The organism is Shewanella inventionis, assembly GCF_019931735.1.
Taxonomy (GTDB): Bacteria; Pseudomonadota; Gammaproteobacteria; order Enterobacterales; family Shewanellaceae; genus Shewanella; species Shewanella inventionis.
Genome location: NZ_CP082926.1, coordinates 4325358 through 4383028 on the forward strand (window position 1 = coordinate 4325358; position 57671 = coordinate 4383028).

General features: G+C 43.2%; 49 protein-coding genes, 9 tRNA genes, 3 rRNA genes and 1 pseudogene (2 of these 62 cut by a window edge). 33 read left to right on the forward strand and 29 right to left on the reverse strand.

Features of this window, described 5'->3' with window-relative positions:
* Window positions 1-306, reverse strand: the start of a protein-coding gene (gene hemA, locus K8B83_RS19380; protein WP_188739412.1) for a glutamyl-tRNA reductase. The gene continues 945 nt to the left of window position 1, outside the view; 306 of the gene's 1251 nt are visible here — the first part of the coding sequence; it begins with the start codon at window positions 304-306; the stop codon falls past the left edge of the window.
* A gap of 236 nt (window positions 307-542) precedes the next feature.
* Between hemA and lolB the strand changes: the two genes are divergently transcribed.
* The 3 genes from lolB to K8B83_RS19395 all read left to right on the forward strand — a co-directional run bounded on the left by lolB (window position 543) and on the right by K8B83_RS19395 (window position 3105).
* A complete protein-coding gene (gene lolB, locus K8B83_RS19385) occupies window positions 543-1154 on the forward strand; it encodes a lipoprotein insertase outer membrane protein LolB (protein WP_223418744.1) in 612 nt (203 codons plus the stop codon).
* A gap of 39 nt (window positions 1155-1193) precedes the next feature.
* A complete protein-coding gene (gene ispE / locus K8B83_RS19390; RefSeq protein ID WP_188739411.1) occupies window positions 1194-2066 on the forward strand; it encodes a 4-(cytidine 5'-diphospho)-2-C-methyl-D-erythritol kinase in 873 nt (290 codons plus the stop codon).
* A gap of 91 nt (window positions 2067-2157) precedes the next feature.
* Window positions 2158-3105 carry a ribose-phosphate pyrophosphokinase gene (locus K8B83_RS19395; protein ID WP_188739410.1) on the forward strand — a complete coding sequence of 316 codons (948 nt, stop codon included), beginning with the start codon at window positions 2158-2160 and terminating at the stop codon, window positions 3103-3105.
* A 62-nt stretch (window positions 3106-3167) separates the two neighbouring features.
* On the opposite strand, the gene K8B83_RS19400 is transcribed toward K8B83_RS19395, so the two are convergent.
* The 11 genes from K8B83_RS19400 to K8B83_RS19450 all read right to left on the reverse strand — a co-directional run bounded on the left by K8B83_RS19400 (window position 3168) and on the right by K8B83_RS19450 (window position 8585).
* Window positions 3168-4223, reverse strand: coding sequence for a patatin-like phospholipase family protein (locus tag K8B83_RS19400; protein ID WP_188739409.1), 1056 nt, complete (start codon window positions 4221-4223; stop codon window positions 3168-3170).
* A 169-nt stretch (window positions 4224-4392) separates the two neighbouring features.
* A tRNA-Gln gene (locus K8B83_RS19405) sits at window positions 4393-4467 on the reverse strand.
* Window positions 4468-4531: 64 nt separating this feature from the next.
* Window positions 4532-4616, reverse strand: a tRNA-Leu gene (locus K8B83_RS19410).
* A gap of 108 nt (window positions 4617-4724) precedes the next feature.
* Window positions 4725-4801 (reverse strand) — tRNA-Met (locus K8B83_RS19415).
* Window positions 4802-4806: 5 nt separating this feature from the next.
* A tRNA-Gln gene (locus K8B83_RS19420) sits at window positions 4807-4881 on the reverse strand.
* Window positions 4882-4904: 23 nt separating this feature from the next.
* Window positions 4905-4979, reverse strand: a tRNA-Gln gene (locus tag K8B83_RS19425).
* A gap of 49 nt (window positions 4980-5028) precedes the next feature.
* Window positions 5029-5113 (reverse strand) — tRNA-Leu (locus K8B83_RS19430).
* A 43-nt stretch (window positions 5114-5156) separates the two neighbouring features.
* A tRNA-Met gene (locus K8B83_RS19435) sits at window positions 5157-5233 on the reverse strand.
* A gap of 204 nt (window positions 5234-5437) precedes the next feature.
* Window positions 5438-6529, reverse strand: a complete 1092-nt coding sequence (gene ychF / locus K8B83_RS19440) for a redox-regulated ATPase YchF (RefSeq protein ID WP_188739408.1) — start codon at window positions 6527-6529, stop codon at window positions 5438-5440.
* A 78-nt stretch (window positions 6530-6607) separates the two neighbouring features.
* A complete protein-coding gene (pth, locus tag K8B83_RS19445) occupies window positions 6608-7195 on the reverse strand; it encodes an aminoacyl-tRNA hydrolase (RefSeq protein ID WP_188739407.1) in 588 nt (195 codons plus the stop codon).
* A gap of 157 nt (window positions 7196-7352) precedes the next feature.
* On the reverse strand, window positions 7353-8585 hold the full coding sequence (locus K8B83_RS19450) for an FAD-dependent monooxygenase (RefSeq protein WP_188739490.1): 1233 nt from the start codon (window positions 8583-8585) through the stop codon (window positions 7353-7355).
* Window positions 8586-9005: 420 nt separating this feature from the next.
* Between K8B83_RS19450 and miaB the strand changes: the two genes are divergently transcribed.
* The 6 genes from miaB to K8B83_RS19480 all read left to right on the forward strand — a co-directional run bounded on the left by miaB (window position 9006) and on the right by K8B83_RS19480 (window position 15068).
* A complete protein-coding gene (gene miaB, locus K8B83_RS19455; protein ID WP_188739406.1) occupies window positions 9006-10430 on the forward strand; it encodes a tRNA (N6-isopentenyl adenosine(37)-C2)-methylthiotransferase MiaB in 1425 nt (474 codons plus the stop codon).
* Between the two features lie 158 nt (window positions 10431-10588).
* Window positions 10589-11653: a PhoH family protein gene (locus K8B83_RS19460; RefSeq protein ID WP_188739405.1), complete on the forward strand. Its 1065-nt coding sequence runs from the start codon at window positions 10589-10591 to the stop codon at window positions 11651-11653.
* The gene (ybeY, locus tag K8B83_RS19465) at window positions 11650-12120 is read left to right on the forward strand and encodes an rRNA maturation RNase YbeY (RefSeq protein WP_188739404.1); all 471 of its coding nucleotides are present in this window, start codon (window positions 11650-11652) and stop codon (window positions 12118-12120) included. Before K8B83_RS19460 ends, ybeY begins: the two co-directional genes overlap by 4 nt.
* Before the next feature lie 45 nt (window positions 12121-12165).
* Window positions 12166-13044, forward strand: coding sequence for a CNNM family magnesium/cobalt transport protein CorC (corC, locus tag K8B83_RS19470; RefSeq protein WP_188739403.1), 879 nt, complete (start codon window positions 12166-12168; stop codon window positions 13042-13044).
* A gap of 3 nt (window positions 13045-13047) precedes the next feature.
* Entirely contained in the window at window positions 13048-14610 is a 1563-nt protein-coding gene (gene lnt / locus K8B83_RS19475) for an apolipoprotein N-acyltransferase (RefSeq protein ID WP_188739402.1), read from the forward strand.
* A gap of 167 nt (window positions 14611-14777) precedes the next feature.
* Window positions 14778-15068, forward strand: coding sequence for a DUF6482 family protein (locus K8B83_RS19480; RefSeq protein ID WP_188739401.1), 291 nt, complete (start codon window positions 14778-14780; stop codon window positions 15066-15068).
* A gap of 14 nt (window positions 15069-15082) precedes the next feature.
* Here the strand turns inward: K8B83_RS19480 and K8B83_RS19485 are convergent, their stop codons facing one another.
* Window positions 15083-15583: a zinc ribbon-containing protein gene (locus K8B83_RS19485; RefSeq protein ID WP_188739400.1), complete on the reverse strand. Its 501-nt coding sequence runs from the start codon at window positions 15581-15583 to the stop codon at window positions 15083-15085.
* Between the two features lie 120 nt (window positions 15584-15703).
* On the opposite strand from K8B83_RS19485, the gene leuS reads away from it, so the two are divergent.
* The 14 genes from leuS (at window position 15704) to lipA (ending at window position 29854) form a co-directional block, all read left to right on the forward strand.
* Window positions 15704-18295, forward strand: coding sequence for a leucine--tRNA ligase (leuS, locus tag K8B83_RS19490; protein WP_188739489.1), 2592 nt, complete (start codon window positions 15704-15706; stop codon window positions 18293-18295).
* Window positions 18296-18406: 111 nt separating this feature from the next.
* Entirely contained in the window at window positions 18407-18901 is a 495-nt protein-coding gene (locus tag K8B83_RS19495; protein ID WP_188739399.1) for an LPS-assembly lipoprotein LptE, read from the forward strand.
* Window positions 18901-19935 carry a DNA polymerase III subunit delta gene (gene holA, locus K8B83_RS19500; protein ID WP_188739398.1) on the forward strand — a complete coding sequence of 345 codons (1035 nt, stop codon included), beginning with the start codon at window positions 18901-18903 and terminating at the stop codon, window positions 19933-19935. Before K8B83_RS19495 ends, holA begins: the two co-directional genes overlap by 1 nt.
* 25 nt (window positions 19936-19960) lie before the next feature.
* Entirely contained in the window at window positions 19961-20587 is a 627-nt protein-coding gene (gene nadD, locus K8B83_RS19505; protein WP_188739397.1) for a nicotinate-nucleotide adenylyltransferase, read from the forward strand.
* Between the two features lie 101 nt (window positions 20588-20688).
* On the forward strand, window positions 20689-21018 hold the full coding sequence (gene rsfS / locus K8B83_RS19510; protein ID WP_188739396.1) for a ribosome silencing factor: 330 nt from the start codon (window positions 20689-20691) through the stop codon (window positions 21016-21018).
* Window positions 21018-21488, forward strand: coding sequence for a 23S rRNA (pseudouridine(1915)-N(3))-methyltransferase RlmH (rlmH, locus tag K8B83_RS19515; protein WP_188739395.1), 471 nt, complete (start codon window positions 21018-21020; stop codon window positions 21486-21488). The genes rsfS and rlmH overlap by 1 nt, the downstream gene beginning before the upstream one ends.
* A gap of 127 nt (window positions 21489-21615) precedes the next feature.
* Entirely contained in the window at window positions 21616-23472 is a 1857-nt protein-coding gene (gene mrdA / locus K8B83_RS19520; RefSeq protein ID WP_188739394.1) for a penicillin-binding protein 2, read from the forward strand.
* Window positions 23454-24575 carry a rod shape-determining protein RodA gene (gene rodA / locus K8B83_RS19525; protein ID WP_373284914.1) on the forward strand — a complete coding sequence of 374 codons (1122 nt, stop codon included), beginning with the start codon at window positions 23454-23456 and terminating at the stop codon, window positions 24573-24575. Before mrdA ends, rodA begins: the two co-directional genes overlap by 19 nt.
* A gap of 12 nt (window positions 24576-24587) precedes the next feature.
* On the forward strand, window positions 24588-25583 hold the full coding sequence (gene mltB, locus K8B83_RS19530; protein WP_188739392.1) for a lytic murein transglycosylase B: 996 nt from the start codon (window positions 24588-24590) through the stop codon (window positions 25581-25583).
* A 16-nt stretch (window positions 25584-25599) separates the two neighbouring features.
* Window positions 25600-26412: a septal ring lytic transglycosylase RlpA family protein gene (locus K8B83_RS19535; protein WP_188739488.1), complete on the forward strand. Its 813-nt coding sequence runs from the start codon at window positions 25600-25602 to the stop codon at window positions 26410-26412.
* A 129-nt stretch (window positions 26413-26541) separates the two neighbouring features.
* A complete protein-coding gene (locus tag K8B83_RS19540) occupies window positions 26542-27753 on the forward strand; it encodes a serine hydrolase (RefSeq protein ID WP_188739391.1) in 1212 nt (403 codons plus the stop codon).
* A 135-nt stretch (window positions 27754-27888) separates the two neighbouring features.
* Complete coding sequence (gene ybeD / locus K8B83_RS19545; RefSeq protein ID WP_188739390.1) at window positions 27889-28155, forward strand: DUF493 family protein YbeD; 267 nt, start codon at window positions 27889-27891, stop codon at window positions 28153-28155.
* 83 nt (window positions 28156-28238) lie between these two features.
* On the forward strand, window positions 28239-28889 hold the full coding sequence (lipB, locus tag K8B83_RS19550; RefSeq protein WP_188739389.1) for a lipoyl(octanoyl) transferase LipB: 651 nt from the start codon (window positions 28239-28241) through the stop codon (window positions 28887-28889).
* The gene (gene lipA, locus K8B83_RS19555; RefSeq protein WP_188739388.1) at window positions 28889-29854 is read left to right on the forward strand and encodes a lipoyl synthase; all 966 of its coding nucleotides are present in this window, start codon (window positions 28889-28891) and stop codon (window positions 29852-29854) included. The genes lipB and lipA overlap by 1 nt, the downstream gene beginning before the upstream one ends.
* 73 nt (window positions 29855-29927) lie before the next feature.
* Here lipA and rimI read toward each other — a convergent pair whose 3' ends face one another.
* The 3 genes from rimI to K8B83_RS19570 form a co-directional block, all read right to left on the reverse strand.
* Window positions 29928-30383 (reverse strand): ribosomal protein S18-alanine N-acetyltransferase, encoded by a 456-nt coding sequence (gene rimI / locus K8B83_RS19560; protein ID WP_188739387.1) that lies wholly within the window; start codon window positions 30381-30383, stop codon window positions 29928-29930.
* The gene (locus K8B83_RS19565) at window positions 30370-30741 is read right to left on the reverse strand and encodes a DNA polymerase III subunit psi (protein ID WP_188739386.1); all 372 of its coding nucleotides are present in this window, start codon (window positions 30739-30741) and stop codon (window positions 30370-30372) included. Before K8B83_RS19565 ends, rimI begins: the two co-directional genes overlap by 14 nt.
* Window positions 30742-30847: 106 nt before the next feature.
* Window positions 30848-31846 (reverse strand): permease, encoded by a 999-nt coding sequence (locus K8B83_RS19570; RefSeq protein ID WP_188739385.1) that lies wholly within the window; start codon window positions 31844-31846, stop codon window positions 30848-30850.
* Between the two features lie 381 nt (window positions 31847-32227).
* Between K8B83_RS19570 and K8B83_RS19575 the strand changes: the two genes are divergently transcribed.
* Window positions 32228-33511 carry an arsenic transporter gene (locus K8B83_RS19575; RefSeq protein ID WP_188739384.1) on the forward strand — a complete coding sequence of 428 codons (1284 nt, stop codon included), beginning with the start codon at window positions 32228-32230 and terminating at the stop codon, window positions 33509-33511.
* Window positions 33512-33654: 143 nt separating this feature from the next.
* On the opposite strand, the gene K8B83_RS19580 is transcribed toward K8B83_RS19575, so the two are convergent.
* Window positions 33655-33894, reverse strand: coding sequence for a thioredoxin family protein (locus K8B83_RS19580; protein WP_188739383.1), 240 nt, complete (start codon window positions 33892-33894; stop codon window positions 33655-33657).
* Window positions 33895-34209: 315 nt separating this feature from the next.
* Window positions 34210-34286: transfer RNA gene (locus tag K8B83_RS19585), tRNA-Trp, on the reverse strand.
* 416 nt (window positions 34287-34702) lie between these two features.
* On the opposite strand from K8B83_RS19585, the gene K8B83_RS19590 reads away from it, so the two are divergent.
* From K8B83_RS19590 to K8B83_RS19605, 4 genes and pseudogenes are all read left to right on the forward strand, one after another.
* The gene (locus K8B83_RS19590) at window positions 34703-35191 is read left to right on the forward strand and encodes an IS630 family transposase (protein ID WP_223418747.1); all 489 of its coding nucleotides are present in this window, start codon (window positions 34703-34705) and stop codon (window positions 35189-35191) included.
* Window positions 35175-35435, forward strand: coding sequence for a hypothetical protein (locus K8B83_RS19595; protein WP_223418749.1), 261 nt, complete (start codon window positions 35175-35177; stop codon window positions 35433-35435). Before K8B83_RS19590 ends, K8B83_RS19595 begins: the two co-directional genes overlap by 17 nt.
* A gap of 36 nt (window positions 35436-35471) precedes the next feature.
* Window positions 35472-36507, forward strand: a protein-coding gene (locus tag K8B83_RS19600; protein ID WP_398409063.1) for an IS630 family transposase whose coding sequence is annotated in 2 segments (ribosomal slippage) — window positions 35472-35936 and window positions 35938-36507 — 1035 coding nt in all. Because the reading frame shifts where the segments join, the coding sequence is not laid out codon by codon here.
* 1 nt (window position 36508) lies between these two features.
* Window positions 36509-37172: pseudogene (locus tag K8B83_RS19605) on the forward strand (IS630 family transposase); the annotation flags it as partial.
* 68 nt (window positions 37173-37240) lie between these two features.
* Here the strand turns inward: K8B83_RS19605 and rrf are convergent.
* From rrf to pssA, 4 genes are all read right to left on the reverse strand, one after another.
* A 5S ribosomal RNA gene (gene rrf / locus K8B83_RS19610) occupies window positions 37241-37356 on the reverse strand.
* 125 nt (window positions 37357-37481) lie between these two features.
* Window positions 37482-40385 (reverse strand): 23S ribosomal RNA (locus tag K8B83_RS19615).
* Between the two features lie 395 nt (window positions 40386-40780).
* Window positions 40781-42323, reverse strand: a 16S ribosomal RNA gene (locus tag K8B83_RS19620).
* Together the 16S, 23S and 5S rRNA genes form the textbook arrangement of a ribosomal RNA operon.
* Window positions 42324-43365: 1042 nt before the next feature.
* The gene (pssA, locus tag K8B83_RS19625) at window positions 43366-44214 is read right to left on the reverse strand and encodes a CDP-diacylglycerol--serine O-phosphatidyltransferase (RefSeq protein WP_188738805.1); all 849 of its coding nucleotides are present in this window, start codon (window positions 44212-44214) and stop codon (window positions 43366-43368) included.
* 97 nt (window positions 44215-44311) lie between these two features.
* On the opposite strand from pssA, the gene K8B83_RS19630 reads away from it, so the two are divergent.
* Window positions 44312-44752 (forward strand): DUF4124 domain-containing protein, encoded by a 441-nt coding sequence (locus K8B83_RS19630; protein ID WP_223418753.1) that lies wholly within the window; start codon window positions 44312-44314, stop codon window positions 44750-44752.
* A 71-nt stretch (window positions 44753-44823) separates the two neighbouring features.
* Here K8B83_RS19630 and clpB read toward each other — a convergent pair whose 3' ends face one another.
* The 3 genes from clpB to rluD all read right to left on the reverse strand — a co-directional run bounded on the left by clpB (window position 44824) and on the right by rluD (window position 49264).
* The gene (gene clpB / locus K8B83_RS19635; RefSeq protein WP_223418754.1) at window positions 44824-47397 is read right to left on the reverse strand and encodes an ATP-dependent chaperone ClpB; all 2574 of its coding nucleotides are present in this window, start codon (window positions 47395-47397) and stop codon (window positions 44824-44826) included.
* A 152-nt stretch (window positions 47398-47549) separates the two neighbouring features.
* On the reverse strand, window positions 47550-48290 hold the full coding sequence (gene pgeF / locus K8B83_RS19640) for a peptidoglycan editing factor PgeF (RefSeq protein ID WP_188738808.1): 741 nt from the start codon (window positions 48288-48290) through the stop codon (window positions 47550-47552).
* Window positions 48290-49264 (reverse strand): 23S rRNA pseudouridine(1911/1915/1917) synthase RluD, encoded by a 975-nt coding sequence (gene rluD / locus K8B83_RS19645; RefSeq protein ID WP_188738810.1) that lies wholly within the window; start codon window positions 49262-49264, stop codon window positions 48290-48292. The genes pgeF and rluD overlap by 1 nt, the downstream gene beginning before the upstream one ends.
* Window positions 49265-49387: 123 nt before the next feature.
* Here rluD and K8B83_RS19650 point away from each other — a divergent pair, with 123 nt between their 5' ends.
* Window positions 49388-50149 carry an outer membrane protein assembly factor BamD gene (locus K8B83_RS19650; RefSeq protein WP_188738811.1) on the forward strand — a complete coding sequence of 254 codons (762 nt, stop codon included), beginning with the start codon at window positions 49388-49390 and terminating at the stop codon, window positions 50147-50149.
* 210 nt (window positions 50150-50359) lie between these two features.
* Window positions 50360-50435: transfer RNA gene (locus tag K8B83_RS19655), tRNA-Phe, on the forward strand.
* A 277-nt stretch (window positions 50436-50712) separates the two neighbouring features.
* On the opposite strand, the gene recJ is transcribed toward K8B83_RS19655, so the two are convergent.
* The 4 genes from recJ to brnQ form a co-directional block, all read right to left on the reverse strand.
* Window positions 50713-52437 carry a single-stranded-DNA-specific exonuclease RecJ gene (recJ, locus tag K8B83_RS19660; protein WP_188738813.1) on the reverse strand — a complete coding sequence of 575 codons (1725 nt, stop codon included), beginning with the start codon at window positions 52435-52437 and terminating at the stop codon, window positions 50713-50715.
* Between the two features lie 176 nt (window positions 52438-52613).
* Complete coding sequence (gene dsbC / locus K8B83_RS19665; protein ID WP_188738816.1) at window positions 52614-53342, reverse strand: bifunctional protein-disulfide isomerase/oxidoreductase DsbC; 729 nt, start codon at window positions 53340-53342, stop codon at window positions 52614-52616.
* Window positions 53343-53474: 132 nt separating this feature from the next.
* A complete protein-coding gene (gene xerD / locus K8B83_RS19670; RefSeq protein ID WP_188738818.1) occupies window positions 53475-54380 on the reverse strand; it encodes a site-specific tyrosine recombinase XerD in 906 nt (301 codons plus the stop codon).
* 149 nt (window positions 54381-54529) lie between these two features.
* The gene (brnQ, locus tag K8B83_RS19675; protein ID WP_188738820.1) at window positions 54530-55855 is read right to left on the reverse strand and encodes a branched-chain amino acid transport system II carrier protein; all 1326 of its coding nucleotides are present in this window, start codon (window positions 55853-55855) and stop codon (window positions 54530-54532) included.
* 479 nt (window positions 55856-56334) lie between these two features.
* On the opposite strand from brnQ, the gene K8B83_RS19680 reads away from it, so the two are divergent.
* Entirely contained in the window at window positions 56335-57087 is a 753-nt protein-coding gene (locus K8B83_RS19680) for a tRNA1(Val) (adenine(37)-N6)-methyltransferase (RefSeq protein ID WP_188738822.1), read from the forward strand.
* Between the two features lie 53 nt (window positions 57088-57140).
* Window positions 57141-57671, forward strand: the 5' end (the start) of a protein-coding gene (gene srmB / locus K8B83_RS19685; protein WP_188738824.1) for an ATP-dependent RNA helicase SrmB. Its footprint extends 690 nt past the window's final position; 531 of the gene's 1221 nt are visible here — the first part of the coding sequence; it begins with the start codon at window positions 57141-57143; the stop codon falls past the right edge of the window.

Genomic DNA, 57671 nt, shown 5'->3' on the forward strand with positions numbered 1-57671 from the left:
CCCTGAAGCTACACGCATTAAATGTTTAACCGCTACTTGTTCTTCATAGGCATAAATACACGGCATTAAATCATCATGATTGAGTTGATGATAATCTTCTAGCCACTCTATAATGTCTTGTTTTTCAGCATTATTACAGTAAAGTTCAGTGCGGTTACAGGTAGACACAATAACAGCCTCACCCGTGCGAGTGCGACTCGCCAAGCTTTTCATGGCGTCATGAATGCGGTCTGGAGAGAAAGCGACTTTTTCACGCAAATCTACCGTGGCGGTTTTATGGTTTATCCCGATTGCTACTAGGCTCATTTGACTGTATCAAGTTCTTTTCGGTAACGTTAATTAGGCTATTCTACTGAATTGAACCAACTAAAAACACAATTGGCTTAACAAAACCGAATAAATGTCTAAATTTTTATTTCTTAGATATAAAGCAATTATCTTATGGGTTAGATTAAAATCACATTAATTTTAGAAAAGCATTTTTACATCATAGCTTAAGCCCAGTATCATTAAGCCATCTTAAGCAACCGCTAGGCAAGCCATTGCGTTTATCCATATCCGCGTTACACACATCTGTTATTGTCATCCTGTTTTTGCTATCAGGTTGTACTATTACTCCGTCAGAGCAAATGACCCCTATAGATGTGAGCCAAGCTTCGCAAGCCAAAGCTTGGGAACTTCAAGGTAAAATTGCCGTTAAAACCGCAGAAGAAAAATTCAGTACCAATTTATATTGGTTACACCAACCAACTGCTAATGATTTACGCCTAACCACAGTATTAGGCACCACTGTGCTGGTATTAACCACCACAGAAGGCATGGCCACACTCGAAGTTGACGGAAAAACTTACCATGACAGAAATGCCCAAGAACTATTAACCGGTATTAGTGGCTGGTCCATTCCGTTAGACAACTTACCATTGTGGATTACAGGCCAAACGAGTAGCAAAGATGAGGTTGTAAGCTACAATTCTGATGGCACCATTAAACAACTTATTAGCAATGATCCACAAGCAGATTGGCATGTTACGTTTATGAGTTGGCAACAACAAAGTGGTGCCCCAGTACCTAAGCTATTAAAAATTGAACGTGATGATGTGCAAATAAAGATCCAAACAAACCAATGGACAGCGGTAAAGATCAACACCAAATAAGCACACGGTAAATTGATCTATCAACAAGGTAGTGAAAACATGAAATCAGCCAGCTCACTTAAATCAGTTGCCTCTAAAAGTTGGCCTGCGCCAGCAAAGCTTAATCTTTTTTTACACATCACAGGTCAACGGCCTGATGGCTACCACGAATTACAAACACTTTTTCAGTTTATTGACCATTGTGATTACCTGGACTTCCATGTAACAGAATCGGCCGATTTGGTGTTACATTCAAATCTTGGCGATTCTGTCGCTGACAGAGATAACTTAATTCTTAAAGCCGCAAAATCACTAAAACGTTACACCCAATATAAAGGTGGAGCGCATATTTGGTTAAATAAATTACTCCCTATGGGTGGAGGATTAGGTGGAGGTTCGTCTGATGCCGCCACCACATTAGTGGCGTTAAATGCGCTTTGGAATACCAATGTTTCTCGATCAAAACTTGCAGAAATAGGCTTGGCATTAGGTGCGGATGTACCTGTTTTTATTAATGGTTTATCAGCCTTTGCTGAGGGAGTGGGCGAACAACTTATTAACGTTCAACCTGCCGAGCCTTGGTACCTTGTCATTGTACCTAAAGTACATGTATCGACTAAAGAGATATTCCAAGATCCTGATCTGCCACGTAACACACCAAAATTAGACATGAGCAGTTTATTGACACAAAAATGGACTAATGATTGTCAGAAACTCGTCACAACTAAGTACCCTCAAGTTGCCAATGCCTTAAGCTGGCTGGTAGAATATGCGCCGTCAAGAATGACCGGAACTGGCGCATGCGTGTTCGGGGAATTTACACATTCGCAGCAGGCCCTAGATGCTTTAGCCGAATTACCGGCCGATATGCAAGGCTTTGTCGCAAAAGGGATGAACAAGTCACCGTTACTGACGCGGCTTGAGCAACTCTAACAACATATTTTTCTTCTGGGTCAGTTTTGAGTGATAACACGTAAAATTGATCTAGCCTTTAATAGTAAAGCAAACACCTGAGGTTCATAAAGTGCCCGACATCAAGCTCTTTGCTGGTAACGCTACCCCAAATCTAGCCAATAAGATTGCAGAACGTTTATTTTGTAAGCTTGGCGACGCAGTTGTAGGCCGTTTCAGCGACGGTGAAATCAGTGTTCAAATAAACGAAAATGTACGTGGTGCGGATGTATTTATCATCCAATCTACTTGCGCACCAACTAACGATAACCTCATGGAGCTTATTGTAATGGTTGATGCTCTTCGTCGTGCGTCTGCTGGTCGTATTACTGCCGTTATTCCTTACTTTGGTTATGCTCGTCAAGACCGCCGCGTGCGCAGTGCCCGTGTGCCTATCACCGCTAAAGTTGTTGCAGATTTTTTGTCTAGCGTTGGTGTTGACCGAGTATTAACATGCGACCTACACGCTGAGCAAATCCAAGGTTTCTTCGACGTACCAGTAGATAACGTGTTTGGTAGCCCTGTGTTACTTGAAGACATGCTAGCTAAAAAGCTTGAAAACCCAGTTGTGGTTTCGCCAGACATTGGTGGCGTTGTTCGTGCGCGTGCGGTTGCCAAGCTATTAGATGATTCAGATCTTGCGATTATCGATAAGCGTCGCCCACAGGCCAACGTTGCACAAGTTATGCACATTATTGGTGATGTACAAGGGCGTGACTGTATTATTGTTGATGACATGATCGACACAGGCGGTACGCTATGTAAAGCAGCTGAAGCCTTGAAAGAGCATGGTGCTAACCGCGTATTTGCATATGCAACTCACCCTGTCTTTTCAGGTAATGCAGCTGAAAACATTGCAAATTCAGTCATCGATGAAGTGATCGTAACCGACACAGTACCTTTAAGCCCAGAAATGCTTAAAGTGGATAAAGTGACTCAACTGACCATGTCAGCTGTACTTGCTGAAGCCATCCGCCGTGTTAGCAACGAAGAGTCTATCTCTGCGATGTTCCGCCACTAATATTGCCTTCAATTAGTCGCACACTAAAACGCACTCATTGAGTGCGTTTTTTATTGTCTCGATTATGCAGATAATGCCTGCGGCTGCATACCATGTTGGGCATGAAAGGCAACTGGCGATAACTCATCTTCATTACCTTGTTGAAAATTACCTGGTTGCAAATTAACTCGTTGCAAAAATGCATTCCCAGCAGCAACACCAGAGCGATAGTCTTGTCGCAAATCAGCATCGGTACTGCCAAGTAATTTGCTCTGCAAAGTGTCATCAGCAAAAATTTGCACTATTTCGACACCAGCAGGCGGATTAGCCATAAACGCAAGCTCTTCCTGATAAGCTTGTTCATGCTGTACTAGGTAATCAATGGTTTTAGGGCAATAACCTGAGACACAAATCCACGATTTAAGCTTATGCACCCACGCTGATTGCGCTTGAAAGTCAGCGTTTACCGTGCGGATCACCACAATTTTGCGCGCACCACGCTGATAAGCCTCTCGCACCGGTAATGGCGCAGCTAAGCCACCATCTAAAAAGAAGTCTTCTTGTATTGATGAAGTTTGCTCTGCAGATTGATTTGCCGCATCTGACGCCAACCATGGCGTTAACTTAACACCCTGCTTATAAAGGAACGGTAACGCACTTGATGCCTTTAACAGTTCGCGCCAGTGGTTACTATCATCACTAGGACTTAAAAAGTATCCTTGACGGTCTCTGGCATTGGTTGCAGTAATTAATAATTGTCGCTGCCCTAACGTTTTACTGGCGGTTTCAAAGTCTAATGCAAAGCTGCCACGTGTGGTTTTATCAAAGTACCAATCTAAATCCACCACATGACCACCAACAAGACCACGACCTAACTGGTAAAAACGTTTATGTCGCGATAAGCCGCGAATTAATCGCTTTGCATAGCCTTTTTGTCTGGCTAAAAAGCTGGTGAGGTTTTGCGATCCGGCAGAGGTACCAATAAATAAATCAAATGGGTCAAACTCAGCATCTAGCCACGCATCAAGTACCCCTGCAGTAAAAATACCGCGCTGACCACCACCCTCAGCAATGAGTGCAGTCATGGGCGCGGATCCTTGCTTAGCAGAAGTGAATGGTGAGTAGTCTTGGGTGTTCATAGTTGACCTGATACTAATAATTAATTGCATAAGGTCATTCTAAACAACGATGGCGTGGTTGGATAACCGATAGAATCAATTGTGTTAATAGGAAAAGACTATCGATACTTCACAAACACTAAAAAATACAAAGCAAAAAGCCCGTCATAAAGACGAGCTTTTTAGAATTTGGCTGGGGTACCAGGATTCGAACCTGGGGATGCCGAGATCAAAACCCGGTGCCTTACCGCTTGGCGATACCCCAATAATTTGTTTATTTATTATTTTTATTGTGGATCAAGAAGGTAAATCTATTTGACTCAATTTGATGGTACGGGAAGAGAGACTTGAACTCTCACACCTTGCGGCACCAGAACCTAAATCTGGCGTGTCTACCAATTTCACCATTCCCGCATCAAATTTTAACTTTGAGTATACCCTAATTATAACAAGAGTAAACTTTGACTTCTACAGGCAATAAGCAATCACTTAATGTTAAGACCTTACTCTACCCTGTAAAAATGGTAGCAATAGCGGGACTTGAACCTGCGACCCCAGCATTATGAGTGCTGTGCTCTAACCAACTGAGCTATATTGCCAAAGATGGCTGGGATACAAGGATTCGAACCTTGGAATGCCGAGATCAAAACCCGGTGCCTTACCGCTTGGCGATATCCCAATAATCTTTTTCTAACTAATAAATGGCTGGGATACAAGGATTCGAACCTTGGAATGCCGAGATCAAAACCCGGTGCCTTACCGCTTGGCGATATCCCAATCAAACTTGTTGAAATGCCCGCTTAACTAAGCCAGCGTTTCTAATTAATGGTACGGGAAGAGAGACTTGAACTCTCACACCTTGCGGCACCAGAACCTAAATCTGGCGTGTCTACCAATTTCACCATTCCCGCACTACGCTCTAGTTTTACATCTTGAGTAAGATGTGCAAAGTAATGGTAGCAATAGCGGGACTTGAACCTGCGACCCCAGCATTATGAGTGCTGTGCTCTAACCAGCTGAGCTATATTGCCACTACTTTTTTGCAATCCCTCTTGGCGAGGAACGGGGCGTATTATGCTTATTCAGGTTATCGAGGTCAACTGGTTTTTTTCGCTATTTTCATCAATTCGTATTGTTCGGCTATAACTTCACCAAACTGGATGCCGAATCGACAAAAAAACCAATTAATCTCCCCCTAATCTGACTTTACGCCCCATCACTATCTTAAATAACGCTTACACGTTAAATAAGAAATGCATTACGTCGCCGTCTTTAACGATATACGTTTTACCTTCTACACGCAATTTGCCAGCTTCTTTTGCACCGGCTTCACCTTTGTAGGTAATAAAATCACTATAAGCCATTACTTGCGCACGAATAAAGCCGCGCTCAAAGTCTGTATGGATAACACCAGCAGCCTGCGGCGCAGATGCACCAACCGGAACGGTCCAAGCACGAACCTCTTTTACGCCTGCAGTAAAATATGTTTGCAGATTCAGTAACTCGTAACCTGCACGAATAACACGGTCTAAACCTGACTCTTCTAGGCCTAGATCAGCCATAAACTCAGCACGGTCCTCTGCTTCCATTTCAGCAAGCTCTGACTCAATAGCGGCACAAACAGGCACCACAATTGCATTTTCTGTTGCAGCAATGGTACGCACAACATCTAAGTGTGGGTTATTTTCAAATCCATCTTCAGCAACGTTAGCAATGTACATTGTTGGTTTCATGGTTAAGAAGTTTAAGTAAGCAACGGCTGCTTTTTCTTCTTTAGTTAACTCCATTGAGCGCAACATTTTGCCTTCATCTAAAACAGGGCGCATTTTTTCAAGTACGCTCACTTCAAATTTAGCATCTGAGTCACCACCTTTGGCGCGTTTAGCTTGACGTAAAATAGCACGTTCACACGAGTCAAGGTCAGCTAAAGCAAGTTCAGTGTTAATAACTTCAATATCGCCCGCTGGGTCAATCTTGTTTGCCACATGAACAATGTTTGGGTCTTCAAAACAACGCACCACATGGCCAATGGCGTCTGTTTCACGAATGTTTGCTAAGAACTTATTACCTAAACCTTCACCTTTAGAGGCTCCTGCAACTAAACCTGCAATGTCTACAAACTCCATTGTGGTAGGTAATATGCGTTGTGGTTTTACAATTTCAGCTAACGCGTCAAGACGTGGGTCTGGAACAGGCACCACACCAGTATTTGGTTCAATCGTACAAAACGGAAAGTTTGCCGCTTCAATACCCGCTTGTGTTAACGCATTAAACAGCGTTGATTTACCCACGTTTGGCAAACCAACAATGCCGCATTTAAAACCCATATGCTTACCTTTATATATGTAGAATTATCCCACTGGATAATGATGTCGAATAAGGTGTTAAAACAAAACTAGCTGTGCTTATTCTGCTTTAAACGAATGTAATCTGTGCATGGCTTTCACCATGTCTTGTTTGAATAAAATCTCAGTAGCACGCACGGCTTCATCAATAGCAGCGTTTATAAGCTCTTGCTCTGCTGCGGGCGCTTTACCTAGCACATAACCGCTGACTTTATTTTTATCGCCTGGATGGCCAATGCCAATACGCAAACGATGGAAATTTTTGTCGTTTCCCAAACTGGCAATAATGTCTTTTAAGCCATTATGCCCGCCATGCCCACCGCCTAACTTAAATTTAGCGACACCGGGATCCATGTCTAATTCATCATGGGCCACTAAAATCTCTTCAGGCAAAATGCGGAAAAAATTGGCCAATGCAGCGACAGATTTACCGCTTAAATTCATAAATGTTGTTGGGATCAACAAACGGACATCTCTACCATGCAATATCGCACGAGCAGTGACACCAAAATATTTACTGTCAGCAACCAAAGGAGCGTTACAAATACGCGCTAACTCTTGCACGTACCACGCCCCCGCATTATGGCGAGTTTGTGCATATTCAGCACCAGGGTTTGCCAGCCCAACAATCAATTTAATGTTACTCATTACAACCTAATCTGTTTATCCGCAATAAACCTGTCGGCAACTTAACCCCCAATCAAGCGAGGTTGCAAGCGCATACATGATGCAAAACGCGGCATTTTAGCATTCAAATGGCTTGTCAACAAACCACAAGTTTAGCGGATGCAGACCTAAGGGGGTGCTAGTTCAATCCAAGAGCATACTTTAATACTTTACGTTTTATGGGGGAGTCGATATTGGCCAGTTTTAATGCACCATTACGCATTAATTTAAGTGGGAGTAAGTCATTGCTAAAACTGGCATAAAAGGCGTCCATCGCGGTCATCATGAGTTGATTATCATAATAACGCGACTGTTGATAACGCTTTAATACTGGCGCTTGCCACCACGCTTCATTACGACAAATTGCATTAGCCACTTGCGCCACCAACACATCAACGTCTTTAAAGCCGATATTGACTCCCTGGCCAGCAAGGGGATTAATGGTATGGGCCGCATCACCAATAATGACCAGGTTATCCTGGTAATAACGCTGGGCATGTCGGCGAGTTAACGTAAAACTGCCGCTGCTTTGAACGCTAAAGTTAGGATCTAATCTTGATGGGAAATGCTTTTTGATTTGTTCAGCCAATTGCAACTGACTTAATTGTGATAACTGCTTAATACGATTTGCATCGTCGTACCACACTAATGATGCATTATGACCTGGAAGGGGTAATAAACTTCGTGGACCAGCGGGAGTAAATTGTTGCCAGGTAACTGATTGCTGCTCAGTTTGAGTATGAATATTAATTAGCATTGCTGATTGAGCATAATCCCAACCTGTCACTCCTATTCCTGCCCATTGGCGCACTTGAGAGTTTGCACCATCAGCACCAACAAGTAACCTTGTGCGCAATACCAAGCCATTATCTAAGCTAATCTCAATTGCGTCCATCTCGCTGCTGCGAGTAAATTGATTTACTTTATTTGGACAAAGCAGATCAACATTATCCATGCAATTTATTTGATTCCACAAACTCAGTTGGATAAGACGATTTTCAAAAAAATACCCCAGGCGCGCCTGACCAACTTGCTCCGCTGTAAATGAGGTTAAACAACCGTCCATTTCCCAGGTTTCTAATCCGGTATATGGTGCATGACGCATGGTTAATAACGCTTCCATAACACCTAAACGAGTTAACAGCTGCTCGGTTGCCACACTGATAGCTGAAACTCGTACATCTAATGGTTGCTCAGGATCGTAATCTTGCACAGCACGGGCTTCAATCACTGCGACTTTTAATCCAAGCTGCCCAAGACCAATGGCGGAGGCAGCGCCCACCATACCACCGCCAACAATCACGGCATCGTAAGCAGTTGAAGATTGAGTATCCCTAGTGTCTCGAATGTCTTGCATCGTATCGATATCCATAAAAAGTAACTGAGTATTTTCGCGGCTAAAAGGTCCAAGCATGCTGTAAGAGCACTTAATAGGCCACTTATCAAAATAGATGGCTCACCAGCCAACGCCTAAGCTTAAGTCATCTTGTTCGACAAACCCATTTGTAATGCGATTAATTATGCCCTATATCCACAAAACACGGAAAGGTTTAGCCAAGTTTATCGTGCCCCCCACTAAAACGGCTGCCTCCCCAGGCTAAAGAACACGGTTAAATAGGCTTTTTATGTGTATATTCAGAATGTTTTGCCTAATCGCTTAAAACATTACATTTTGAAGGGGTATCAAAAACTTTACCGCTAAACGAGCGAAACTTGCACTAGTGCTAGCCAGAGCGCCCGACAACAGGTAAAATATCGCGCTATTTTTACTGTTGTTTACTGGCGAGCACTGATGAGTAAAAAACTTCATATTAAAACCTGGGGCTGTCAAATGAATGAGTATGACTCATCAAAGATGGCTGATTTATTAGACGACTATCAAGGGTACACCTTGACCGAAGACGCGAGCGAAGCAGACGTATTGCTGCTCAATACTTGCTCTATTCGTGAAAAAGCACAGGAGAAGGTTTTCCATCAGCTAGGGCGTTGGAAAACCTTAAAAGACAAAAATCCAAACCTCATTATCGGTGTGGGTGGTTGTGTTGCTTCACAAGAAGGTAAAGCCATTAAAGATCGCGCTCAATGCGTTGACATTATTTTTGGCCCTCAAACCTTACATCGCTTGCCTGAAATGATCGAACAGATCAAACGTGGCGAAAAAGCGGTTATTGATATTAGCTTTCCTGAAATCGAAAAATTTGACCGTCTGCCTGAACCTCGTGCTGAAGGCCCAACGGCGTTTGTGTCGATTATGGAAGGTTGCAGCAAATACTGCTCTTTCTGCGTAGTACCTTATACACGTGGTGAAGAGGTGAGCCGCCCATTAGACGACATCATTCTTGAAGTCGCGCAATTAGCAGCTCAAGGTGTACGCGAAGTCAATTTACTTGGCCAAAACGTTAATGCATACCGCGGCGCCACTCACGATGATCAAATTTGTACATTCGCAGAGTTATTACGCTTAATCGCCTCGATTGACGGTATCGATCGTTTACGCTTTACCACCAGCCATCCGATTGAGTTTACTCAAGATATTATTGATGTGTACGAAGACACGCCTGAACTTGTAAGCTTTTTACACTTACCAGTGCAATCAGGTTCTGACCGTATTTTAACCCAAATGAAACGCGGTCATATGGCAATTGAATACAAGTCAATCATTCGCCGTTTACGCAAAGCGCGTCCAGACATTCAAATTAGTTCTGACTTTATTATCGGCTTCCCTGGCGAAACCGCTGAAGACTTTGCAGACACCATGAAGTTAATTGAAGACGTGGCATTCGATCACAGCTTTAGCTTTATTTACAGCGCCCGCCCTGGAACACCAGCAGCAGATCTCCCCGATGATGTAAGTGAAGACGAAAAGAAACAACGTTTAGCCATTTTACAAGACCGCATCACCCAACAAGCGATGCGTTACAGCCGTCAAATGTTAGGCACGGTTCAACGTATTTTAGTTGAAGGTCCTTCAGTAAAGAATCCAATGGAGCTTCGCGGTCGTACTGAAAACAATCGTGTAGTGAACTTTGAAGCACCACACACTCACATTGGCAGTTTTGTTGATGTGAAAATTGTCGATGTATATACCAACTCACTACGTGGCGAATTTATTCGTGGCGAAAGTGAAATGGACTTACGCCGCAGTTTACGTCCGTCTGATATTTTAGCAAAACACAAACAAGATGATGTTTTGGGTGTGACCCAATTTAAGCCATAAATCAGCTTGATTAAGAATGCAAAATAAAGGCGGCTAGTCCGCCTTTATTTTTGCCAAAAATTAGGCGTATTATGGTAATTCAATAAAGACACTCGTAAACTGAGGTCATACAATCTATTTTCTTTTTTGTTGTTACAAACTAATCACTGGAGCCTTATTTGACCACTAAAGTCACTACCATGAACTTGTATCTTGAACCATCAGATACACGCCGTTTAGCCTCATTATGTGGCCCATTTGATGACAATATCAAACAGCTTGAACGTCGTTTAGGCGTAGAGATAATCCATAAAAACAACCACTTTACTATTGTTGGTTTGCCGCGTAATGCCTTAAATGCTAATAATTTATTACGTCAACTGTATATCGAAACCCAAACCGTCAAAGGCAGCACTCCAGATTTAGAACCCGAAGTTGTCCACCTAGCCATTCAAGAAGCAATCAATCTTGAAGCAGAGCAAGAGTCAGATGACAGCAGCATTCACATCAAAACCAAACGGGGTGTTATTAAGCCTCGCACGCCAAATCAAAGCGTATACATGCACAATATCACCCGCCATGATATTAGTTTTGGTATTGGCCCTGCTGGTACAGGTAAAACCTATTTGGCCGTAGCCGCAGCAGTCGATGCTTATGAGCGCCAAGAAGTACGTCGTATTTTACTAACCCGCCCAGCGGTTGAAGCGGGTGAAAAACTGGGATTCCTACCAGGCGATTTAAGCCAAAAAGTCGACCCTTACTTACGCCCGCTTTATGATGCGCTGTTTGAAATGATGGGCTTCGAGAAAGTTGAAAAACTCATTGAACGCAGTGTTATTGAAGTCGCTCCACTTGCTTATATGCGCGGCCGCACGCTCAATGATGCATTCATTATTTTGGACGAAAGCCAAAACACCACAGTAGAGCAAATGAAAATGTTCTTAACTCGGATTGGTTTTAATTCACGAGCAGTGATTACCGGTGACATCACTCAAATTGACTTACCACGCAGCCAAAAGTCTGGTTTACGCCACGCAATTGAAGTTCTGAGTGAAGTGCCAGAAATCAGCTTTAACTTCTTTATTGCGCAAGATGTAGTCCGTCATCCAGTGGTTGCGCGTATTGTTGAAGCTTATGAAGCATTTGAGCAAAAAGAACAGATTGAGAAGGCGGCAAAAGAGCAAGCTTACCGCGAACGCGAGCAAAAACGTCAGCAGCAAGAAAACCAGGAGTCGGCACAATGAGCCCACACGAGATATTGCTAGATCTGGACTTACAAATTGCAGCCGAAAATGTAAACATTCCAACCCAAGCTGAATTTGAAGCTTGGGTACGAACGGCCATCGGCCAAACCATGCCAGAGGTTGAACTGACCATACGGATTGTTGACATTGTCGAAAGCCAGCACCTTAACTTAACCTATCGTGGCAAAGACAAACCCACTAACGTGTTGTCGTTTCCCTTTGAGGCGCCACCTGAAGTGGAACTGCCTCTATTAGGTGATTTAGTCATTTGTGCAACGGTCGTTGAACAAGAAGCTATCGAGCAAAATAAACCCTTAAATGCCCATTGGGCACACATGGTCATACACGGCTGCTTGCATTTACTAGGTTATGACCATATTATCGACGAGGAAGCCGATGAGATGGAGTCATTAGAGACCCAACTTGTTGAAGGCTTAGGTTTTTCAGACCCCTATAAGGAAGCATAAATAAGCATGGTATATCTTATAGATAGCCTTGTTTAGAGAAATATTATGAGTGACGATATCCCCCCGAGTACAAACGCCCACAAGAGAAGCTGGTTCGACAAAATCAACCAACTATTTCAGGGCGAACCTCAAAATCGCGAAGACTTAGTTGACGTCATTGCAGGCGCTGAAATGCGCGACCTGATAACCGAAGACACTCGCGAAATGATTAAAGGTGTATTAGAGGTTTCCGACCTGCGTGTACGCGACATCATGATCCCGCGGTCACAAATAGTAACCATTCAAGTCGACTCTAGTGTCGAACAACTGCTAGAAACAGTTATCGACTCAGGTCATTCTCGCTTCCCGGTTGTCAATGAAGACAAAGATCATATCGAAGGTATCTTGCTAGCCAAAGATTTGATCAAGTACGGTTTCAAACAATCGGATGAACCCTTCACACTCGCTCAGGTGATCCGCCCAGCCGTGGTCGTGCCAGAAAGCAAACGCGTTGATGTACTACTCAAAGAGTTTCGCTCGCAACGTTATCATATGGCCATTGTAGTGGATGAATACGGTGGTGTGTCTGGATTAGTCACTATTGAAGATATTTTGGAAGAAATCGTTGGCGAAATCGAAGACGAATTTGACCATAACTCGGTAGAAGATACTGAAATTAAAAAACTCAGTAACACTGTGTTTATGGTGAAAGCCTTAACTGAAATCGACGATTTTAATGAAGCCTGTGGGACAAGCTTTAGCGATGAAGAGTTTGATACCGTTGGCGGTTTAGTGTCGCATGCCTTTGGTCATCTACCAGAGCGTAATGAAAGTATTGTTATCGACAATATTGAATTCAAAGTCATCAACGCAGATAACCGCCGTTTAGTGCAACTTCGTGTTAAGCTACCCGACCCCAACCTTAGCGAAGAATTCGACGACTAAATCGTGTTAAACAATCAATCTGTATACTCTAACTTGAGTATTGTCAGTCTGGTGACAGCATTTATTGCTGGCGCCAGCACTGCGTTATCTTTTGCGCCCTATGAAATTTGGGCCGCATACCCACTCGCGCTGACTTTTGCGCTATGGCAAAGCAAACCATTAAATGCAAAACAAAGCCTGTATTACTGGCTCAGCTTTGGATTTGGCTGTTTTGTTGTTGGTATCAGCTGGGTACATGTCAGCATAGACACCTTTGGTGGTATGCCCATTTTTGTGTCTATGGCATTAATGGCTATCTTGGCGCTTTATTTAGCTATTTATCCTGCAATTTGCGGCTATTTACTCAAAAAGCTATCTCAAAAAGAGCGCTATACCTTATCGCCAATCTTACTGTACCTAGGCTTATTTCCTGCATTGTGGGTATTAACAGAATGGCTACGCGGTTGGGTGCTAACAGGATTTCCGTGGATATGGGCAGGTTACAGCCAAACCGCTGGACCATTAAGTGAATTAGCCAGTTTTATTGGCGCACTTGGGTTAAGCTTTGTCGTCGCTCTTGTTGCTGGAGCATTAATGCTGCTAACACAAAAGCGGGCATTACCAGCGTTAATCATATTTCCTGTTTTAGTATTAAGCGCTTGGGCAGCACCGCAGCTCAACCCGATTTCTGCCAGCGGTAAAACGGTAAAGGTGGCGTTAGTCCAAGGTAACATTCCACAAAGTATGAAGTGGGAACCTGAAGCGCTTTGGCCTACCATGCTAAAATACATGGATCTTACTCGCGCTCAATTTGATGAAACCTCAAGCGTTGATATCGTCATTTGGCCAGAAGCCGCCATACCCGCTCCAGAAGCCATGGTTGAAGATTTTTTAGCTAATGCAAATCAAGTTGCTAACATCAATAACATGGCCATTATCACTGGAATAATTAGCCACCAGCAACAAGACTTTTATAATTCGCTGATTGTATTAGGTAATCATAATAAAAAGCAGCAACAAGGTGCTGATTACCTTGGCGATGGCAGCAATGAGTTTAAAAAACACCATTTGTTGCCTATTGGTGAATTTGTGCCCTTTGGTGATTTACTTCGCCCCATTGCACCTTTTTTTAATTTACCAATGTCATCATTTCAACGAGGTGACTACACACAGAAAAACCTTACCGCTGTCGGTTACCATATTGCGCCGGCTATCTGTTATGAAATCGTATTCCCAGAACAAGTTAGAGCAAGTGTAACTAATCAAACCGATATGTTACTCACCGTCTCAAATGATGCTTGGTTTGGTGCATCGAATGGGCCATTACAGCATATGGAAATCGCTCAAATGCGCGCCATCGAAATGGGTAAACCACTATTACGAGGCACAAATAACGGTGTTACTGCGATTGTAGATCCCCGAGGGCGAATAACAGATGCCATTCCACAATTTGAGACTGGTGTGCTGGTTGCAGAAGTCCCACTTTACAAAGGGGAAACCTGGTTTAGAAAAATAGGTCAATACCCCCTACTGATATTATGTGGATTGCTGTTAATGATAGCTGTGGTCAATTATTTACGTAAATAATCTACGTAAACAATCTACGTAAACAATCCACATAAATGTACATCTTCCATAATAGGTTATCTCATTGAGGTAACCTATTTTTTTATCCTCCAGTTTATCATCGATTAAATATTGAACTATATCCACCTAAGCATCGTAATACACGTTACACAGCAACGGAGGCGATTATGCAACTACCAGAAATAAAGTCAGCCATTAGCCAGCAGGCCCAGCACCCAACCATTATCAGTTATGCTGATTCAAACCATTATTTATTGGGTATAGAAGATGAACAAGGGAACTTTAAAAGTGCTCGTGATAAAACGGGTAAATTAATGAGCCTTAATTCCATTACACAAGCAAAAGAGCTGCTTAAACAACATGGAATTCATTACGCCATGATAGAGATCCAAACGGCTTATGATGAAATGATCGGTAACAGCAGTAGTCATCATTGCCGTTACCGAGTCGAGTTTTAACCAAACTAGGGCCTTTATGGTGTGAGTGGCTCGCGTGAAAATTCATCAAAGTCACATTTAGGGCAATCGGGGATTACCCCAGGAAAATCGATTTGCATTTCGTGACCACACTTATTGCACTTCAACTTTCCTTGGTTAATGATTTCCCCAGACTTATAAACCCCATGATGCTTAAAATCTTGCAGTAACTCGTGCCACTCAACCTGGCTTCTGTCAGTTATTTCACTGAGCCACCGCCATAACGTGTTCTCAATACCAATAACCGTTGGACTAAAACTAAAATTATCGGCGTTTTTTTCATTTAAAAAGTCTGCGATGTCTCGCTTTAAAAATTCTTCTACTAGAGCTAACTCTTCTTCATCGGCATTTGATTTTAGTTGTAAATATGCTTTTCCTTGAGTAACAGATTTAAACAAACTTTTAGCTGTCAATGAGTTATCTTTATCGAACGTGGTTTTAACCTGTTCAAATAGTGATTGATATAAGGCTAATAGTGCTGAACTTTTTCCACTCATAAGTAATACTCCTTAATACGCACCTTTTTAATAGATCACTTCTGGTTTATTCTATGCAGTTATAAATCGCGCTGTTGAGCGTTAGATCAAACAATGGGCGGCATGGCCGGAAATAGATTGATGCAAGAGCAATATAATCCCTCAGAAATTGAAGCCATAGTGCAAAAGCACTGGCAAGAACATAAAACCTTTGAAGTGACTGAAGATGAAAGCAAAGAAAAGTTCTATTGTCTTTCTATGTTCCCGTATCCTTCAGGTCGTCTTCACATGGGCCACGTCCGTAACTACACCATAGGTGATGTTGTGGCTCGTTACCAACGTTTGCAAGGTAAAAATGTGTTGCAACCGATTGGCTGGGACTCATTTGGTTTGCCAGCAGAAAACGCCGCAATCAATAATAAGACTTCGCCAGCACCTTGGACATACGAAAATATCGACTACATGAAAAACCAGCTTAAATTATTAGGCTTTGGTTATGACTGGAGCCGTGAAATAGCCACTTGTACGCCTGAGTATTATCGTTGGGAGCAATGGTTTTTCACTAAGTTGTATGAAAAAGGCTTAGTTTACAAAAAAACCTCATCAGTAAACTGGTGTCCAAACGACGAAACTGTACTGGCTAACGAGCAAGTACAAGACGGTTGTTGCTGGCGCTGTGACACTGAAGTGGTGCAAAAAGAAATTCCGCAATGGTTTATTAAAATTACTGACTACGCGGAAGAACTGCTTAACGACATCGACACATTAGATGGCTGGCCTGAACAGGTTAAAGCCATGCAGCGTAACTGGATTGGCCGCAGTGAAGGTATAGAAATGACCTTTGCGGTAGCAGACAGTGACGCAAGTTTTGATATCTATACCACTCGCCCTGACACATTAATGGGTGTGACCTATGTTGCCATTGCAGCGGGTCACCCACTTGCAATTCAAGCGGCAGAGAACAACCCGCAGTTGGCGGCGTTTTTAGAAGAATGCAAAAACGCTGACACCACAGAAGCCGCCATGGCCTCTATGGAGAAAAAAGGCGTGGCAACGGGCTTAAACGCCGTGCACCCTATTTCAGGCAAGCTTGTGCCAATTTGGGTTGCTAACTTTGTGCTAATGAATTACGGCACAGGTGCAGTGATGTCAGTGCCTGCCCATGATCAACGTGATTATGAGTTTGCTACCAAGTACAACCTAGCCATTGAAGCTGTAATTAAACCGCTTGAAGGTGAGTTAGACGTCAGCAAAGAAGCTTTCACAGAAAAAGGCGTGGTATTTAATTCTGGCAACGCATTCCCAGAATTAGACGGCTTAGAGTTTCAAGCCGCATTTGACACCATCGACGCTCGCTTAACCGCTGAAGGTAAAGGTAAACGTCAGGTTAACTATCGTCTACGCGATTGGGGTGTTTCTCGTCAACGTTACTGGGGTGCGCCTATCCCAATGGTAACCCTGGCTGACGGTACTGTGATCCCAACACCAGAAGAGCAACTGCCGGTTATTCTTCCAGAAGATGTGGTGATGGACGGGATCCAAAGCCCAATTAAAGCCGATAAAGCCTGGGCAGAAACCACAGTCAATGGCCAAGCTGCACTTCGCGAAACCGATACCTTTGATACCTTTATGGAATCATCTTGGTACTACGCGCGTTACTGTAGCCCACATGCTGATGAAATGTTAGATCCAGCTAAAGCCAATTACTGGTTACCGGTTGATCAATACATTGGTGGTATTGAACACGCGTGTATGCATTTACTTTACTTCCGTTTCTTCCACAAGTTATTGCGTGATGCCGGTTTAGTGAACAGTAATGAGCCAGCCAAACAGTTATTAACTCAAGGCATGGTATTAGCTGACGCTTACTACTACACCAACGATAAAGGCGCTCGTATTTGGGTGTCGCCATTAGACGTAACCGTAGAAGAAAAAGACGACAAAGGCCGTATTCTTAAAGCGGTAGACAATCAAGGTAACGAACTGGTTTATACCGGTATGTGCAAGATGTCTAAATCAAAAAATAACGGTATCGACCCACAAGTGATGGTTGAAAAATACGGTGCTGACACTGTCCGTTTATTTATGATGTTTGCCTCACCTCCAGAGCTAACACTTGAATGGCAAGAGTCTGGCGTTGAAGGCGCGCACCGCTTTATTAAGCGTTTCTGGAAACTGGCTAGCGACCATGTAACAGCAGGTCCTACTGAAGCACTTGATACCAGCAAATTAACCGCTGATCAAAAAGCACTACGCCGTGAATTACATAAAACAATTGCTAAAGTCAGCGATGACATTAGCCGTCGTCAAATGTTTAACACAGCAGTTGCCTCAATCATGGAATTGATGAATCACCTGCTAAAAGCACCACAAGAAAGTGCACAAGACCGTGCCTTGCTAACTGAAGCGCTCAGTGCTGTGACACGCCTGCTTTACCCAATCGTGCCACACATTGCCTTTACCGTGTGGAAAGAGCTAGGTAATGCAAACAACATCGAAGACAGCCGCTGGCCAGAAGTCGACGAATCCGCATTAGTTGAAGACAGTAAACTGATTGTGGTTCAAGTTAACGGTAAAGTGCGTGCAAAAATCACTGTTGCAGCAGATGCATCAAAAGAAGATGTTGAAGCACTTGGCATGAGTGATGAACACGTACAAAAGCACACTGAAGGCCTAAGCATTCGTAAAGTAATTTACGTGCCAGGCAAACTGTTGAGCATTGTCGCAAACTAAAAGACTACGCCCTGTGAGCGTGTTTAACGCTCACGGGGCGTCATCTATCATAAAGTACGCGATAAGTGTTTTATGTTATTCCGTACATATACAAGGACGCCTCTCCTCACTATGCTAGCCAATAAAATCTGTTTAGCCATAATGACAATGGTGCTGCTAACCAGTGCCGGATGCGGCTTTAAATTGCAGCGCAGCTACTCTATTCCTGCAGAATTAGCACAACTGCACTTAAGTAGCACAGATGAATACAGCGAATTAACCCGTTTAGTTCGTGACAGATTGCGTATCAACCGTATTAGCCTGGTCGACGCCGCCGAAAAAACACCAACACTTCGATTAATCAACGACTCGCTTGAGCGCGCCACACTTTCTCTTTATCCAACGGGTAATGTTGCAGAATATGAATTAATCTATGTGGTTCATTACTCAGTGACTTTTCCTGGTGAAGAAGTACAAGAGTTTGACACTGAAATTCGCCGTGATTATCAAGACGATCCACGCACAGCGCTTGCTAAAAGCCGTGAAATGGAATTACTGGTAAAAGAAATGCGGGTCCAAGCCGCAGATTATATTATCCAGACCCTGGCATCGATTGGAGCAAAATAATGCGGGTCTACCCCGATCAACTCAAACAACACCTAAAAAACTTACCTGATTGTTTTTTATTATTTGGTGATGATCCTTGGTTGATTGAAAACTGCAAACAACAAATTTTAACCGCAGCCAAAAAACAAGGGTTTGAGGAGCGAGTACAACTCAGCCAGGAAACCGGGTTCAATTGGAGTGATTTAACCCAAGAATGGCAAGCAATGAGTTTATTTGCCGATCGCAGGATCATTGAGTTAACCCTACCACAAGGCAAACCAGGAACCGACGGTGCTGCGGCATTTCAAACGCTGTTACAACACCCAAACCCAGATATGCTGTTAATTGTACAAGGGCCCAAAGCGGGGATTGAACAAACCAACAGTAAATGGTTTAAATCGCTAGATGCCAAAGGCATATATTTACCTTGCACCACACCAGAAGGCAAACAGTTTGAACGCTGGCTCGACAGCCGAATTGCTCATTACAGCCTCATAGTAAACCATGATGCCAAAGCCATGCTATTTACCTTATTTGAAGGTAATTTATTAGCGGCAGAACAAGCTATGCAAATGTTGCAGCTGTTAAGCCCTAAGCAACAAATCACGCCAGAACAACTGAGCGAGTATTTTGAAGACCAATCCCGTTTTAGTGTGTTTCAACTTTGCGATGCGATACTGGCTAATCATCAAAAGCATGCACAACACATGCTGGCACAGCTACAGGCAGAAGGGACAGCAATGCCCATCCTAATGTGGGCATTATTTAAAGAAATCAATCTACTGCTCACTTTAAAACTCGCACTTCATCAGGGTGAACAGATAAATCAGTTGTGGGGTAAACACCGTATTTGGGACAAACGCAAACCACTTTATCAAGCCGCACTGACACGATTAGATCTCGATCAAATTGAACACATGTTGGCATTTGCTTCACAACTTGAGCTAAACCTGAAACAAAAAGGCATAGAGGATTGGGTTGGCATCAGCCATTTTTGCATTTTATTCGACCCTCGCGCTCACAACCGCTTGGCTCACATCGAGTTAGCTGACTAAGTATTCTCACAAGCAAGGACTTCACATGCGCATTGGAATATTAGGTGGCACATTTGATCCCATCCACCTAGGACACATCAATCCGGCTTTAGACGTCAAACAACAGCTTAACCTAGATCAAATTTGGCTAATGCCAAACCACATTCCTCCGCATAAAAATACCACCATGGTGAGCAGTTTCCATCGTATTGAGATGGTCAAACTTGTGTGCCAACATTACAGTGACTTTCAACTATGCGATATCGAAATTAAGCGCGATACTCCATCCTATAGTGTAACAACGCTAACATTACTCACACAGCAATATCCTGAGCATGAATTCTTTTTTATTATGGGTATGGACTCTTTTATCCAGTTACCACTTTGGTATCAATGGCAGTCACTGTTTTCATTATGCCACATCGCCCTGTGTCAGCGCCCAGGCTGGAAACTCGAAGAGCACAGCGAAATGGCCAAACAGCTGTTATTTAGACACGCATCTATTAACGATAATCATCAAATTAAGCACGGTAAAATATTCAGTGTGAACAGTCAGCTCATTGATATTTCATCAACCGAAATACGCCAGCGATTACATCAACATACTGACTTGCAATCTGTGTTGCACCCCAGTACACGTAACTATATTGAACAGCATCATTTGTACCGCTAACTCAAAAGATAAATTTAACTCGGATTAAATAAGCTTAATTGCGCATTTGCAGCGAATTTGAGTATAATACTCCGTTAATTTTTACTAATGAGGTACTTCGCGTGCAAGGCACCGAGCTAAAAGATTTCGTCATCGATAAAATCGATGATTTAAAAGCAAAAAACATCACTGTTTTAGATGTGACTAAGCAGTCAACCATTACAGACACCATGATCATCTGTACTGGTACATCAAAAACTCACGTTCGTTCAATCGCAGAGCACGTCATTGTGTCAGCTAAAGAAGCTGGCGAGCAGCCTTTAGGTGTTGAAGGCCGTGACAGCAGCGAATGGGTATTGGTTGATTTAGGTTCAGTTATTTTGCATGTGATGCAAGAACAAACTCGTGATTACTACGAGCTTGAAAAACTATGGTCTGAACATAGCGCCTAATGAAGTTACAACTTATTGCCGTTGGCACCAAAATGCCTGACTGGGTTACCCGAGGTTTCGAAGAATATCAACGCCGTTTTCCCCGAGATATGGCCTTGGAACTTGTCGAAATCCCTGCGGGAAAACGCGGAAAAAATGCTGACATAGCCCGAATTTTACAAAAAGAAGGCGAATTAATGCTAGCGGCGGTAGCCAAAGGGAATCATATTGTCAGTTTAGATTTACCCGGCAAAAACTGGACAACACCAGATCTTGCCGAGCAAATGACAAAGTGGCAATTAGACGGAAGAGATGTCAGCTTACTCATTGGTGGCCCAGAAGGACTCTCACCTGCTTGTAAAGAGGCGGCCAACCAAAGCTGGTGTTTATCAGCACTCACCTTACCTCACCCATTGGTTAGGGTTATTGTTGCCGAAAGCCTATATCGTGCCTGGAGCATTAACAACAACCATCCGTATCACAGAGAATAATTCAGTGTCATCGATAATTAAGCTTATTGGTAATGATTATCATGTAACCCTTTTTTTCATATTCGCCAGCTGATACAGTGATTTTTTTTATTCAACTTTCTATTTGATAACGACGGGGATAGCATAAGTGCCGCCAAAAAAGCGCATTACCATGCATGATCACGCCGCAGAAGCAGCGCTATTTAAACGCCGTGCATTGTTTACGTTTATTTGCGTATTTGTTCTGCTTTGCGTGCTATTTTCCAATCTATATCATTTACAAGTTGTGTCTTATAAAGACTATGAAACACGCTCAAATGACAATCGGATCCGAGTTGTCCCTACTGCACCAAGTCGTGGCTTAATTTACGACCGCCACGGTGTCTTATTGGCAGAAAATCAGCCTTATTATTCACTTGAACTCATTCCAGAGAAAGTGAGCGACATCAATGCCACTCTCGATGAGCTAAACACACTGATCGCATTAACGCCTGAAGAACGTGAAAACATCACCGAATTGCTTAAATTTCATCGACGCTTTAAGCCGTTAACCATCAAAAATAAACTCACTGAAGAACAAGTTGCCACCTTCAGCGTAAACCAGCATAAATTTCCCGGACTTTATGTCGAAGCGGGCTTAAAACGCCATTACCCTTACAATGAACTCATGACTCATGTTCTTGGGTATGTGGGTAAAATTAACACACGTGACAAAGCGCAGCTCGAAAAAAGTCAGCAATGGAAAAATTACGCCGCCACGAAAGACATTGGTAAGCAAGGCATTGAAAAATACTATGAGGGCTTACTGCACGGTATTCCGGGGCACCTCGAAGAAGAAGTAAATAACCGTGGCCGTGTTATTCGCACCTTAAAAGTAACGCCACCACTCCCAGGGCAAGACATTTACTTAACGTTAGACTTAAAACTACAACAAAAGGCAATGGAGTTATTAGCCGGTCGTCGAGGTTCTGTAGTGGCATTAGACCCTCGTGATGGCGGCGTTTTAGCTATGGTCTCAAGCCCATCGTACGATCCAAACCAATTTGTGCATGGTATTAGTGCAAAAGCCTATTCAGACTTATTAAATGACAAATCTCGCCCGTTAATCAATCGCTCTACACAAGGCCAATATTCACCTGCATCAACCGTCAAACCGCATGTGGCATTACTAGGGTTAGAAGAAAGAATCATCAACGAACGCACCAGAGTATGGGATCCTGGCTACTGGCAAATGCCTGGTGTTGAACGTAAATGGCGCGACTGGAAAAAATGGGGCCATGGCTGGGTAGACATCTATCATGCCATTGTCGACTCGTGCGATATTTATTTCTACGACTTAGTGTACAAAGTCGGTATCGATAAAATGGCGACATTTATGGAACCATTTGGATTTGGTAAAAGTACCGGGATTGATATTTTTGAAGAGTCCGAAGGTGTAATGCCTTCACGAGACTGGAAACGTATGCGATATAACCAGCCTTGGTATAATGGCGACACCATTTCAGTGGGTATTGGTCAAGGCTATTGGACAACCACACCATTGCAACTGGCTAACGCCGCGGCCATTATGGCTAATAAAGGTAAGCGCTTTACTCCGCACTTATTAAAGTCATTTAAAAACAATACCGTTAAAATTGACACTCCGGTTGATGAGCTGCCACCCATTGAGCTAAAAAACCCTCGTAATTGGGACATTATCAATGAAGCAATGCGTCAAACTGCAGACAAATCTCGCTTTACCGATGCCACTTACACCGCAGCCATGAAAACCGGTACAGCCCAGGTCTTTAGTGTTGCTAAAGATCAAAAATACGACGCGGATAAAATTGCAGAGCACTTACGAGATAACGCCTTAATTATTGCTTATGCCCCATACGAAAACCCACGCATTGTGTTAGCAGTGGTGTTAGAAAATGCGGGATGGGGTGGCGCAAACGCTGGGCCATTAGCAAGGGCATTACTCGATGAGTACATTTTACGTGACGAATGGGCAATCAAACCTTGAATAATCATCCACATCAACAGTCATTTTGGCAAAAAATACACATAGATCTGCCGCTACTTTGTGGCATTTTAGTGATCATGCTATTCGGTTTATTTGTGATTTATTCAGCCAGTGGTGAAGACCCAGCCATGATGGAGCGCCAATTGGTGCGTATGACATTATCGCTCGGTGTAATGTTTTGTTTTGCTCAAATTAACCCAGAAATATTACGACGCTGGGCTTTACCTATTTATTTAGCTGGGGTGGTGTTACTACTTGGCGTTGAATTATTTGGCACCATCAATAAAGGCGCGCAACGCTGGTTAAACTTAGGCTTTATGGAGTTTCAACCTTCAGAGTTAATCAAGCTGGCCTTTCCAATCACCATGGCCTGGTACATCAGCAAATTCCCCCTCCCCCCTAAAAAACGCTATCTTGCTGGCGGCGTCGTGATTTTATTGATCCCCACGTTACTCATCGCCAAACAACCTGATTTAGGCACCTCGATATTGGTTGCCGCATCAGGCGTGTTTGTATTGTTTATGTCGGGAATGAGCTGGATTATTGTGGGTGGCGCCGTCGCCGCAGTACTGTTGTTTCTGCCCATATTGTGGTTTTTCTTAATGCACGATTATCAACGCACAAGGGTATTAACCTTATTTAATCCAGAACAAGATCCACTCGGCGCAGGTTATCATATTATCCAATCAAAAATTGGTATTGGCTCAGGTGGAGTATGGGGCAAAGGTTGGCTCAACGGCACGCAGTCGCAATTGGAGTTTTTGCCAGAGCGTCATACCGACTTTATTTTTGCGGTGATCGGCGAAGAATTTGGATTGATTGGGAGCTTATTACTGCTGTCGATGTATTTATTTGTCATTGGCCGCGGCTTAATTATCGCCTCACAAGCACAAACCAGTTTTGCTCGGTTATTAGCCGGCAGTATTACCTTAACCTTTTTTGTATACGTTTTTGTTAATATTGGTATGGTATCGGGTATTCTACCGGTCGTTGGCGTCCCACTCCCACTGATTAGCTACGGAGGCACCTCCATGTTAACCTTAATGACAGGGTTTGGTATTTTAATGAGCATTCAAACACATAGACGATTTGTCGACAGATAGGAATAGAGTTCAATGGCTAAAATAACATTACAAATCGCCAGCCTGACATTGCTTTGCAGTGTGCTTTTTCATGCTAATGCTGCCACTAACAGTGATCCTGAAGCACTGAAAACCGCGTTTATCAAAGAGCAAATCAGTAAAGGTGTTCAGCAAGCTGAAGTAGAACAATTTTTAGCAACATCGACATTTGATCAAAGCATCATCGATGCTATAACCAAGCCTTGGGAAGCCAAGCCCTGGCATCAGTATTACCCCATTTTTCTAACCGATAAACGCTTAGAAAAAGGCTTAGCCTTCTGGAAAGAAAACCACGCTGTCATCAACAAAGCGGCTGAAAAATTTAACGTCGACCCACAAATAATTGTCGCCATTATCGGGATTGAAACCTTTTATGGTGGCTACATGGGTAACCACAGAGTACAAGATGCTTTGTATACTTTAGGATTTTATTATCCGCCAAGAGCGACGTTTTTTAGAAGTGAGTACGCTAATTTAATGTCGTTAATTAAAGAAGAACAACTCGACAACAGCACACTCAAAGGCTCTTATGCCGGAGCAATGGGCTATGGTCAGTTTATCCCATCAAGCTACCGTCATTATGCCGTTGATTTTGATGGCGATGGTAGAAGAGATCTATTAACAAGCAAAGCTGATGCGATTGGCAGTGTAGCCAATTATTTTCATCAACACGGGTGGCAAAAAGGCCAACCTGTCGCATTGTTGTTAAACCACACATCAACTCAAGCCCCCAAGGCCAAAGTGTGGACCAAAGAAAAACTTCACTACAAGGTATCGGATATCCTAAGCCCCACGCTGAGTTTAGCGACTAACCAAGATATTGATGCCTCTCAAAAAGCATTACTAGTTAAGCTAGAGCAACCCGATAATGCTGAATATTGGTTAGGTCTTAAAAACTTTTATGTCATTACTCGCTATAACAGAAGCCCACTTTATGCCATGGCGGTTTATCAGTTTAGCCAGCAACTTAATGCTCACTATCAACGCTAGGTAAATCAGCATGCCAATGTCTATTCGCCATATTCTACTTGTGCTTTTTTGCAGTGGATTTTTAATTAGTTGCTCGTCTAATGACACTAATAATGTCGTTAATAAACCGGCTAACAAAAGCCGTTATCAAATGGAAAACGACCGCTATCCCGATGACGCACCAGACGTTAGCTTAGTTAAGAACGCACAGCCCAAATATGAACCTTACAGCCGCCAAGGTAACCGTGATTACACAGTGCTTGGTAAACACTACAAGGTTTTAGATAGCGGAAAAGGCTTCAAAGAGCGAGGCCATGCCTCTTGGTATGGCTCAAAGTTTCATGGCCACTTAACCTCAAATGGCGAAACCTATGACATGTACACCATGTCAGCGGCGCATAAAAACTTACCCCTACCAAGCTATGTAAAAGTCACTAACTTAGACAACAACAAGCAAATTATTGTGCGAGTAAATGATAGAGGTCCATTTCATGAAGGCCGGGTTATTGACCTGTCTTACGCTGGGGCATACCACCTAGGCATGCTAGCCAAAGGCACTGCTAGAGTTGAAATAGAAACAATATATGTACCTTCACCAACACAGCGAGTCATTAGCGACCTAAAAGACAACGAAAATCACTTTATCCAAGTGGCTGCGTCTAAAGATAAGTTGCGCATAAACATGCTTGCAAAACAGTTAGAGACAAAATATGGCGTGCCTTACCGGGTTAGTTCCGCTAATGGTTTACACAGATTACAACTTGGACCAATTAAGCAAATTCACCTAACCAATAAGTTGCTCGATAAATTGCAATCCGACGGCTACCCGCAAAGTTTTATTGTGCCTTAACACGTTAATGATTTGCATTGAATGAAAGAACCTTAATGCGAAATGATTGTCTACTCATGTATAATCATTAACAATTATTAAAATGGCTTTTTTGTCTTTTCTTCGACTAACTAGAGACGTACCTAATTCATGATGACTAACAAGACCGCTCAACTCACTTCAATGCTATTTGCATCTGTAGTGTCTTTTTCTTCGCTTGCAGCAACGCCACAGCCAGACCCTCGTCCAACACCTAATCGCGCCCCAATGGTAACACCTGATGCGCCGAGTGTTGCCGCAAAAGCTTATGTACTAATGGATTATCATTCAGGCCGAGTTATCGCTGAAGAAAACGCCTACGAAAGTCTAAACCCTGCAAGCTTAACGAAAATGATGACTAGCTATGTTATTGGTCATGAAATTCGTGAAGGTAATATTTCATTAGAAGATGATGTCACCATCACCAAAAATGCCTGGTCTAAAAACTTCCCAGACTCTTCAAAAATGTTTATTGAAGTCGGCAAAACAGTAAAAGTACACGACTTAAACCGCGGTATTGTCATTCAATCAGGTAATGATGCTTGTGTGGCAATGGCAGAGCACATCGCAGGAACTGAAGGTGCGTTTGTTGATTTAATGAATTCATGGGCCAAACAGTTGGGCATGAAAGACAGTTATTTTGAAAATTCGCACGGACTCGATTCAGAAAACCACAAAACCACTGCATACGACATGGCATTATTAGGGGCTGCACTCATCCGTGACGTGCCTGATGAGTACCGCGTATATTCTGAAAAGTCATTTACTTACAACGGTATCAAACAGTACAACCGCAACGGCTTATTGTGGGATAAAAGTTTAAATGTTGACGGGATTAAAACGGGTCACACATCAGGTGCGGGTTACAACTTAGTAGCCTCTGGCACAAGCGAAGGTATGCGCTTAATTACTGTGGTTATGGGTACTACAAGCGAGTCTGCCCGAAAAGCTGAAAGTAAAAAATTGCTTAACTATGGTTTCCGCTTTTTTGAAACCATTACCCCATACAAAGCGGGTGATACTTTTATTACTCAAAAGATTTGGTATGGTGACAGAGAAACCGTTGATCTAGGTGTAATGACAGACACCCCTATCACCATAAATCGTGGTAAAGCTAAAGATTTACAAGCCAACTTTGAGCTCACAAAAGAATTAACCGCACCATTAGCAAAAGGCGAAACAGTAGGCCGCGTGTATTTCCAGCTTGATGGTCAAGACATTGCTCAATACCCACTTGTTACGTTAAATGCTGTAGAAGAAGGCAGTTGGTTTAGCCAATTGATGGACTACTTCAAACAAATGTTTTCGAGCTGGTTTGAATAATTAGTCTAATAAACTAATTTGAATCAACCAATTAAAGCCGCATTTATGCGGCTTTAATTTTTTCAGCCTTATCAGGCTTGAATCGGGTATAATCGCCACCATATTAAACAGATAACCAACCAAATTGAGTAGCCAATGTTAGATACCACTTTTGACCAAGTAATGGAATTTCCGAACTCATGCCCATTCAAAGTGATTGGTGATGCCGATGACACTCTTGCAGATCGCGTTGTTGCTGTTGCCCAACAACTTGCACCGGGTGACTACGTGCCAACAGTAAAAGCATCGAGTAAAGGCAACTACTATTCGGTCACAATCCGGATTACTGTGACCAGTAAAGAGCACATTGAAAAAGCGTATATTGATCTTGCCGCTATCGAAGGTGTTAAACGCGTTCTGTAATTCAAAAGAGACAGCATTTGCGTAAAACTTGAGTATAATACTCAAGAATTAAACACACCATTTACCTAGGGGAGACGTTGCCCTTGCAAGCAAATACTTTGCACATTCGCCATTTAGGCATGCAAGACTACGAGTCGATTTGGCATGCCATGCAAGACTATACTGACACAAGAGATGCAGACAGCCAGGATGAACTATGGATTGTTGAACACTCACCAGTATTTACCCAAGGCCAAGCAGGTAAAAGCGAGCACATTCTCAACCCAGGTAACATCCCCGTTATTCAGGTCGATCGTGGTGGTCAAGTGACCTATCACGGCCCAGGGCAATTAGTGGTATATCCACTTATCGACATCAAACGTAATAAACTCGGCGTACGTCAACTAGTTAATCATATCGAACAAAGCATCGTCGATATGTTAGCCCAATATGATATTGAGGCTTATGCAAAAGCCGATGCGCCAGGTGTGTATATTAACGAACGTAAAGTCGCGTCCCTAGGGCTTCGTATTCGTAAAGGTTGTTCGTTCCATGGTTTAGCACTGAATGTTGACATGGACTTAGCCCCATTCCAACGTATAAACCCTTGTGGTTATGCCGGTTTAGAAATGGTGCAATGTAAAGCCTTAGGTGGACCGCAAACCGTTCGAGAAGCCGGCGAAAAATTAATCCAAACCTTTAGCCAAATTATGGGCTATCAACAACTTGTACATCATCAAGGATTAGCAGAATAATGAATAGGCCTGAAAGATTACAACCAGGTGTTAAACTACGCGACGCAGAAAAAGTCGCGCGTATTCCTGTCAAAGTGGTGCCATCTGAGCGCGAAACCATGTTACGTAAACCTGACTGGTTACGCGTAAAACTGCCAGCATCAAACCAGCGTATTTTGGATATCAAATCAGCTTTACGCAAAAATGGATTGCACTCAGTTTGCGAAGAAGCATCATGCCCTAACCTTGCTGAATGCTTTAACCACGGCACGGCTACATTCATGATTTTAGGTGCCATTTGTACTCGTCGCTGCCCATTTTGCGACGTTGCGCACGGCCGCCCATTAAAGCCAGATGAACAAGAGCCACAAAAGCTCGCGCAAACCATTAAAGACATGAAGCTGAAATACGTGGTGATCACCTCTGTAGACCGTGATGACTTACGTGATGGTGGCGCGCAACATTTTGCCGACTGTATCCGCGAAATCCGTCTATTAAACCCAGAAATCAAGATCGAAATTTTAGTGCCTGATTTCCGTGGTCGTATTGATGCTGCACTCGACATTCTTGCCACCGAGCCACCAGATGTGTTTAACCACAATCTTGAAACAGCACCAGCGCATTACCGTAAAGCTCGCCCTGGCGCTAACTATCAGTGGTCGTTAGACTTACTAAAACGCTTTAAAGAGCGCCACCCAAATGTACCGACTAAGTCGGGCTTAATGATGGGACTGGGTGAAACCAACGAAGAGATAGCTCAGGTATTGCGAGACTTACGAGCTCATAACGTAGAAATGCTTACCCTTGGTCAATACTTACAACCGTCTAAATTCCATTTACCGGTTGAGCGCTACGTGCCACCTGCTGAGTTTGATGAGCTAAAAGCACTCGCTGATGAGCTCGGTTTTACTCATGCAGCTTGCGGACCTTTAGTTCGTTCAAGTTACCATGCCGACTTACAGGCTCAAGGTAAAGAAGTAAAATAACTGCTTACTGAGTTTGAATAACACAAATAAAAACAGCGCATTAAGCGCTGTTTTTTTTGCTGAAAAATAAAACTTATAAGGCTTTATCCATCAAAATTGCATCTTCATTACCAGTACTTGTTTGGTAATAGTTTTTACGCCTACCCGACTCAGCAAAACCCACTTTTTCGTACAAACTTTTGGCCGCAGTATTTGACTCTCGCACCTCTAGCATCATCACAACAGCCTCAGCCTGTTTTGCATCAGTTAAAAGGTGACGAATAAGTAATAAACCTAAACCTTGCCCTTGGTTAGCGGGCGCAACACAAATATCAAGCAAAGTCGCTTCGTCAATGATCTGCTGCACAATCGCAAACCCCAATAACTCACCTTGCTGTTTAATGCCAATAATACGGTACAAAGGCCCAAAACAATCGGCAATAACAGCCTCTGTCCATGGGTGAGTGTGAGCCTGGTTTTCAACGGCAACCATCGCTGCCACGTCATCTATGCTTAGATGAACAATTTGATAAGCTTCAGTGTTGTGCATTATGGCCGCCATCTGTCGTGTGTTGTTTATCAAGATGCAGGCTTATTTGCTGCCAAAGTTGCCGCTTCTCTTGCGGATTAACAGGTAATTCACTTATGGGGGAGCTCACTATCCAGGCAACGCGTGGTCTCACTTTCACTTTACGCATATCCCAAACCACTTGAGGGCCTTTGACCATTTCGCAATCAAATTCACATTCTTCAATTTTCACGCCCAATAACCGTAATACATCATTGATTAGGGATTCATCAGAAAGATCAGCATCAAGATCATGTAATACAAGGTAAGGCTTTATCGGCTTATCAGCACTACGCCACCGCGTAATATTCATTGCGTCTAAAAAAGCAGATTGGTCCATTAGGCTCTCATTGTTAGCATTTAATTCATCGCTAAGCATAGCAGCTAAGTGTTAGGGTAAAAAGAGAGCTACCACATGCATTTACTCTGAACTGCATTTTTAGCCGCTATAACATGGGACTAATGATATTGAATATCCACCCAACTAAGGTAAATGAAATCAATAAAATACTAAAAACTATCATCAGTAAACGCCATTGCATTACCTGCTTAAGTAAAATGAATTCTGGAAAGCTTGCAGCAACCGTAGCCATACAGAACGCCAAGGTGGTGCCAATGGGTAGGCCATTAATAATAAGGCTCTCCATGATAGGAATAACTCCTGTGGCATTGGAATATAACGGAATACCCACCAATACCGCTGCTGGCACAGACCACCATTGACCATGACCTAAATGGGTTTCAATCCAGCCATCAGGCACAAATCCATGGAGTGCAGCGCCAAGCCCTACCCCAATAATGACCCATTTCCAAACCCTAGCAAATATTTCGAGCATCTCATCTTTGGCAAATTGATGGAGCTCAGCTAGTGTCAGTGAGGTAGATGGGGTTTGGTTAGGCAGATTATCATTCGTTTTTGCCTGGCCCCTCTCTAACGCTTTAGCCGCGAAAGATTGCAGCCAACGTTCTGCGTGAATGGCATCTAAAAATGCCCCGGCTAATATGCCAATCGACATCCCCACAACCACATAAATAACGGTAAACTTCCAACCAAGCAGGCTAATAAGTAACAAAATAGCCACTTCGTTGATCAGTGGTGAGGTAATCAAAAAAGCCATAGTGATCCCAACCGGGATCCCAGCTGAGGTGAAGCCTAAAAACACAGGAATACTCGAACAAGAACAAAAAGGAGTGACAGAGCCAAAAAACGAACCCATAAAATAGCCGACAAATCGATTTTTGCCGGCTAAATAGTCTCTCACACGTTCAACATTCAGCGAGGCTCTAACCAGTGCGATGACGTAAATCATCAACACAAGCAGTGCAAAAATCTTAGTAGTATCTTCAATAAAGAAATGAACCGCATCGGCAAGCTTGGTAGTTGGGTCTAAATTAAAGACTGTAAACGTTAACCACGTTGCCAAATCAGAAAAAATTTGCAACATAATGAAACTGCCTTAAAGCATATTGTTATCAAAACACTTATGCATACAAGTGATTAGGTAATAACATTATCCGTCTTATATATGAAATTTCATATATTACAGATCAAGTTTTGAAATCATTTTCAGCTTACCAAAACCAGATTAATCATTAGAAGACAAATCAGATTATTTATAAACGTTCACGAGGGTCTAGTTACTGATTAACAAAATCATATCCAAGCATAATCATTATTAATCACATTTGACTCTATTAATTTCAAGCGTATAGTACATGCGAAATTTCATATATATCTCGCAACACTTATTGCTAAATCTAATCAGAAACAGCATAAAACGGGATTTGAGTAATAACATCAGCGAAAATTATCTTTTGGAGGTTGTATGTGGTTGGCCGGAGCCATTTTTGTTCTTACCATAGTGTTAGTCATTTGGCAGCCTAAGGGTTTAGGCATTGGCTGGAGTGCCTCTTTAGGGGCAATACTCGCCTTGATGTTAGGTGTAGTGCATTTAGGCGATATCCCCGTTGTATGGGATATTGTTTGGAATGCGACGGCTGCATTTATCGCGATTATTATCATCAGTTTATTATTAGATGAGTCAGGCTTTTTCGAATGGGCAGCGCTTCATGTTGCACGATGGGGCCACGGTCGTGGGCGGTTATTGTTTAGCTATATTGTGCTATTGGGCGCGAGCGTGTCAGCGTTGTTTGCCAATGATGGGGCCGCACTAATATTAACCCCTATCGTCATCGCAATGTTATTAGCATTAGGCTTTAGCAAAGGGGCAACGCTAGCCTTTGTCATGGCAGCAGGCTTTATCGCAGACACCGCAAGCCTACCCCTAATTGTTTCTAATTTGGTTAATATCGTGTCAGCTGACTTTTTTGATATTGGGTTTAATCAGTATGCCGCGGTTATGGTTCCTGTTGATATAGCAGCCATTATTGCCACATTAATCATGTTACATTGGTTTTTCCGTAAAGATATTCCTGCCACTTATGACGTACAAAAGCTGCGCCAACCCAAAGAGGCGATTAAAGATTTACACACCTTTAAAACCGGTTGGGGCGTATTAGCGCTGCTGTTAGTCGGATTTTTTGGCCTAGAACCACTTGGAGTACCAGTCAGTTTAGTGGCTGCGGTTGGGGCATTAATTTTATTTGTTGTGGCTAAAAAGGGACACATCATCGACACCACCAAAGTAATTCGTGGTGCCCCATGGCAAATTGTGGTGTTTTCGCTTGGTATGTATTTAGTGGTTTATGGTCTGCGTAATGCAGGGTTAACCGACTACTTATCTAGCATATTAAATAGTTTAGCTCAGCAAGGCCTTTGGGTTGCGACCATGGGTACAGGCTTTTTAGTCGCGTTTTTATCATCCATAATGAATAACATGCCAACTGTTCTGGTTGGCGCCTTGTCTATTGATGGCAGCGATGCCACTGGCGTGATTAAAGAAGCAATGATTTACGCCAATATCATCGGCAGCGATTTGGGCCCTAAAATCACACCAATCGGTAGTTTAGCCACCTTGTTATGGCTGCATGTTTTGGCTAAAAAAGACATTAAAATCACCTGGGGATACTATTTCAAAGTCGGTATTGTAATGACCTTACCCGTGTTATTTGTCACGCTTGCAGCACTTGCACTGCGCCTCTCTATGTAACGCTGGTAACAGGCACTAAAATCAGTTTTAGTGCCTGTTATAAAGAAGCATCTTATGCTTGAACACCACAGAACTTTTGTTCTTAAAACTGAGCAGACTCAATATTAAACACACTTTGACAGTACATTATGAGCATGAATCAATTAAGTATACGCTTTTAATAATGATACGATTTCATCTACGCTTGCTAGCCTGCCACTTAATATAACCTTGTCATCTACCACTAGAGCTGGGGTAGACATCACATCATACTCCATGATTTTAGCAACATCTGTTACTTTTGACACACCAGCATCAACACCCAAAGATTTCACAGCTTGAACCGTTGCCTCTGAAAGTTTCTGACATTTCGTGCAACCTGTTCCCAGTATTTTGATTTCCATCTTACCTCTCCTATGATTAATCAAAATTGAAAAAATCTTTATATCGTGTCAGCAAAAGTATGATAACCGTGAGTATATTAATGTGATCAAATACTGAGTTTAGTGATTCAACTAACTTTTCAATTTTAAAATCATTCATGTAAAGCTATACACCAGATTAAACAGCCAATACGATTTCATCATGGTCACCATTTAGTCACCATTTACGAAATTGAAGTTTTATGAGATGAAGAGTTAGCGCTATAGATGAAACCAAAAAACTAAATAACGCTAGAAAAGACAAAGGCCTAGCATTTCTGCTAGGCCTTCTAAATTTGGCAGGGGTGGCAGGACTCGAACCCGCAACCATCGGTTTTGGAGACCGCTGTTCTACCAATTGGAACTACACCCCTGTTGACGAGGGGCATTATGCTAAAACCCCTTCCAAAGGTAAAGCACTTTTTTAATATATCAGTTCAATTGCAGTTTTTTCAGGCAGTTGAACATGTTTATCGAAAGTAATGAAAATGAAAGACGTATTTATCACTATCTGTGTTAAAAACCATGTACTCATTGAAGCCACAGCCTTTAAATTTATTCAAATGAAACGGCATAGCAGATACCTGTTGAGATGCATGCCATACATTCATTGAATGCTAAGGATCGAGTGGAAAGTCATGCCATCGACAATGGCAACGATGATCACTTAGTTATGCGGAATGGTATAAGCGTCCGGGCAACTACACCTATCTTTTAAAATTCCATGGTAATACCATTCCGCGAAAAAATGTGATCTAATTGCTATATCCGTTACTCATCTTTTTTAGCAATGAAACAACACACCAGTTTCGAATTAATCAGGCTATCCAAGCAAACAGCAGATGCCCGAATGCGTTTGCGATTATTGGCCGTAGCACACTTTCTTGAGGGAGCGAATAGAACTCAAGTCGCTGCTATGACCAAGGTCAGTCGTCGGATTGTGAATCAATGGATCAGCAATTATTTAAGCCAAGGTCTAAGTGGTATTGAGAGTAAAAAGTCTTCAGGCAGACCACCGCGATTAACAGACGAGCAAGCCAAACAGTTAACCCTGATGTTGACAGAGGCTGCCAAATCAGAGGCCGGTGGTAGACTCACTGGTCAAGATATACGACGCTATATATTGAGCGAGTTTGGTATTTCGTTTCACCTCAATCACGTCTATAAAATACTTTATAAACTCGGATTTAGCTGGCTTTCTAGCCGTTCTAAACATCCGAAACAAGATGTTGAAGTCATGGAGGCTTTTAAAAAACTTCCCCTTGTCAACGATCGTTGACATCCCTGTTTTTGTGTCGCCGGCTGATGTAGATATCTGGTTTCAAGATGAGGCGCGTATTGGTCAGCAAAATACCACCACCAAACTTTGGGCTGAAAAAGGTACCCGTCCGCTCGCAGTGAGGCAACAGCAATTCGAGTATGTCCATCTTTTTGGTGCGGTTTGTCCGAGAAACGGAGCAACTGAGGCCTTCATTTCACCTTGCATCAATAAAGAGGTAATACCATTCCGCGAAAAAATGTGATCTAATTGCTATATCCGTTACTCATCTTTTTTAGCAATGAAACAACACACCAGTTTCGAATTAATCAGGCTATCCAAGCAAACAGCAGATGCCCGAATGCGTTTGCGATTATTGGCCGTAGCACACTTTCTTGAGGGAGCGAATAGAACTCAAGTCGCTGCTATGACCAAGGTCAGTCGTCGGATTGTGAATCAATGGATCAGCAATTATTTAAGCCAAGGTCTAAGTGGTATTGAGAGTAAAAAGTCTTCAGGCAGACCACCGCGATTAACAGACGAGCAAGCCAAACAGTTAACCCTGATGTTGACAGAGGCTGCCAAATCAGAGGCCGGTGGTAGACTCACTGGTCAAGATATACGACGCTATATATTGAGCGAGTTTGGTATTTCGTTTCACCTCAATCACGTCTATAAAATACTTTATAAACTCGGATTTAGCTGGCTTTCTAGCCGTTCTAAACATCCGAAACAAGATGTTGAAGTCATGGAGGCTTTTAAAAAACTTCCCCTTGTCAACGATCGTTGACATCCCTGTTTTTGTGTCGCCGGCTGATGTAGATATCTGGTTTCAAGATGAGGCGCGTATTGGTCAGCAAAATACCACCACCAAACTTTGGGCTGAAAAAGGTACCCGTCCGCTCGCAGTGAGGCAACAGCAATTCGAGTATGTCCATCTTTTTGGTGCGGTTTGTCCGAGAAACGGAGCAACTGAGGCCTTCATTTCACCTTGCATCAATAAAGAGGTAATGCGACAACACTTAGGACAAATTTCCTTGGCGACATCAAGCGGGCGCTATGCTGTCGTGATTATGGATGGCGCGAGTTGGCATGCTAATGATATTGCAGATGATTTTGAGAATCTATCTATCGTAAAGCTACCGCCTTATTCTCCGGAATTAAACCCAATTGAGCAAGTGTGGAGTTGGTTGAGGCAGCATAAGTTAGCTAATCGTTGCTTTGAAGGTTACGAGTCAATAGTTGATGCCTGTAGTGAAGCGTGGAATGCATTCATTGAAGATAAAGAGCGTGTGAAAAAAATGTGCCATCGACAATGGGCAACAATGATCACTTAGTTATGCGGAATGGTATAAACTCGGATTTAGCTGGCTTTCTAGCCGTTCTAAACATCCGAAACAAGATGTTGAAGTCATGGAGGCTTTTAAAAAACTTCCCCTTGTCAACGATCGTTGACATCCCTGTTTTTGTGTCGCCGGCTGATGTAGATATCTGGTTTCAAGATGAGGCGCGTATTGGTCAGCAAAATACCACCACCAAACTTTGGGCTGAAAAAGGTACCCGTCCGCTCGCAGTGAGGCAACAGCAATTCGAGTATGTCCATCTTTTTGGTGCGGTTTGTCCGAGAAACGGAGCAACTGAGGCCTTCATTTCACCTTGCATCAATAAAGAGGTAATGCGACAACACTTAGGACAAATTTCCTTGGCGACATCAAGCGGGCGCTATGCTGTCGTGATTATGGATGGCGCGAGTTGGCATGCTAATGATATTGCAGATGATTTTGAGAATCTATCTATCGTAAAGCTACCGCCTTATTCTCCGGAATTAAACCCAATTGAGCAAGTGTGGAGTTGGTTGAGGCAGCATAAGTTAGCTAATCGTTGCTTTGAAGGTTACGAGTCAATAGTTGATGCCTGTAGTGAAGCGTGGAATGCATTCATTGAAGATAAAGAGCGTGTGAAAAAAATGTGCCATCGACAATGGGCAACAATGATCACTTAGTTATGCGGAATGGTATTAGACGCAAAAAAGCCCGTTGCATTAGCAACGGGCTTTCGTACTTATTAGGCGCCTGGAAATGACCTACTCTCACATGGGGAAACCCCACACTACCATCGGCGATACTGTGTTTCACTTCTGAGTTCGGAATGGGATCAGGTGGGACCAAAGCTCTATGGTTTCCAGACAAAATTGTTTATTTAACGCCTTGGCATTAAATAATAATTCGAAAAGCTGATTGCTTTGAGTCTCTACACACCATTTAAGTGCTCTATTCTAATACTAAGTATTAGTAAAACCCATCTGGGTTGTATGGTTAAGCCTCACGGGTCATTAGTACAAGTTAGCTCAACGCCTCACAACGCTTACACACCTTGCCTATCAACGTAGTAGTCTCCTACGGCCCTTTAGAGGTCTTAAAGACCTAGGGATGACTCATCTTAGGGCTCGCTTCCCGCTTAGATGCTTTCAGCGGTTATCGATTCCGAACGTAGCTACCGGGCAATGCTATTGGCATAACAACCCGAACACCAGCGGTTCGTCCACTCCGGTCCTCTCGTACTAGGAGCAGCTCCCTTCAATCATCCAACGCCCACGGCAGATAGGGACCGAACTGTCTCACGACGTTCTGAACCCAGCTCGCGTACCACTTTAAATGGCGAACAGCCATACCCTTGGGACCGACTTCAGCCCCAGGATGTGATGAGCCGACATCGAGGTGCCAAACACCGCCGTCGATATGAACTCTTGGGCGGTATCAGCCTGTTATCCCCGGAGTACCTTTTATCCGTTGAGCGATGGCCCTTCCATTCAGAACCACCGGATCACTATGACCTACTTTCGTACCTGCTCGACGTGTATGTCTCGCAGTTAAGCTGGCTTATGCCATTGCACTAACCGTACGATGTCCGACCGTACTTAGCCAACCTTCGTGCTCCTCCGTTACTCTTTGGGAGGAGACCGCCCCAGTCAAACTACCCACCAGGCACTGTCCCTAACCCCGATAAGGGGTCCAGGTTAGAACATCAAAACTACAAGGGTGGTATTTCAAGGACGACTCCACTCAGACTAGCGTCCAAGCTTCAAAGTCTCCCACCTATCCTACACATGTAGGTTCAATGTTCAGTGCCAAGCTATAGTAAAGGTTCACGGGGTCTTTCCGTCTAGCCGCGGGTATACGGCATCTTCACCGCAATTTCAACTTCACTGAGTCTCGGCTGGAGACAGCGTGGCCATCATTACGCCATTCGTGCAGGTCGGAACTTACCCGACAAGGAATTTCGCTACCTTAGGACCGTTATAGTTACGGCCGCCGTTTACCGGGGCTTCGATCATGAGCTTCTCTTGCGATAACCCAATCAATTAACCTTCCGGCACCGGGCAGGCGTCACACCGTATACGTCATCTTGCGATTTTGCACAGTGCTGTGTTTTTGATAAACAGTTGCAGCCACCTGGTATCTGCGACTCCCAGCAGCTTAGAGAGCAAGTCTCATCACCGCCAGGAGCGTACCTTCTCCCGAAGTTACGGTACCATTTTGCCTAGTTCCTTCAGCCGAGTTCTCTCAAGCGCCTTGGTATTCTCTACCCGACCACCTGTGTCGGTTTGGGGTACGATTTCTACTAACCTGAAGCTTAGAAGATTTTCCTGGAAGCATGGCATCAACTACTTCATCACCTTAGTGACTCGTCATCAGCTCTCAGCATTCTCATTAAAGAGGTGTTCCCGGATTTGCCTAAGAACACTGCCTACCACCTTAAACGCGGACTACCAACGCCGCGCTAGCCTAGCCTTCTCCGTCTCTCCATCGCAGTTAGCAGAAGTACAGAAATATTAATCTGTTTCCCATCGATTACGCCTTTCGGCCTCACCTTAGGGGTCGACTCACCCTGCCCCGATTAACGTTGGACAGGAACCCTTGGTCTTTCGGCGAGGGAGTTTTTCACTCCCTTTATCGTTACTCATGTCAGCATTCGCACTTCTGATACGTCCAGTGTGGGTTACCCCTTCACCTTCAACCGCTTACAGAACGCTCCTCTACCGCGCACTTCTAATGAAATGCACCCGTAGCTTCGGTGGTATGTTTAGCCCCGTTAAATCTTCCGCGCAGGCCGACTCGACTAGTGAGCTATTACGCTTTCTTTAAATGATGGCTGCTTCTAAGCCAACATCCTAGCTGTCTAAGCCTTCCCACATCGTTTCCCACTTAACATACACTTTGGGACCTTAGCTGACGGTCTGGGTTGTTTCCCTTTTGACGACGGACGTTAGCACCCGCCGTCTGTCTCCCGAGTAGTACTCATTGGTATTCGGAGTTTGCAAAGGGTTGGTAAGTCGGGATGACCCCCTAGCCTTAACAGTGCTCTACCCCCAATGGTATTCGCTCGAGGCGCTACCTAAATAGCTTTCGAGGAGAACCAGATATCTCCCGGTTTGATTGGCCTTTCACCCCCAGCCACAAGTCATCCGCTCATTTTTCAACATAAGTCGGTTCGGTCCTCCAGTTGATGTTACTCAACCTTCAACCTGCCCATGGCTAGATCACCGGGTTTCGGGTCTACGCCTTGCAACTAAACGCGCAGTTAACACTCGGTTTCCCTACGGCTCCGCTATTCGCTTAACCTCGCTACAAAACGTAAGTCGCTGACCCATTATACAAAAGGTACGCAGTCACGGTCTCAAGTACCGCTCCCACTGCTTGTACGTATACGGTTTCAGGTTCTATTTCACTCCCCTCACAGGGGTTCTTTTCGCCTTTCCCTCACGGTACTGGTTCACTATCGGTCAGTCAGGAGTATTTAGCCTTGGAGGATGGTCCCCCCATATTCAAACAGGATGTCACGTGTCCCGCCTTACTCGTTTTCATCTATGGTTAGTTTTCATGTACGGGGCTATCACCCTGTGCCGCTGTGCTTTCCAACACATTCCACTAACACCCCATAGACTTAAGGGCTAATCCCCGTTCGCTCGCCGCTACTAGGGGAATCTCGGTTGATTTCTTTTCCTCTGGGTACTTAGATGTTTCAGTTCCCCAGGTTTGCCTCTTAACGCTATGTATTCACGTTAAGATACTCACTTATGTGAGTGGGTTCCCCCATTCGGACATCGTTAGCTCAAATGCTTGTTACTAGCTCGCCAACGCTTTTCGCAAGTTACTACGTCCTTCATCGCCTCTGACTGCCAAGGCATCCACCGTATACGCTTAGTCACTTAACCATACAACCCAAATGAGTTTCACTTGAGCTATATTGCAACCAGCTGGTTTTTACTTTGATAATTCATGCACTTTCGCACACGAAATCGCCTTAGTTTTAGAATATTCAAGACACTTAAACAGTGTTTTGAGAACTCAATGTTTAATACACCACCTTATATAAAGTCATGCATCAAACGATTTGCAATTAATCACATGACAGACTCATGCAATTAACTACTATCAGCTTTCCAAATTGTTAAAGAACAACACTTAACCGGCTCGCGGTGTGTTTCACTCTACTTCCGAAGAAGTTAACAAGTAATCTGTGTGAACACTCAAGCACACGGATGTGCTGTGTGCAATAAACGCACGGATGCAGTTTATTGCCTACCAAGTATTGAGTTAGTCGTATAGGTAAGGAGGTGATCCAGCCCCAGGTTCCCCTAGGGCTACCTTGTTACGACTTCACCCCAGTCATGAACCACAAAGTGGTGAGCGTTCTCCCGAAGGTTAAACTACCCACTTCTTTTGCAGCCCACTCCCATGGTGTGACGGGCGGTGTGTACAAGGCCCGGGAACGTATTCACCGTAGCATTCTGATCTACGATTACTAGCGATTCCGACTTCATGGAGTCGAGTTGCAGACTCCAATCCGGACTACGACGAGCTTTGTGAGATTAGCTCCACCTCGCGGCTTTGCAACCCTCTGTACTCGCCATTGTAGCACGTGTGTAGCCCTACTCGTAAGGGCCATGATGACTTGACGTCGTCCCCACCTTCCTCCGGTTTATCACCGGCAGTCTCCCTAGAGTTCCCACCATTACGTGCTGGCAAATAAGGATAGGGGTTGCGCTCGTTGCGGGACTTAACCCAACATTTCACAACACGAGCTGACGACAGCCATGCAGCACCTGTCTTAGAGTTCCCGAAGGCACAATCGCATCTCTGCAATCTTCTCTAGATGTCAAGAGTAGGTAAGGTTCTTCGCGTTGCATCGAATTAAACCACATGCTCCACCGCTTGTGCGGGCCCCCGTCAATTCATTTGAGTTTTAACCTTGCGGCCGTACTCCCCAGGCGGTCTACTTAATGCGTTAGCTTGAGAGCCCAGTGTTCAAGACACCAAACTCCGAGTAGACATCGTTTACGGCGTGGACTACCAGGGTATCTAATCCTGTTTGCTCCCCACGCTTTCGTGCATGAGCGTCAGTCTTTGTCCAGGGGGCCGCCTTCGCCACCGGTATTCCTCCAGATCTCTACGCATTTCACCGCTACACCTGGAATTCTACCCCCCTCTACAAGACTCTAGTTCGCCAGTTCCAAATGCAATTCCCAGGTTGAGCCCGGGGATTTCACATCTGGCTTAACAAACCGCCTGCGCACGCTTTACGCCCAGTAATTCCGATTAACGCTCGGACCCTCCGTATTACCGCGGCTGCTGGCACGGAGTTAGCCGGTCCTTCTTCTGTAAGTAACGTCATAGCTAACGAGTATTAATCGTTAACCTTTCCTCCTTACTGAAAGTGCTTTACAACCCGAAGGCCTTCTTCACACACGCGGCATGGCTGCATCAGGGTTTCCCCCATTGTGCAATATTCCCCACTGCTGCCTCCCGTAGGAGTCTGGGCCGTGTCTCAGTCCCAGTGTGGCTGATCATCCTCTCAGAACAGCTAGGGATCGTCGCCTTGGTGAGCCATTACCTCACCAACTAGCTAATCCCACCTAGGTTCATCCAATCGCGAAAGGCCCGAAGGTCCCCTCCTTTCCCCCGTAGGGCGTATGCGGTATTAGCAGTCGTTTCCAACTGTTATCCCCCTCGACTGGGCAGATCCCTAGGCATTACTCACCCGTCCGCCGCTCGCCACCTCAGGAGCAAGCTCCCTTGTGCTGCCGCTCGACTTGCATGTGTTAGGCCTGCCGCCAGCGTTCAATCTGAGCCATGATCAAACTCTTCAATTAAAGTTTTTTTTTGAGACAAAGTCTCGGCTCAATGAATTCTGATTGCTTATCTCACCAAAGTGAAACAAGTCTTTTGTACATATTGCTATGAACATTCATCATTCTCACTTAAGAGAAAAACATTGAGTTAAATTTTTTGATTGCCTACATTCCGAAGAACAAGAAGACAATTTCGAATAACTCAATACCTGTGAATGTCCACACAGATTTCTTGTTTAGATTGTTAAAGAGCGTTACTAATACCAAAGAATCAATCTTTCGCTTAGTAGCCGTTGACGCCAGGTCGTTGGCTTGGGCTGCGTATTCTACGCTTTCCCATCTTCGCGTCAAGTGTTTTTTAAAACTTTCTTTTCGCTGTTGAATCTAATGTTTTTAAGCACTTGATTCAACCTAACTCGGTGATTGCTTTCGCTGTCTGCCGTGTCAGTGGATGCGCATTATAGGGAGCTAAAACTTTAGTGCAAGCGCTTTTTTAATAATTTTATACAAAATGGGTTCAAGTGGATACTATTCAAACAAAACACATTAACAACGGTTAAAAACACAACATAAAAGCGATTTTTTAGCAATTTAAGACTAGGTTGGCTGTAATTTTCAGCCTTTTCGATCTCCTGATGCAATGAACAAGCTTTGATAAGTTAATTAGTGCAGTGATGAATGATATCGATAAATGATTAACGAGTATAAAACGAGTGATTACGATGTAACTTACATTATGTAATCTCTAATAGTCACTGTAGCCTTATATGTACTGTAGTTTTATATGTACTGTAGTCTTATATGTACTGTAGTCTTATATGTATAGTAACGATGTTTTAGCAATCTAGATTAAAAGCTTTAGTCCTATACAGACGTTAGCTAATTTCTGACAGACTTCAACTGGTTTTATACAGACGTTAACTCTAGTAGATAAACGATTTTAAACAGATGTTAACTATAGTACATAAACCGTTTTTGGGATCGCAAAGTCGAAATTTACAAAAAAGCACCATCGAATAAATGGTGCTGCTTATACAACCCAACAGGTATTTGCTGCGCGATACTATTGATGATTATCTTTTGGTGGACTGGCTTGGGTTTTGTCTTCACCAAGAGGGGTTACAGTGTCTTGCTGGAGTTCTGCTTTATCAGCATCAACTGATTCATCCCCCACAATATGCTCAACCTTTAACTTTTTAATGGTCTTGATAGTGATAAATGGCCCAGACAATGCGTATAGGTAAAACCCTAAACATAAAATGATTGCGGGCTCCACTGAAACAACAACAAACACCCCAACGAGTAACAACATAACGATAAAGTTTACTTTACCTCGCCAGTCTACTTCTTTAAAAGAGTGATATCTAAAGTTGCTCACCATTAATAAGCCGCTTACCGCTGTTATTAGTGCTGCGAGATAACTAATATCAGTAGGGTCGATTTCGTACTTGCTACCACTCCAAATACTACCAGCAATTAACGCTGCAGCGGCTGGACTTGCAAGCCCTTGGAAAAAGCGTTTATCTGCAACACCAACTTGCGTGTTGAAGCGAGCCAATCTCAATGCAGCAGATGCGCAATAGATAAACGCTGCGAGCCAACCTATTTTACCTAAATCTTGTAAAGCCCAATTGTAAACGAGTATCGCTGGAGCCATTCCAAACGACACCATGTCTGCCATGCTGTCGTATTCGGCACCAAAGTCGCTTTGGGTATTAGTGAGCCTTGCGACTCTTCCGTCTAGTCCATCACAAATCATCGCAATAAAGATTGCTATTGCGGCTGATTCAAAGTGACCATTCATAGATGAAATCACGGCATAAAACCCAGAAAAGAGCCCTGCCGTGGTAAATAAGTTAGGTAATAGGTAAATACCTTTATTTTTTACTGTTTGATTTGATGAATTTTGCATACACTTTAAACAATATTGTTTTAGATGTTGGATTTATATTCAAGATAGCATATTTTGGAATAATCAAGCATAGCGTCATTTAGCTTTGGGAACTCACATGAACATTTTTCGTTTAGTTATTAGTTTAGTCATCATCGTATTTAGTAGTGTGTTATCAGCGGCAACTATTTATACGTGGGTTGATAAATCAGGTGTTGTACATTACAGCCAACAACCACCTAAAGATGTTGATGCAAAAAAGATTTATACTGAAGATATGGAACCGGCAAAAATCGGGACAAATACACCGCAGAGAAAAACAGCGCAAAAGCCTGAAGAATCTGAACTAGCCAAGTCGGCTAAAATAATTAACGAAAAAGATAAGCAACAGGCTAAAGAAATTTGCGACAGTGCAAAACACAGTTTGAATGTACTTAATACCCATACAAGTCTTAGTCAGCAAAATAAACAAACTGGCGAAACGACGAAGATGACAGAAGAGCAACGCCAAGCTGCTATCGCAGAAAATAATGAGCGGGTTAAATTGTTTTGTAAATAAACGAAATATTTACCCTGTTAGGCATAAATAAAAAAGGGAGCATTAGCTCCCTTTTGTGTTGTTAGTGTTTATTATTGCTCAAACGTCAATTGGCCATCGACGACATCGACATTAATCATTTTACCTGGCAGTAATTGTCCGCGAAGGAGTTTTTGCGCCAATGGATTTTCAACCTCTTGCTGTAAGGCACGTTTTAATGGCCGCGCACCATAAACAGGATCAAACCCGGCTTCGGCGATTAGCGATAACGCCGCATCAGTTAACTGAATATCAAACTCTTTTTCTGCCAAGCGTTTACGCAATAGTTCAAGTTGAATGCTGGCGATATGTTTAATGTTCTCGGCACCCAAAGGATGGAACACCACAGATTCATCCACACGGTTTAAAAACTCTGGACGGAAGTTTTGCATCACCACCTCCATCACGCTTTGCTTCATTTCATCATAACTAGCACGACCAAAGCTTTCTTGGATACGATCTGAACCTAAGTTAGATGTCATGATGATAACGGTGTTTTTAAAATCAACCGTACGGCCTTGACCATCGGTTAACCTGCCGTCATCTAGCACTTGCAGTAAAATGTTAAACACATCTGGGTGCGCTTTTTCGACCTCATCGAGCAAAATAACCGAGTAAGGTTTACGACGAACCGCTTCTGTTAGATAGCCGCCTTCTTCATACCCGACATACCCGGGAGGTGCGCCGACTAAGCGTGACACGGTATGTTTTTCCATAAACTCGGACATATCGATACGCACCAATGCCGATTCGGTATCAAACAAAAACTTAGCCAGTGATTTACAGAGCTCTGTTTTACCGACACCCGTTGGCCCAAGGAATAAAAATGAACCAATCGGGCGCTGTGGATCTGCAAGACCTGCACGGCTACGACGAATGGCATTCGACACTGCATCAACGGCTTCATGTTGTCCAATAACCCGCTCGTGTAATGCATCTTCCATGTGCAAGAGTTTTTCGCGCTCACCTTCAAGCATTTTTGAAACGGGAATGCCTGTTGCTTTTGACAACACTTCTGCAATTTCGATATCAGTAACCTTATTACGTAATAAGGTCATATCTTGCATTTCAGCTTGTGACGCTAAATCGAGCTGCTTTTCAAGCTCGGGAATACGACCATACTGTAACTCAGACATGCGAGTTAAATCGCCTGCACGTCTTGCCACTTCTAAATCGAGGCGAGCTTGCTCAAGGTCTGCTTTAATATGCTGCGTACCTGCAAGAGCGGCTTTTTCGGTATGCCAAATTTCATTGAGCTCTGCTGCGTGACTTTCTACTTCTTTCAACTCTTGTTGTAAAAAGTCTAAACGTTTACGGCTGGCGTCATCGGTTTCTTTACTGAGCGCTTGCTCTTCAAGCTTTAACTGAATAGCACGACGCTCTAATTTGTCTAACGCCTCTGGCTTAGAGTCTATTTGCATACGAATACTCGATGCCGCTTCATCAATTAAGTCGATAGCTTTATCGGGTAACTTTCTGTCTGAAATATAACGATGTGACATGGTTGCTGCGGCAACAATGGCAGGATCGGTAATTTCAACATGATGATGCAACTCATAGCGCTCTTTTAACCCACGTAAAATAGCGATGGTGTCTTCTACACTGGGCTCATCAACAATCACTTTTTGGAAGCGGCGCTCAAGTGCTGCGTCTTTTTCAATGTATTGACGATATTCATCCAACGTTGTGGCGCCAACACAATGTAAGTCACCACGGGCTAAAGCAGGTTTTAACATGTTGCCAGCATCCATGGCGCCTTCACCTTTACCAGCACCCACCATGGTGTGCAGCTCATCAATAAACAAGATGACCTGCCCTTCTTCTTGCGACAATTCGTTTAATACTGCTTTTAAACGTTCTTCAAACTCACCGCGATATTTGGCGCCGGCGATTAGCGAGCCCATGTCGAGTGATAACACTCGCTTGTTTTTAATGCCCTCTGGCACCTCGCCATTAATGATACGTTGAGCAAGTCCTTCAACAATGGCCGTTTTACCGACACCTGGCTCACCAATTAATACCGGGTTGTTTTTACTGCGACGTTGCAAAACTTGAATGGTGCGGCGAATTTCATCGTCACGACCAATCACGGGATCCAGTTTGCCTTGCTCTGCACGTTCGGTTAAATCGACGGTAAATTTTTTCAACGCCTGGCGCTGATCTTCAGCATTTGGATCATCAACTTTTTGACCACCACGCATGTCCTCAATGGTTTTTTCCATGAGTTCTTTGCTAGCACCCGACTCTTTTAACGCTTTTGACAGTGCATCGTTGTTTTCTAGAGCGGCAAGCACAAACAATTCAGACGAAATGTATTTGTCTTTACGTTTTTGGGCGAGCTTGTCGCATAAATTCAGTAGACGGATTAATCCCTGAGACAATTGAACATCGCCACCGGTACCATCGACTTGTGGTAAACGCTCTAACTCTTGAGTCACTGCAGAGCGAAGCGCGCTAACGCGAATGCCTGCTTGAGTTAATAATGGATGAATAGAGCCAGAATCTTGATTTAATAGCGCCATCATTAAGTGAATGGGTTCGATAAATTGATGATCGCGCCCCAAGGCTAATGATTGGGCATCAGAAATGGCAATTTGAAACTTATTAGTCATACGATCGAGTCTCATATAACCTCCTAGGATCTGATACTTATGTAAAGGGTAATTAATTCAGAAATGAATAATTTGTTATCTTAAAGATGGGGGCAATAAATATGATTTCAAGCTTAAAACTTAATCTAGATCAAAAAATCGTTCGTTTTTTGAACTTTACAAATCAGTTAAGATTTTAACCAAATAAGCGACGCCATTCGACCAGTGTGATGATCGCGACGGTAAGAAAAATAATCAGGATTGGTAAAGGTACACACGTTTGCATTAAATACTTGTGTTACACCAAGGTGCGACAAACGAAGCATCGCAATACCCGGTAAATCGGCAAGGTACTTGTTATTATGAGGCATAAAATATTGCGCGGCTTGAGGGTGTTTTTGCATAAAAGCATCGCGTACTTCTGCACCAACTTCAAAAGCCTGTGGCCCAATCGCTGGGCCTAAATACGCCATCAGCTCATTAGGAGGCGTGTTAAATAGTGCAACTGTTTGTTCAATAACACCCGCACACAACCCACGCCAGCCAGCATGTGCTGCTGCAACTTCAGTACCTTGTTGATTGCATAACAACACAGGCAAACAGTCTGCAGTCATTACAGCACAAACATCACCGGCTTTATTGCTATAACTTGCGTCGGCTTTAATAGGTAAATCAAAGGTTGGCTCATGCGGTTTTAGATGCGCCATATTCACTACATCTACACCATGCACTTGCTCGAGCCACAATGGCTCTGCAGGTAAAGATAACCGCTGGCGTAAAGAAGCACGATTAGCCAAAACATGCTGTTGATTATCACCAACATGTAACCCTAAATTTAAACTGTCAAATGGCGGTAAACTCATACCACCATGACGATCAGTCATCGCTATTGCGACATTGTCAGGTAAGGGCCAATCGTGCTGGAACATTACAAATACTCAATAGGGTTTAATTGAGTATCAACGCGTAACGCTTTGGTCAGTTCAACCATGTCATCAGGAATTGGCGCATGCCAAGTCATGATTTCGCATGTAAATGGATGCGCTAGCTCTAAACGAACTGCGTGTAATGCCTGACGGTTAAAGCCTTTGAGTAATTCAAAAAACTCTGGGCTAGCATTTTTTGGCGGTCTTGGGCGGCCACCATAAACAGGATCGCCAACCAACACATGACCAATATGCGCCATGTGTACACGAATTTGGTGAGTACGGCCGGTTTCTAGGCGTAAACGTAAACGCGTATGAGCACGGAACTTTTCAGCCACACGATAGTGCGTTACTGATGGGCGACCACCATGAATTACCGCCATTTGCGTACGTCGTGTAGCATGACGTTCAATCGGCTCATCAACAGTGCCACCAGCCGTCATCGTACCCAGCACAATGGCTTCGTATTCACGCACGATGTCACGCGCTTGTAATGCTGCAACCAAATGAGTTTGCGCTTCAACGGTTTTAGCCACAACCATTAACCCGGTTGTGTCTTTATCTAAACGGTGCACGATACCCGCTCTTGGTACATGCTCAATATCTGGGCAATGATGCAACAACGCATTCATTAACGTGCCATCGGCATTACCCGCACCTGGATGAACAACCAAACCAGCTTGCTTATTCACAACAATGATATGGTCATCTTCGTATACAATATTTAAATCGATATTTTGTGCCTTAGCACGTACTTCTTCTTCAAGTGTTGCAGCAACTTCTATCAATTGAGACTCGAAAACCTTTTCCCGAGGCTTATCAACTGTGATACCGTCAACAGTAACTGCACCAGATAGGATCCATTCCTTGATGCGTGTGCGCGAGTAGTCAGGGAACAAACCTGCTAGTGCTTGGTCTAATCTCAGACCGGTTTGTGTTGCTGTTATCTCGCTTTTTAGATTAATCTCTTGTGTCATAGGAACCGTACCCCAGTTTAGGGGTCCAAAGTGAATGTGCTATCTGTTACAATCGGATGTTTTCTATTTTACCGTGAAATGGAAAAATTCTTAACAACAACTTAAAAAGAATTGAATTCAAGTATGTATAAATTTGCCCAAGGTGCCGCCCTAGTATTACTTTCACTGGCTATAACAGCCTGTAGCAGCAGTCCAGAAGAAGATGAATTCACAAGAAAAGCATCACCTGATCAGCTGTATACCCAAGCAAGAACGTCAATGGAATTAGGGAATTACTCTAAAGCCGTACGTTCACTTGAAGCATTAGACTCGCGTTATCCATTTGGCCCGCACAAAACTCAAGTTCAATTAGACTTGATTTATGCGTATTACAAAATGGACGATGCAGCCTCTGGAATTGCCAACATTGATCGCTTTTTACGCCTCAATCCAACGCATCCAAATATTGATTACGTGCATTATATGCGTGGTTTAACCAATATGCAGGCAGATAATTATTTATTTCACGATTTAATGAATATCGATCGTACTGATCGCGACCCTAAAAATGCACAAGATGCATTTAAAGATTTTGATCGCTTAATTAAATCTTACCCAGATAGTAAATATGCCGTCGATGCACAACATCGTATGCAGTTTTTGAAAAACCGTTTAGCACAGTATTCTATTCAGGTAGCCGAGTATTATATCAAAATGAATGCTTGGAGTGCAGCTGCCGTTCGCGCTCAAACTGTAATGGAAAAGTTTCCAGGCACACCTGCTACAGAGCGTGCATTAGAAATTATGTCTGAAGCCTACGGCGAATTAGGCCAAGACAAGCTACAACAGCATGTAAAAATGGTGATGAAAGCCAACTTCCCTAATAATGAAACACTCACTAACTAGTGATGACACAATATTGAATAAAACGCTCTTCGGAGCGTTTTTTATTTGCAAACACGGCGAAACCATTAAATGAATCGCGAAACACATCTCGCTAAAAATGGATAAATTAACGCCGATACGGGCAAAATACGTTCAAACGAATCGAATTTTAAGATAAATAGTAAAAACAAGTTGACTCAACAGGCCAAAACCCTTTAAATTGCGTCCGTCGCCCGAATAGCTCAGTCGGTAGAGCAGAGGATTGAAAATCCTCGTGTCCCTGGTTCGATTCCGGGTTCGGGCACCATATTTAGATTGGTGGCTAACGCGACTAATAAAAGATTTACAAAAAGGCCTCGCATTGCGAGGCCTTTTTGTTTTCGGCTTTCAGTAAGTCATACCAATCAGGTATAAATAAGTGATCAGAGATTGCCTAGGAAAAATCGCTTAGAATAAGGCAGAAATTTTGAAGTTAGTAGTTCTACCTTCAAAATTTCTAACAATGTTATTAGCGATGTTAACCAGTAAGAATGATCACATTCTTGTGCTGGTTGGTATCATATCAAGATAAGACTTCACAAGCTTTAAATCGGCTCTATGTAATCCACCATAAGCTGCACAGTTTGATTTCCACGAAATTCATTTACATCTAATTTATATACAATTCTAGCTTGCTGTATCGTGGCATCTGGCCAAATGGCAAGATCGATATTAAATGCAATACCATCTAACATTAATGAACCACATGGCGTTTCAACCAGTAATTTAAGATGCTTTTCACCCACAATGCGCTGCTGAACGATATTGAAAACACCATCAAATAGCGGCTCTTCAAAAGACTGCCCCCAAGGGCCAGCATTGCGCAAAATAAACGCCGTATCAAGACAGAGCAACTCCGGAGGCAACTCGCCATCTGACATTAACTCTCCGGTCAATTGCTCGTAATCTAAAATGTCTCGTACTGCATTATCATATGCCTGCTTAAACTGCTCAAAAGCATTAGCGTTAAGCGATAATCCAGCCGCCATAGCATGGCCACCAAATTTAATGATCATACCAGGATACTGGCTATTAATGCGCTCAAGTAAATCTCGCATGTGCAAGCCTTTAATGGAGCGGGCAGAGCCTTTAATTTCGCCGTCACCTGCATCAGCAAATGCAATGACTGGACGGTGATAACGATCTTTAATCCGCGATGCCAAAATACCAATCACCCCTTGATGCCAATCATCTTGAAAAATAGCAATGCCCCAGGGTAAATCTTCTTCGTTAAGCGACACTTTTTGTAAACTGTTAAGTGCTTCTTGCTGCATGCCGGTTTCAAGTTCACGACGCTCTTGATTTAATCCGTCAAGCTCGGCCGCCATTCTTCTAGCTAGCATAATGTCTTCACACAATAGCGTTTCAACACCTAGCGCCATTTCATCTAAACGTCCTGCAGCATTTAACCTGGGGCCAACGGCAAAACCAAAATCTGCTGCAACGATTTTCTCAGGGTTTCGTTTAGCCACCTCTAACAATGCGGTAATACCAACTCGACAACGGCCACTTCTTACTCTCTGTAAGCCCGCATTCACTAAAATGCGATTATTGGCATCAAGTGAAACCACATCAGCAACTGTCCCTAACGCCACAATATCCAATAAAGAACCAAGGTTAGGTTCGCTAATGTGATGTTGTTGATACCAATCTCGCTTACGTAACTCTGCCCGCAAAGCTGACATTAAATAAAAAGCCACGCCAACACCTGCAATCGATTTACTGGCAAACTCGCAACCAGGCTGATTTGGATTCACAATCACATCAGCATTAGGCAACGTAGCGCCGGGTAAATGATGGTCGGTGACCACAACTTGCATACCTAACAACTTGGCAGCAGCAACCCCCTCAATAGATGAAATACCATTATCGACAGTAATCAATACATCTGCGGATTTAGAATAGGCAACCGCAACAATCTCAGGGCTGAGGCCATAGCCATAGTCAAAGCGATTAGGGATTAAGTAATCCACCTTGTTCGCGCCCATCATCTTTAATGCCAGCATACAAACGCTGGTTGATGTCGCGCCATCGGCATCAAAATCACCAACGATTAATATCGACTTATCTGCTGCCATTGCGTCGGCAACTAATGCTGCGGCCTCTGACAAGCCTTTCATGGTATCTGGGCGCAATAATTGGGTTAATGCTAACTCGCAATCATTTTCACGCACACCTCGACGGGCATAAAGCTGCTTTAAAAAAGGCGGGATTGTGGCAGGTAAATGTGAATCATCAACCTGAGGACGACGGACTATTTTGTGTGACAAAAGGCAACCTTAATCTAACAGTAATTGGTTCGCTCAGCTCAAAAATCAAATGATAATCCAATAACAAGCTGGTTTGTTTGGCTCACTTAATTTACCTGACTTGAGGTACAAATAAAAAGGTGAGCCTGAGCTCACCTTAGATTTTACGCTGTAAATATTGTATTGACGATAATGAATTATAAATTTGATTCAATCGTGCGTAATAGATCTGCAGGAGATTGATAACCTGGCACCATGGTGCCATTTTCTAGTATCAGTGCTGGCGTACCATTAATGCCAAAAGACATACCTAATTGATACTGCTTGGTAATATCAACATCACAGCTTGCCGCTTTAACATTGCCACCATTTTTGGCCTCTGTCATCGCTTTTAATGGATCTTTTGCACACCACACAGCTTGCATTTCATCGGCATTTGCAGAAGGTATTCCAGCTCGTGGGTATGCTAAGTAGCGCACTGTTATGCCTAAATCGTTATAACCTTGCATTTGATTGTGCAGCTTACGACAGTAGCCACAATCAACGTCAGTAAACACTGTCACAACGTGTTTCTCATCTTTTGCCTTGTACACTAGCATGTCTTTTTCTATAGGCTTAAGCATTGCTAAACGAGGTCCGGCAAGTGCCGCTTCAGTTAAGTTTTTCATGCCCTGCTTCATATCATATAAATTACCATGAAATAGCTTGCTGCCATCTTTAGTCACATATAACACACCACGATCAGTAAAGACTTGATACAAACCATCTACAGGAGAAGGTTGGATCAATGAGACATTCACCCCTAAGGTATCGCTTAGAGTTTGTTTTAACACTGATTCATTTGATACATCGGTTGCTGGTGCAGCAAACACGGTAGGAGCAATAACAAGACTGGCAACGAGGGCAAATGCTTTGGTTAACTTCATGATAATTCCTAAATTACACGGGTTCAAAATGAATAGACCCGACTTCGTAAGCAAAACTTACAGATTTAATTCCTGTAACGCAACTAATACCGAGCATCTTAAATGTAAGGATTTGAAAGCTCACCGCAACTACTATCCACGGGGATGATGCTGGCTATGCAATTGTTGTAATCGCACTTTAGCCACATGGGTATATATTTGCGTTGTAGACAAATCACTGTGGCCCAATAACAATTGTACCACACGTAAATCCGCACCATGATTGAGCAAATGAGTCGCAAAAGCATGGCGCAGTGTATGTGGGGACAAATGACAAGTAATCCCAGCCCTTGCAGCATAAAGCTTAATACGATGCCAAAAGGTTTGCCTGGTCATCATTTGCCCACGACGTGATGGAAACACCACATCTGACTGCTTCATGTTTAATAACTCACCACGAGCAAAACGCATATATCGCTCAACTTCGGCAACCGCCAACTCGCCAAGCGGAACCAATCGCTCTTTCCCGCCTTTTCCCACCACCCGAACCAACCCTTGTCGCAGACTGATTTGCTCCATTGTTAAACTCACTAATTCGGTTACGCGTAATCCCGTCGCATACAAGAGTTCCAACATAGCTTTATCGCGACATTCTAGCGGATCGTCACTATTAGGTTCAGCCAACAAACTGTCAATTTGAGCTTCAGACAACGAGTCGGGTAACTGGCGCGACAATTTGGGAGATTTAATCAGTGCAGTGGGGTCATGGCTCACAAGTTTATTTACCAATAAATAAGCATAAAAACGCCGTAAACTGCTCATCATCCTGGCTGTACTGCTTTTGGCAAAGTGTTGTTCAAAACGGATGCTTAAATAATCGCGTAGCATGTCTTGGTTAACCGTAAGTAACTCCCCACCTTGAGACAACACAAAGCGCTCTACATGCTGCAAGTCAGTTCGATAAGAAGCCAAGGTATTATCACTTAAGCCTTTTGTTGACCAAAGGTCGTCCAAAAACTGGTTAATTAGCGGATTGGGTTGATAAGCAGGTTTTGTCAAAATAAATTCTCAATCACTCATAAAAAACGACGTTAGATAAAATATCATAACGTCGTTTGTTTTACTGTTAATTAGCGCCTGTTGAGCACTCAACCTGATGTTGAAACCCAAATAAGCCTTAACGTAAGCAGAGCGGTGACTTGCTTAAACTATGCTGTAACCGCTTTATTTTTAGGAATAAACAAACACACAATAGCAGTAACAACTGTGGGTAGTAACCACGCCACACCTTCTTTATGTAAGGGCATAAAATCAAGAAAGCTCATGTCCATACCCGCGGTTTGCAAACCATCAAAAATACCAAAAAACAGCGCTACACTTAAAATCACTCGATGCGAAAAAGCAGGACGAGCAAAACGCTCAGTTAAAAATGTCACTAACACTAAAGCAATCGCAACCGGGTAAATGGTCATCAATACCGGAATACTAATACTGATTAACTGCGCTAAACCAACGTTCGCCACAGTGGCACAAATGCAGCTAAGTACTACAACTAGCAATTTATATGACAAACTTGGCATAAGTTCATTGAAAAACTCAGCACATGCAGTGACTAAGCCCACCGCCGTGGTTAAACACGCTAAGGTCACAACTGTTGACAACAATAGCGTACCTAAGCTGCCAAAATGATGTGTTACATAGTTTGTTAAAATTTGGCCACCATTATCAGCGCCAATGGCAAAGTCACCGGCCGATGCACCAAGATAAAATAACGATACATAAACAAATGCTAGGCCACCTGCGGCAATAAAAGCTGCACGAACTAAATACTTAGTTTGATCAGCAGCGTCATTTACCCCTTTCTTACGCAGCAAATCAATAATCAACATACCAAACATCAAAGATGCCAGTGTGTCCATGGTGTTATAGCCTTCAATAATCCCTTTAGTCAGCGGGCTATTGATGTACTCTCCAACGGGCTGATTGACTTCAAACCCAGGTAAAATGATGACTGAACTGGCTAATCCAACTAATAATAATATTAATACCGGCGTGAGCACCTTACCCACGTTATCCAATAACTTGCCTGGGAATAATGACAAAAACATCACGATAGCGAAAAACACTAAAGTGTAAATAAGCTGCGCGATGTTAAACTCTTTACCACCAAGCATCATCAACGCATCAGGATTACTGATAAACGGCCGAGCGCCAATTTCAAATGCCACCAACCCCGTTCGTGGTGCCGCAAATGCTGGCCCAATAATAATGTAAATTGCAATTGCCAACGCAGTGGCGGCAAAAGCGGGCAATAACGCCATCACTTTACCGTTTGCTTTAGCAACGGCAATTAAGCCAATTAATGGCATACCTACTGCGGTAATCAAAAAGCCCAGCATGGCAAACGACATGTTCTCGCCTGCCAACATGCCAGCAAATGGAGGAAAAATTAAGTTACCTGCGCCCAAAAAAAACGCAAAGGTCATAAACCCTAACCCTACGGTATCGGTCACACTCATCTTGGTTGTTTGCACTACTCGCCTCTTTTTATTGTTATGTTTTTTAACAAACCTAATTGATTACGGCATAATTAGCTACTATTGACCAGAATGCTGCCAATTTTTGTAAAGTTAAAAATACACTCGTAAATTGTAAATTTTGCTTTAACCGTTAACAAAAATGAGTACAAAGCCCGGTTTTATTCGCTACATCCTTGTCAAAATAGCTGAACTTAGACTTTTTACTCAGTTTTACTGATTAAAATCGGCCAAACTAATATCAAACAACGCCAAACCACACAAGCTTTAGCCCGCAAAAAAATAAAAAAAAGCGTTTTATGATTAAATTATGTCAACCCTTGTGTACATATTAGCCAAGTCATTATATTTAGTTCATTTTTGTATAACAAAATATCAACCATTTATCGTAGAAAATATTTAACCGACGACATCATTGATTAAAGCGATTATGATCTCAGCTAACTTATTTAATAACCTGCCATCACAACAACTTTATGCCTTTTACGTTTAAACAATTTCATATCGATGACGCAGCTTGTGGGATGGCAGTAAGTACAGATGCCGTTATTCTTGGGGCCTGGGCTGAATTAACTCAAGCTGAGCATATATTAGATATTGGTGCAGGCAGTGGCTTACTCAGTTTAATGGCGGCACAACGCAGCCTTGATCACGCTAACATTACTGCTGTTGAAATTGACAATGCGGCAGCCCACGCTTGCAAACATAACATTGAACAAAGCCCTTGGCCTGAAAAAGTCCGGTTATTTCACGGAGCTATTCAAGACTTTCAGCAGCAGTTTAATGACAGTACTAAGCCTTTATTTGACCACATTATTTGTAATCCACCTTATTTTGAGCAAGGTACTCAAGCCAAAAATGCGGCTCGAGCAGATGCCAGACACACCAATACCTTGTCATTTTCAGCATTACAGCAAGCAATAAGTCAACTGTTAGCACCTAAAGGCAATACCAGTATCATTTTGCCACAACAAAGTTTAGCCAGCTTTATATCGCAACTGGACGGCCATAAATTGTATGTGGCAAAACACTTAGAAATCATCAGCGTAGAGGGCAAGGTGCCTAATCGTTCGATTTTGGTTATTCAACACACACCATTAACCGCAGATCAGCAACACCAAAATAAACTCTGCCAAACTGAATACCTGCAAATGGCGATTCGCAATAAACAAGGCGAGTATAGCCAGACGATGATAGAATTATGCCGCCCTTTTTACTTAAAGCTTTAGCCTGCTCATTAGGTCAGCTATAATACTCAACTATTTTTCAGCGAGACCAGTGCATGCAATTTGAAGATTTCCAGCTAGACCCTAGCTTATTAGAGTCACTCAAGGCCATGGGACACAACAGCCCAACCACGATTCAACAACAAACTATTCCATTGGCCATGGATCAGCGGGATATTTTAGCGCGTGCGCCAACTGGCACCGGTAAAACTGCCAGTTTTTTACTGCCTGCATTACAGCATTTAATTGACTTTCCTCGTCGCTTTGAAGGTCAGGCACGTATTTTGGTTTTAACACCAACGCGAGAACTTGCCAGTCAAATTCACCGTTATGCCTGCCACTTAGCCACAGGGCTTGATTTCAATATTGCCATCATTACCGGTGGTGTACCTTACGGCCCGCAAGAAGAAGCGCTAGAAGATAACATCGACTTGCTTATCGCCACTCCTGGGCGGTTGATGGAATACCTAGATAAAGATAAATTCGATGCAACTGAAGTTGAAATTTTAATCATCGATGAAGCTGACCGTATGCTCGATATGGGCTTTTCATCTGTGGTGCAAACCATTGCGATTGAGGCTCAAGGT

Coding starts and splice junctions, on each gene's coding strand:
- mltB (WP_188739392.1), top strand. CDS start 24,588: ATGGCTAAAATAACATTACAAATCGCCAGCCTGACATTGCTTTGCAGT.
- ychF (WP_188739408.1), bottom strand. CDS start 6,529: ATGGGTTTTAAATGCGGCATTGTTGGTTTGCCAAACGTGGGTAAATCA.
- K8B83_RS19535 (WP_188739488.1), top strand. CDS start 25,600: ATGTCTATTCGCCATATTCTACTTGTGCTTTTTTGCAGTGGATTTTTA.
- K8B83_RS19495 (WP_188739399.1), top strand. CDS start 18,407: ATGCTAGCCAATAAAATCTGTTTAGCCATAATGACAATGGTGCTGCTA.
- K8B83_RS19450 (WP_188739490.1), bottom strand. CDS start 8,585: ATGGATATCGATACGATGCAAGACATTCGAGACACTAGGGATACTCAA.
- rluD (WP_188738810.1), bottom strand. CDS start 49,264: ATGACACAAGAGATTAATCTAAAAAGCGAGATAACAGCAACACAAACC.
- ispE (WP_188739411.1), top strand. CDS start 1,194: ATGAAATCAGCCAGCTCACTTAAATCAGTTGCCTCTAAAAGTTGGCCT.
- K8B83_RS19570 (WP_188739385.1), bottom strand. CDS start 31,846: ATGTTGCAAATTTTTTCTGATTTGGCAACGTGGTTAACGTTTACAGTC.
- K8B83_RS19485 (WP_188739400.1), bottom strand. CDS start 15,583: ATGAGTGGAAAAAGTTCAGCACTATTAGCCTTATATCAATCACTATTT.
- K8B83_RS19590 (WP_223418747.1), top strand. CDS start 34,703: ATGAAACAACACACCAGTTTCGAATTAATCAGGCTATCCAAGCAAACA.
- holA (WP_188739398.1), top strand. CDS start 18,901: ATGCGGGTCTACCCCGATCAACTCAAACAACACCTAAAAAACTTACCT.
- pgeF (WP_188738808.1), bottom strand. CDS start 48,290: ATGTTCCAGCACGATTGGCCCTTACCTGACAATGTCGCAATAGCGATG.
- K8B83_RS19575 (WP_188739384.1), top strand. CDS start 32,228: ATGTGGTTGGCCGGAGCCATTTTTGTTCTTACCATAGTGTTAGTCATT.
- K8B83_RS19630 (WP_223418753.1), top strand. CDS start 44,312: ATGAACATTTTTCGTTTAGTTATTAGTTTAGTCATCATCGTATTTAGT.
- K8B83_RS19565 (WP_188739386.1), bottom strand. CDS start 30,741: ATGGACCAATCTGCTTTTTTAGACGCAATGAATATTACGCGGTGGCGT.
- dsbC (WP_188738816.1), bottom strand. CDS start 53,342: ATGAAGTTAACCAAAGCATTTGCCCTCGTTGCCAGTCTTGTTATTGCT.
- K8B83_RS19580 (WP_188739383.1), bottom strand. CDS start 33,894: ATGGAAATCAAAATACTGGGAACAGGTTGCACGAAATGTCAGAAACTT.
- clpB (WP_223418754.1), bottom strand. CDS start 47,397: ATGAGACTCGATCGTATGACTAATAAGTTTCAAATTGCCATTTCTGAT.
- rodA (WP_373284914.1), top strand. CDS start 23,454: ATGGGCAATCAAACCTTGAATAATCATCCACATCAACAGTCATTTTGG.
- K8B83_RS19400 (WP_188739409.1), bottom strand. CDS start 4,223: ATGAACACCCAAGACTACTCACCATTCACTTCTGCTAAGCAAGGATCC.
- K8B83_RS19480 (WP_188739401.1), top strand. CDS start 14,778: ATGCAACTACCAGAAATAAAGTCAGCCATTAGCCAGCAGGCCCAGCAC.
- K8B83_RS19650 (WP_188738811.1), top strand. CDS start 49,388: ATGTATAAATTTGCCCAAGGTGCCGCCCTAGTATTACTTTCACTGGCT.
- rlmH (WP_188739395.1), top strand. CDS start 21,018: ATGAAGTTACAACTTATTGCCGTTGGCACCAAAATGCCTGACTGGGTT.
- lipA (WP_188739388.1), top strand. CDS start 28,889: ATGAATAGGCCTGAAAGATTACAACCAGGTGTTAAACTACGCGACGCA.
- pth (WP_188739407.1), bottom strand. CDS start 7,195: ATGAGTAACATTAAATTGATTGTTGGGCTGGCAAACCCTGGTGCTGAA.
- K8B83_RS19540 (WP_188739391.1), top strand. CDS start 26,542: ATGATGACTAACAAGACCGCTCAACTCACTTCAATGCTATTTGCATCT.
- rimI (WP_188739387.1), bottom strand. CDS start 30,383: ATGCACAACACTGAAGCTTATCAAATTGTTCATCTAAGCATAGATGAC.
- K8B83_RS19680 (WP_188738822.1), top strand. CDS start 56,335: ATGCCTTTTACGTTTAAACAATTTCATATCGATGACGCAGCTTGTGGG.
- ybeD (WP_188739390.1), top strand. CDS start 27,889: ATGTTAGATACCACTTTTGACCAAGTAATGGAATTTCCGAACTCATGC.
- leuS (WP_188739489.1), top strand. CDS start 15,704: ATGCAAGAGCAATATAATCCCTCAGAAATTGAAGCCATAGTGCAAAAG.
- pssA (WP_188738805.1), bottom strand. CDS start 44,214: ATGCAAAATTCATCAAATCAAACAGTAAAAAATAAAGGTATTTACCTA.
- miaB (WP_188739406.1), top strand. CDS start 9,006: ATGAGTAAAAAACTTCATATTAAAACCTGGGGCTGTCAAATGAATGAG.
- nadD (WP_188739397.1), top strand. CDS start 19,961: ATGCGCATTGGAATATTAGGTGGCACATTTGATCCCATCCACCTAGGA.
- corC (WP_188739403.1), top strand. CDS start 12,166: ATGAGTGACGATATCCCCCCGAGTACAAACGCCCACAAGAGAAGCTGG.
- ybeY (WP_188739404.1), top strand. CDS start 11,650: ATGAGCCCACACGAGATATTGCTAGATCTGGACTTACAAATTGCAGCC.